The organism is Lysinibacillus mangiferihumi (genome assembly GCF_003049665.1).
Lineage (GTDB): Bacteria > Bacillota > Bacilli > Bacillales_A > Planococcaceae > Lysinibacillus > Lysinibacillus mangiferihumi.
In genome coordinates this window covers 57,672-115,342 of sequence record NZ_PYWM01000011.1, presented here as the reverse complement: position 1 = coordinate 115,342, position 57,671 = coordinate 57,672, and the positions used below count along the sequence as shown (strand labels likewise).

Annotated in this window: 48 protein-coding genes, 3 pseudogenes and 1 other annotated feature; of the genes and pseudogenes, 13 read left to right on the top strand and 38 right to left on the bottom strand. The window is 37.2% G+C overall.

Annotation, left to right across the window (positions count from 1 at the left end; translation table 11 throughout):
- The first annotated feature begins 161 nt into the window (after nt 1–161).
- Together C9J37_RS12345 and C9J37_RS12340 are read left to right on the top strand one after the other, a co-directional pair.
- Entirely contained in the window at nt 162–569 is a 408-nt protein-coding gene (locus C9J37_RS12345) for a globin domain-containing protein (RefSeq protein ID WP_024362532.1), read from the top strand.
- Complete coding sequence (locus C9J37_RS12340) at nt 562–1,371, top strand: DsbA family protein (protein WP_107895588.1); 810 nt, start codon at nt 562–564, stop codon at nt 1,369–1,371. The genes C9J37_RS12345 and C9J37_RS12340 overlap by 8 nt, the downstream gene beginning before the upstream one ends.
- 614 nt (nt 1,372–1,985) lie before the next feature.
- Here the strand turns inward: C9J37_RS12340 and pepF are convergent.
- The 4 genes from pepF to spxA all read right to left on the bottom strand — a co-directional run bounded on the left by pepF (nt 1,986) and on the right by spxA (nt 6,751).
- Nucleotides 1,986–3,803: an oligoendopeptidase F gene (gene pepF, locus C9J37_RS12335; protein WP_107895587.1), complete on the bottom strand. Its 1,818-nt coding sequence runs from the start codon at nt 3,801–3,803 to the stop codon at nt 1,986–1,988.
- A gap of 144 nt (nt 3,804–3,947) precedes the next feature.
- The gene (locus C9J37_RS12330; protein ID WP_107895586.1) at nt 3,948–5,066 is read right to left on the bottom strand and encodes a competence protein CoiA; all 1,119 of its coding nucleotides are present in this window, start codon (nt 5,064–5,066) and stop codon (nt 3,948–3,950) included.
- Nucleotides 5,067–5,254: 188 nt separating this feature from the next.
- The gene (gene mecA, locus C9J37_RS12325) at nt 5,255–5,923 is read right to left on the bottom strand and encodes an adaptor protein MecA (protein ID WP_024362528.1); all 669 of its coding nucleotides are present in this window, start codon (nt 5,921–5,923) and stop codon (nt 5,255–5,257) included.
- A 432-nt stretch (nt 5,924–6,355) separates the two neighbouring features.
- Entirely contained in the window at nt 6,356–6,751 is a 396-nt protein-coding gene (gene spxA / locus C9J37_RS12320; protein WP_024362527.1) for a transcriptional regulator SpxA, read from the bottom strand.
- 550 nt (nt 6,752–7,301) lie between these two features.
- Nucleotides 7,302–7,533 (top strand) — a binding site (T-box leader).
- Nucleotides 7,534–7,597: 64 nt separating this feature from the next.
- Here spxA and trpS point away from each other — a divergent pair.
- Both trpS and C9J37_RS12310 read left to right on the top strand, forming a co-directional pair.
- Complete coding sequence (trpS, locus tag C9J37_RS12315) at nt 7,598–8,587, top strand: tryptophan--tRNA ligase (protein WP_107895585.1); 990 nt, start codon at nt 7,598–7,600, stop codon at nt 8,585–8,587.
- A 15-nt stretch (nt 8,588–8,602) separates the two neighbouring features.
- Nucleotides 8,603–8,911 (top strand): immunity protein CdiI family protein, encoded by a 309-nt coding sequence (locus tag C9J37_RS12310; protein WP_107895584.1) that lies wholly within the window; start codon nt 8,603–8,605, stop codon nt 8,909–8,911.
- On the opposite strand, the gene C9J37_RS12305 is transcribed toward C9J37_RS12310, so the two are convergent.
- The 4 genes from C9J37_RS12305 to C9J37_RS12290 all read right to left on the bottom strand — a co-directional run bounded on the left by C9J37_RS12305 (nt 8,895) and on the right by C9J37_RS12290 (nt 11,721).
- Entirely contained in the window at nt 8,895–9,125 is a 231-nt protein-coding gene (locus C9J37_RS12305; RefSeq protein WP_107895583.1) for a YuzI family membrane protein, read from the bottom strand. The genes C9J37_RS12310 and C9J37_RS12305 overlap by 17 nt on opposite strands.
- Before the next feature lie 97 nt (nt 9,126–9,222).
- The gene (gene fabF / locus C9J37_RS12300) at nt 9,223–10,464 is read right to left on the bottom strand and encodes a beta-ketoacyl-ACP synthase II (protein ID WP_107895582.1); all 1,242 of its coding nucleotides are present in this window, start codon (nt 10,462–10,464) and stop codon (nt 9,223–9,225) included.
- Between the two features lie 30 nt (nt 10,465–10,494).
- The gene (locus tag C9J37_RS12295; RefSeq protein ID WP_107895581.1) at nt 10,495–11,433 is read right to left on the bottom strand and encodes a beta-ketoacyl-ACP synthase III; all 939 of its coding nucleotides are present in this window, start codon (nt 11,431–11,433) and stop codon (nt 10,495–10,497) included.
- Nucleotides 11,434–11,496: 63 nt separating this feature from the next.
- Complete coding sequence (locus C9J37_RS12290; RefSeq protein WP_107895580.1) at nt 11,497–11,721, bottom strand: hypothetical protein; 225 nt, start codon at nt 11,719–11,721, stop codon at nt 11,497–11,499.
- 110 nt (nt 11,722–11,831) lie between these two features.
- On the opposite strand from C9J37_RS12290, the gene C9J37_RS12285 reads away from it, so the two are divergent.
- Nucleotides 11,832–12,026: a YjzD family protein gene (locus tag C9J37_RS12285; protein WP_107895579.1), complete on the top strand. Its 195-nt coding sequence runs from the start codon at nt 11,832–11,834 to the stop codon at nt 12,024–12,026.
- A gap of 54 nt (nt 12,027–12,080) precedes the next feature.
- On the opposite strand, the gene C9J37_RS12280 is transcribed toward C9J37_RS12285, so the two are convergent.
- Nucleotides 12,081–14,207, bottom strand: coding sequence for an ATP-dependent Clp protease ATP-binding subunit (locus C9J37_RS12280; protein WP_107895578.1), 2,127 nt, complete (start codon nt 14,205–14,207; stop codon nt 12,081–12,083).
- A 256-nt stretch (nt 14,208–14,463) separates the two neighbouring features.
- On the opposite strand from C9J37_RS12280, the gene C9J37_RS12275 reads away from it, so the two are divergent.
- The gene (locus C9J37_RS12275) at nt 14,464–15,159 is read left to right on the top strand and encodes a Crp/Fnr family transcriptional regulator (RefSeq protein ID WP_107895577.1); all 696 of its coding nucleotides are present in this window, start codon (nt 14,464–14,466) and stop codon (nt 15,157–15,159) included.
- A gap of 175 nt (nt 15,160–15,334) precedes the next feature.
- Here C9J37_RS12275 and C9J37_RS12270 read toward each other — a convergent pair whose 3' ends face one another.
- Together C9J37_RS12270 and C9J37_RS12265 are read right to left on the bottom strand one after the other, a co-directional pair.
- Nucleotides 15,335–15,643 carry a metal-sulfur cluster assembly factor gene (locus C9J37_RS12270; RefSeq protein ID WP_107895576.1) on the bottom strand — a complete coding sequence of 103 codons (309 nt, stop codon included), beginning with the start codon at nt 15,641–15,643 and terminating at the stop codon, nt 15,335–15,337.
- Between the two features lie 53 nt (nt 15,644–15,696).
- Nucleotides 15,697–16,461, bottom strand: a complete 765-nt coding sequence (locus tag C9J37_RS12265) for a serine aminopeptidase domain-containing protein (protein ID WP_107895575.1) — start codon at nt 16,459–16,461, stop codon at nt 15,697–15,699.
- A 123-nt stretch (nt 16,462–16,584) separates the two neighbouring features.
- Here C9J37_RS12265 and C9J37_RS12260 point away from each other — a divergent pair, with 123 nt between their 5' ends.
- The gene (locus tag C9J37_RS12260) at nt 16,585–17,394 is read left to right on the top strand and encodes a Cof-type HAD-IIB family hydrolase (protein WP_107895574.1); all 810 of its coding nucleotides are present in this window, start codon (nt 16,585–16,587) and stop codon (nt 17,392–17,394) included.
- 237 nt (nt 17,395–17,631) lie between these two features.
- Nucleotides 17,632–18,489: a fatty acid kinase binding subunit FakB gene (locus C9J37_RS12255; RefSeq protein WP_107895573.1), complete on the top strand. Its 858-nt coding sequence runs from the start codon at nt 17,632–17,634 to the stop codon at nt 18,487–18,489.
- Between the two features lie 161 nt (nt 18,490–18,650).
- On the opposite strand, the gene C9J37_RS12250 is transcribed toward C9J37_RS12255, so the two are convergent.
- The 9 genes and pseudogenes from C9J37_RS12250 to C9J37_RS12210 all read right to left on the bottom strand — a co-directional run bounded on the left by C9J37_RS12250 (nt 18,651) and on the right by C9J37_RS12210 (nt 33,014).
- Nucleotides 18,651–20,126 carry an alpha-amylase family glycosyl hydrolase gene (locus tag C9J37_RS12250; RefSeq protein ID WP_107895572.1) on the bottom strand — a complete coding sequence of 492 codons (1,476 nt, stop codon included), beginning with the start codon at nt 20,124–20,126 and terminating at the stop codon, nt 18,651–18,653.
- Between the two features lie 222 nt (nt 20,127–20,348).
- Nucleotides 20,349–20,720 (bottom strand): YisL family protein, encoded by a 372-nt coding sequence (locus tag C9J37_RS12245; RefSeq protein WP_107895571.1) that lies wholly within the window; start codon nt 20,718–20,720, stop codon nt 20,349–20,351.
- A 289-nt stretch (nt 20,721–21,009) separates the two neighbouring features.
- Nucleotides 21,010–21,912 (bottom strand): fumarylacetoacetate hydrolase family protein, encoded by a 903-nt coding sequence (locus C9J37_RS12240; RefSeq protein ID WP_107895570.1) that lies wholly within the window; start codon nt 21,910–21,912, stop codon nt 21,010–21,012.
- Between the two features lie 123 nt (nt 21,913–22,035).
- The gene (locus tag C9J37_RS12235; RefSeq protein ID WP_107895569.1) at nt 22,036–23,202 is read right to left on the bottom strand and encodes a DUF418 domain-containing protein; all 1,167 of its coding nucleotides are present in this window, start codon (nt 23,200–23,202) and stop codon (nt 22,036–22,038) included.
- A gap of 160 nt (nt 23,203–23,362) precedes the next feature.
- A pseudogene (addA, locus tag C9J37_RS12230) lies at nt 23,363–25,816 on the bottom strand (helicase-exonuclease AddAB subunit AddA); the annotation flags it as partial.
- A 1,068-nt stretch (nt 25,817–26,884) separates the two neighbouring features.
- Nucleotides 26,885–28,147: pseudogene (locus C9J37_RS12225) on the bottom strand (UvrD-helicase domain-containing protein); the annotation flags it as partial.
- A gap of 1 nt (nt 28,148) precedes the next feature.
- Nucleotides 28,149–31,658, bottom strand: a complete 3,510-nt coding sequence (gene addB / locus C9J37_RS12220; protein WP_107895568.1) for a helicase-exonuclease AddAB subunit AddB — start codon at nt 31,656–31,658, stop codon at nt 28,149–28,151.
- Nucleotides 31,659–31,827: 169 nt separating this feature from the next.
- Complete coding sequence (locus C9J37_RS12215; protein ID WP_107895567.1) at nt 31,828–32,451, bottom strand: TVP38/TMEM64 family protein; 624 nt, start codon at nt 32,449–32,451, stop codon at nt 31,828–31,830.
- 11 nt (nt 32,452–32,462) lie between these two features.
- Nucleotides 32,463–33,014 (bottom strand): type II toxin-antitoxin system RelB family anti-toxin, encoded by a 552-nt coding sequence (locus C9J37_RS12210; protein ID WP_024362509.1) that lies wholly within the window; start codon nt 33,012–33,014, stop codon nt 32,463–32,465.
- 125 nt (nt 33,015–33,139) lie between these two features.
- Between C9J37_RS12210 and C9J37_RS12205 the strand changes: the two genes are divergently transcribed.
- Entirely contained in the window at nt 33,140–33,871 is a 732-nt protein-coding gene (locus C9J37_RS12205; RefSeq protein WP_107895566.1) for an AzlC family ABC transporter permease, read from the top strand.
- Entirely contained in the window at nt 33,868–34,194 is a 327-nt protein-coding gene (locus tag C9J37_RS12200) for a branched-chain amino acid transport AzlD family protein (protein ID WP_024362507.1), read from the top strand. The genes C9J37_RS12205 and C9J37_RS12200 overlap by 4 nt, the downstream gene beginning before the upstream one ends.
- A 155-nt stretch (nt 34,195–34,349) precedes the next feature.
- Here the strand turns inward: C9J37_RS12200 and C9J37_RS12195 are convergent, their stop codons facing one another.
- The 13 genes from C9J37_RS12195 to C9J37_RS12130 all read right to left on the bottom strand — a co-directional run bounded on the left by C9J37_RS12195 (nt 34,350) and on the right by C9J37_RS12130 (nt 50,461).
- Complete coding sequence (locus C9J37_RS12195) at nt 34,350–34,574, bottom strand: DUF2198 family protein (protein WP_024362506.1); 225 nt, start codon at nt 34,572–34,574, stop codon at nt 34,350–34,352.
- Nucleotides 34,574–35,755 carry a PDZ domain-containing protein gene (locus tag C9J37_RS12190; RefSeq protein WP_107895616.1) on the bottom strand — a complete coding sequence of 394 codons (1,182 nt, stop codon included), beginning with the start codon at nt 35,753–35,755 and terminating at the stop codon, nt 34,574–34,576. Before C9J37_RS12190 ends, C9J37_RS12195 begins: the two co-directional genes overlap by 1 nt.
- 124 nt (nt 35,756–35,879) lie before the next feature.
- A complete protein-coding gene (locus C9J37_RS12185) occupies nt 35,880–37,328 on the bottom strand; it encodes a S41 family peptidase (protein ID WP_107895565.1) in 1,449 nt (482 codons plus the stop codon).
- A gap of 228 nt (nt 37,329–37,556) precedes the next feature.
- A complete protein-coding gene (locus C9J37_RS12180) occupies nt 37,557–38,144 on the bottom strand; it encodes a peroxiredoxin family protein (protein ID WP_107895564.1) in 588 nt (195 codons plus the stop codon).
- A complete protein-coding gene (locus C9J37_RS12175; RefSeq protein ID WP_107895563.1) occupies nt 38,141–38,761 on the bottom strand; it encodes a hypothetical protein in 621 nt (206 codons plus the stop codon). The genes C9J37_RS12180 and C9J37_RS12175 overlap by 4 nt, the downstream gene beginning before the upstream one ends.
- Before the next feature lie 257 nt (nt 38,762–39,018).
- Nucleotides 39,019–40,320 carry a murein hydrolase activator EnvC family protein gene (locus C9J37_RS12170; RefSeq protein ID WP_107895562.1) on the bottom strand — a complete coding sequence of 434 codons (1,302 nt, stop codon included), beginning with the start codon at nt 40,318–40,320 and terminating at the stop codon, nt 39,019–39,021.
- A 186-nt stretch (nt 40,321–40,506) separates the two neighbouring features.
- Nucleotides 40,507–41,391: a permease-like cell division protein FtsX gene (gene ftsX / locus C9J37_RS12165; RefSeq protein WP_025218659.1), complete on the bottom strand. Its 885-nt coding sequence runs from the start codon at nt 41,389–41,391 to the stop codon at nt 40,507–40,509.
- Nucleotides 41,381–42,067: a cell division ATP-binding protein FtsE gene (ftsE, locus tag C9J37_RS12160; RefSeq protein ID WP_069510615.1), complete on the bottom strand. Its 687-nt coding sequence runs from the start codon at nt 42,065–42,067 to the stop codon at nt 41,381–41,383. The genes ftsX and ftsE overlap by 11 nt, the downstream gene beginning before the upstream one ends.
- A 280-nt stretch (nt 42,068–42,347) precedes the next feature.
- Nucleotides 42,348–43,526, bottom strand: coding sequence for a DUF4097 family beta strand repeat-containing protein (locus C9J37_RS12155; protein WP_024362498.1), 1,179 nt, complete (start codon nt 43,524–43,526; stop codon nt 42,348–42,350).
- A 288-nt stretch (nt 43,527–43,814) separates the two neighbouring features.
- Nucleotides 43,815–46,679 (bottom strand): excinuclease ABC subunit UvrA, encoded by a 2,865-nt coding sequence (gene uvrA, locus C9J37_RS12150; protein ID WP_024362497.1) that lies wholly within the window; start codon nt 46,677–46,679, stop codon nt 43,815–43,817.
- Between the two features lie 7 nt (nt 46,680–46,686).
- On the bottom strand, nt 46,687–48,666 hold the full coding sequence (gene uvrB / locus C9J37_RS12145) for an excinuclease ABC subunit UvrB (RefSeq protein ID WP_107895561.1): 1,980 nt from the start codon (nt 48,664–48,666) through the stop codon (nt 46,687–46,689).
- A 288-nt stretch (nt 48,667–48,954) separates the two neighbouring features.
- Nucleotides 48,955–49,164 (bottom strand): transposase, encoded by a 210-nt coding sequence (locus tag C9J37_RS29670; RefSeq protein WP_167397305.1) that lies wholly within the window; start codon nt 49,162–49,164, stop codon nt 48,955–48,957.
- Nucleotides 49,165–49,804: 640 nt separating this feature from the next.
- Entirely contained in the window at nt 49,805–50,461 is a 657-nt protein-coding gene (locus C9J37_RS12130; protein ID WP_107895558.1) for a hypothetical protein, read from the bottom strand.
- Nucleotides 50,462–50,586: 125 nt separating this feature from the next.
- Between C9J37_RS12130 and C9J37_RS12125 the strand changes: the two genes are divergently transcribed.
- Complete coding sequence (locus tag C9J37_RS12125; RefSeq protein ID WP_107895557.1) at nt 50,587–50,916, top strand: hypothetical protein; 330 nt, start codon at nt 50,587–50,589, stop codon at nt 50,914–50,916.
- A 1,103-nt stretch (nt 50,917–52,019) separates the two neighbouring features.
- Here C9J37_RS12125 and C9J37_RS12115 read toward each other — a convergent pair.
- The 5 genes from C9J37_RS12115 to C9J37_RS12095 are packed head-to-tail and all read right to left on the bottom strand — an operon-like array spanning nt 52,020 to nt 55,701.
- Nucleotides 52,020–52,901, bottom strand: coding sequence for an ABC transporter ATP-binding protein (locus tag C9J37_RS12115; protein ID WP_107895555.1), 882 nt, complete (start codon nt 52,899–52,901; stop codon nt 52,020–52,022).
- Nucleotides 52,898–53,620, bottom strand: a complete 723-nt coding sequence (locus tag C9J37_RS12110; RefSeq protein WP_107895554.1) for a hypothetical protein — start codon at nt 53,618–53,620, stop codon at nt 52,898–52,900. The genes C9J37_RS12115 and C9J37_RS12110 overlap by 4 nt, the downstream gene beginning before the upstream one ends.
- Nucleotides 53,613–54,425: a hypothetical protein gene (locus C9J37_RS12105; protein WP_107895553.1), complete on the bottom strand. Its 813-nt coding sequence runs from the start codon at nt 54,423–54,425 to the stop codon at nt 53,613–53,615. The genes C9J37_RS12110 and C9J37_RS12105 overlap by 8 nt, the downstream gene beginning before the upstream one ends.
- Nucleotides 54,418–55,176 (bottom strand): hypothetical protein, encoded by a 759-nt coding sequence (locus tag C9J37_RS12100; protein ID WP_107895552.1) that lies wholly within the window; start codon nt 55,174–55,176, stop codon nt 54,418–54,420. The genes C9J37_RS12105 and C9J37_RS12100 overlap by 8 nt, the downstream gene beginning before the upstream one ends.
- 3 nt (nt 55,177–55,179) lie before the next feature.
- The gene (locus tag C9J37_RS12095; protein WP_107895551.1) at nt 55,180–55,701 is read right to left on the bottom strand and encodes an RNA polymerase sigma factor; all 522 of its coding nucleotides are present in this window, start codon (nt 55,699–55,701) and stop codon (nt 55,180–55,182) included.
- 233 nt (nt 55,702–55,934) lie between these two features.
- Here C9J37_RS12095 and C9J37_RS12090 point away from each other — a divergent pair.
- Nucleotides 55,935–56,492, top strand: a pseudogene (locus C9J37_RS12090) (recombinase family protein); the annotation flags it as partial.
- Nucleotides 56,493–56,820: 328 nt separating this feature from the next.
- Nucleotides 56,821–57,228, top strand: coding sequence for a hypothetical protein (locus C9J37_RS12085; protein WP_107895549.1), 408 nt, complete (start codon nt 56,821–56,823; stop codon nt 57,226–57,228).
- Nucleotides 57,229–57,671: the final 443 nt, after the last annotated feature.

Sequence of the window (57,671 nt, the reverse complement as noted above, 5' to 3'; positions counted from 1 at the left end):
GCTCTTTGTTTGTGTAAACGAATGGACGTTGATAGAATGAAGGTAGTCACAAGATATTCACATTTTTCAATTCAACAAAGTATTAGATAAAATGGTACATGAACATATTGATTTGTACTTTACGATATACTTCTTATAAAGAATAAAAGGAGCATTTACTTATGAGTCGAAAATACACTGTTCCTTATGAGGAGCTTGGAGCTGAAAAACTTTCTGAACTCATACATGCGTTCTATAAAAGAGTTGCACAGCATCCTGATCTTATGCCAATCTTCCCTAAAGATTTGACAGAGACAGCCCGCAAGCAAATTCAATTTCAAACACAATATTTAGGGGGTCCAAATCTTTTTACAGAAGAGCATGGACATCCAATGATGCGTGCGCGTCATATGAATTTTCCAATCACACCTGATCGTGCCCAGGCTTGGCTAGAGTGTATGGCTGAAGCGATGGATGAGGTTGGTTTGGAAGGGAAGTTCCGTGAAACCTACTACCAACGTTTAGTTTTAACAGCTCATCACATGATTAATACACCTAATGACGATGAGGGGGAATTATTACGTGAATAATATTCAAATGTTGCAAGAACCAACACCGACGATTTCTACTGCCAATAAGCCAATTGAATTGTATATTTTCGTAGATCCACTTTGTCCTGAAGCTTTTAGTATGCAATCCATCATTCGTAAACTACAACTAGAGTATAATCATTATTTTTCATGGCGCTTTGTGTTAAGCACAGAGCTCTCTTCACTTAATTGTTTGAGTAAGCGCATGAAGGGCTGCGAATCAGGTATTGAACTGGATATTAATCACCCTGTGTTACCCTCTATTGCCATAAAGGCGGCAGAATTACAGGGTAAACGTTCAGGCGCTCGTTATTTGTCGAAATTACAAGAATATGTTTTACTGAATTATCAAGATGTTAATTCCTATGCAACGCTGTTAAAAATTGCAGAGGAAGTACAGTTAGATATGAATGAATTCACGGTCGATTTCGGTTCAAAAGAAGCCGCACGTGCATTCCAATGCGATCTTTATATAAAAAGAGAAATGGAAGTTGATGAAGTACCTAGTATTGTATTTTTCAATGAGTGCATTGAGGATGAAGGGCTAAAAGTGAGCGGTAGCTATGACTATGAAGTTTATGAACATATTTTACAAGAAATGATGAATGAACAGTTAATTCGCCAACCGTTACCCACTATTGAAGAATTATTTTCAAAGTACCATACACTTTCTACAAATGACATAGCATTTATTTATTCCTTAACAGAACAAGCAGCAGAACGTGAATTAAAAAAACGTATGCTACAACAAAAGATTGAACGTATTCAAACAGATCACGCTACACTGTGGCGTATTAAATAATGCAATTATACTTTTATGCCAAAAGGATAGGAACTCAACCATTTTATAACTGAGTCCTATTCTTTTTTTTATTTCATAACGTCATAATCTTTCATTATAGGAAGTGCCTATTGTAGGTCAAAGACAGTGATACTAAAACCTTATATGAAGGCAACAAGATTACATCTTTCGTCTTATCATTAAGTGAATATCAATCTATCCACCTTAGTTAAAAAAGACGCTAAGAAAAAAACTACAAAAGACTTGGAATATATAGAATTAGCAGGAAAGAACTATAATAAAAGAGGCGCCACTATCCTCGACAGATAGAGACGCCTCTTTTTCACAAAGGGGATGGGAGAAATGTTCACGTTCAAACAAAGGGGTGTATGTTTGTTTTGTGATTTATTTCACAAGATTCACTTTATCATGGAATAATAAATTTAGCAATGAATCCTGCTTTAGATTCACAAATTTGTCATATAGAAAGCGATTACAGTACAGTATTTTTTCAAGATGGAAACTTTTAATCATTTGTAAATCAAAGAAAAACATTATTATTTACTTTTTTCTTAAAAGCTAATTTCTACATAAAATAGAAAATGGCTGTAGTAATGTTACTACAGCCATACCTATTAATTATTCAACAATAATTTTTCCAATTCATTTAAGCGTTGTTCAAACACTTTACAAGCATCATCAATTGGTTTTGCTACATTCATATCAACACCTGCAGCTTTAAGCACTTCAATCGGGAAATCAGAGCATCCAGCTTTCAAGAAGTTATTAATATAACGTTCTACAGCAGGAGCACCCTCCTCTAATATTTGCTTACTTAATGCCGTAGCTGCGGATTTACCAGTAGCGTATTGATAGACGTAGTAATTGTAATAGAAATGTGGAATGCGAGCCCATTCCAGACCAATTTCCTCATCAACTACCATATCCTCACCGAAATATTGCTTATTCAAGTTATAATACACTTCCGTTAAACGTTCCGCTGTTAACGATTCTCCGTTTTTATCCATCTGATGAATTAAATGTTCAAATTCTGCAAACATTGTTTGACGGAATACTGTGCTACGGAAACCGTCTAGCCAATGGTTTAATAAATATATTTTTTGCTGCGGATCTTCTATTGTTTTCAACAGATAATCATTCAATAGTTCCTCATTGCATGTAGACGCCACTTCGGCCACGAAAATGGAATAATCTCCATAAACAAAAGGCTGATTATTACGAGTATAATAACTATGGACACTATGTCCAAACTCATGCGCCAATGTAAATAAGTTATCTACATTGTCCTGCCAGTTCATGAGAATGTATGGATTTGTTCCGTATGCTCCTGATGAATACGCGCCACTACGTTTACCTTTATTTTCCTTAACATCAACCCAACGATTATCGAAACCACTTTGGACAATGTCTTGATATTCTTTTCCGAGGGGTGCTAACGCTTTCACTAAAATGTCTTTAGCTTCCTCATACGGAACTTTCATATCTACTTCTTGCACTAGTGGTGTAAATAAATCCCACATATGCAACTCATCTACACCTAATAACTTTTTACGTAATGCAATATAACGTTGCATAGTTGGTAGATGTTTGTGAATAGTCTCTACTAACTGATCGTAGACACTTTCTGGGATAAAGTTATTGGACAATGCCGCATGTCGCGCCGATTCATAATGACGCACTCGTGCACTCACATTATGTTTTTTTACATTACCTGTCAAAGTAGCAGCGAATGTGTTTTTAAAATGACCATACGTTTCATACATCGCTTTAAATGCTGCTTCACGTACAGATCGATTTTTACTTTCTAAAAACTTAATGTAATTACCATGTGTTAGTTGGACTTCTTCCCCATCCTCGTTTTTAACTGTAGGGAAAACTAAATCCGCATTATTTAACATACTAAATGTATTCGAAGCAGTGCCTGTCACCTCTGCCATTTGTGCAAGTAATGCTTCTTGTTCTGCTGGTAGAACATGTGGACGGGTCATTGAAATTTCTTTTAATGATTGCTTATATAATTGTAAATCCTGATTATCAGCTAAATAGGATTCAATTGTTTCTTCGCTTAGTGATAAAATTTCAGGTGTTAAAAATGAAAGTGCTGCTGAAATATTTGTCGCTAACGTTTGAATTCGACTATTCATATCTTGATAAAAGCTATTCGTTGTATCTTGATCATATCGCATATGCGCATACGTATAGAGTTTCATTGTACGTTGATAAATTTTATCGTAATAAGTTAGTACAGCTAATAAAGCTTCTGCACCATTTTTTAAAGTACCCGCATAGCTAGATGCTTCTTTCGAAAGTTCTGCGACTTTTTTAAATTCCTCTTCCCATAGTGTATCCGTTGCAAAAATATCTTCCAATCGCCAAGTTAATTCTACCGGTATTTCGTTTCTCATTAAAACTCGATTATTGTTACTAGCCATGAGCCAGCCCCCTTTATATATAACTTTCCTGTACTCTCATATTTTCTCAATATATTGCGACAATTGCAAATAATACCCTGTAGCTAAACTCATCAAAATCCTAGTTTGATTATCCACAGCGAAACATTAGCTCCATGAAGGGATTTAAACAAACGGTTGACTATACATATAGGTATATACTCGCTTCCATATCGCACTATCGCAATCCATTTGATAAAAACGATGGCCTAACAAGTTTCCATAGTTTTCAACAGCTTGCATGCCCAATTCTGTTGGCTCCACATTAAGAAGCTTTAGAAACAGTCGAATATCTTCTTTCTTTAACTCATACGGTAGCAACTGTAATTTCCTGCAATAATCTAATAAAATTACCTGCCATTCAATTGAGAACATCGGAATAGCCTGTGCATTTTTAACAGGTATACCAATGTAATGTGGCAGTGCATTCAGTGAAAAATTTTGGTCATAGCAACTCCGTAAAAAACGATCTTGAACTCCCTTTCGACTTCGCAATAATTTTTGCATTACATACTGTTGACACAATCTTATATATATCCCCTTGTATATAGTAAAAGATTCATGTGTAATCGGCTTTGGCTCATAGAATGGGAATTGCTGTTTGTTGAGTGGAATAGAGAGTACTTTCGCTATAAAAGTATGACCGTGAACATAAAGTAAATTCGTCCAATAATTAAATTTTGCTGCTCTCGCATCATATGTAACTAAATACGGCACATTGTTGGATGAATAAGCAATTGCATTTTGATGGATAGGGGAAATTCTAATTTTTTGAATAGCATTTGTAGTATATTTTTTCTGTGGTGTTTGAAAAAGCCATAATGCTTGAATGTTATGCTTTTCATATCCTGCTGTACGCCGTTGCCAGTTTTCTTTTGTTATTGTACTATATTGATATTCAATGGCAATGCGCTGATGTTCACCTTGTAGTAATAAATCTGGCCTTTGTGATAGCTTCCTTAAAAATGGCTCCAGCTCTACTGTATGCCCAAGTGACTGCAACCATTCAAATAATTGAATTTTCCCTTGCAAATGGAGCTTGGATTCCCCTTCCGCAAATTGATGATCACAATCATTCGTAATATGTGCAAAATGCGGAATATTCAGCTTACCAATTTTTAATTGTACGGGCTGTTGACACTGTGGACAAAAAAATTGTAATTGCTGGCGAAGTTGTCGTAAAGCTTGTCTTGAATGTTGATAGGAAATAAATAATTGCTGTTTGTCTGTGTAGGCAATAAGCATGTTATCCTTCTCCTTTTTGCCTCATTGTAGTAAAGGTTTTTCTATACGCCAACTAATGATGTGCTTTTCTTTGAAAATTGATTTTTCTTTCCCTCATTTATCTCAAAACGTAAAAAAAGACTGTAGTCTACTCAATTTTGAGTATATCTACAGTCTGAAAGCCCCTGAGAGTCAGAAGCATGAAGATGTTAACTAAAATATTTTCGTACAGTTTCAAAGCAATCGTATTCCATAATTTTTTCGCCATATTCTTCAAGGCGATGAATTGTGAAATTAGAAGGGCTTAAAAACTCTTTAATAATCGCGTTTTTATCATGACGATTTAAATCATCGTCTGCATTCGCAAAGTCTACTACAAGATAGTAACTACCTTCATATTTGAATAATGAGGAATCCACTAAGTCATCTGTCATCCGTTTTGCAACGGGGATTAACTCATCAATATCTTTAAATTTATAAACATAAATGTCTGTATCCATAAATAACTCTGATTCATCCATGTCACCAAATTGAGTTAATTGACTAAGAAGATCCTCTCCAACTTCGTCAAATGGGGCAAACATACTTTTTTGTTCATCAAAATGTGAATGACCATCTAATGTTTCACCGTCTTTTAAAATATGTGCACGTGTGACAATGATTTCTAAGCCTACTTCTGACGCATTGATATGAATCCAAATCGGGCCTTCTACATCAAAATAATCTTCAGTGTTCACTTCATCAATCATATCCCAAAAAAGTTGTTCACCCTTTGCTCGGTTGTACCAAATTTCTTCACGACTATAGCCGCGATCCTCTATATCATTGTACGTAATAAAGAGCTTGAGTGTATTTTCATTTACACGTTCGATGTCCACTAGACCTCATCTCCCTTCACTGTCATTTGTCGAAAAACAGTATTATTTCATTAGTATGCTTTGATTCATTGTTTTTAACCTTCATACTCCTTTGTTTTTCAACCTTTGACCACACTACAGAAAATCATCGAGCAACCGCAATCGTATTTTTTTGGTCACAGTTGTCTCTAATTCTATTGTATGCTGTTCTTTCATAAAATGAAAAGGATATACACCGTTTCAAAGAAGATATTTGAATAATTGAAATTGTAGTAAACTATTTGTATTAAATCAAGTTTAACATACTTTTACGGAAATATATGACTTTTACCTATTAAATATTAGTTTTGGAATGAAGGTTTTTACATAAGTAAAGCATAAAAAAATAGATGTCACAACATGCATTTGCATTTGTAACACCTACTACATCATTCTATGCAGTCTAAGTGGGTTTTAGTTCACCATACGCTGTGCTTCTTGTAATTGATAAGCTCTAACCTTACGCGGTAAAAATCGTCGAATTTCATCTTCGTTATAGCCTACTTGCAGTCTTTTCTCATCTAAAATTATTGGTCGGCGTAATAATCCAGGATATTCTTGAATTAATTCATATAAGCGTTGTAAAGGTAAGCTTTCAACGTCTACATTCAATTTTTGGAATATCTTAGAACGAGTAGAAATAATTTCGTCTGTTCCATCCTCCGTCATTCGTAAAATCTCTTTGATTTCACTAATGCTTAACGGTTCAGAAAAAATATTACGTTCTGTATAAGGAATTTCATGCTCCTCTAACCATGCTTTTGCTTTACGACAAGACGTACAACTTGGTGATGTAAATAAAGTAACTATCATACTGACACATCCTTTCTATTTGTATTCGTTATCTATAAACCAATTTCTTAAATTAGAATTAATGTAATGTAAATCTACAGTTCCATTATACAGCACTCTGCTGTATTTGAATATAGTTCCAAGGAAAAAAAGAATACAGGATATATGACTTTGTTACAAAATATTCTGTCTATTAATACTACCTTAATGTATTCAATAAAGTATTCACTTTCTTTTTATGTCCAATGAACTAATAATAATATTCCCAGTAACAAGTCATTTTAAACATGAATTTCTCGAAACTAGTTGTTCTCAATTAAAAAACACAAACGAGAATAATGTCATGTAGACGTGTACAATTAAGACGCACTTTAGATAATATTGGTTTCCTTTTTTTACAATACAAAAAAATTCAGTCATAAGACTGAATTTACAGGCTTGCATTTAACTAAGTCTTTATACTATAATTTTGTGCAACAAGAGAAGCGCATTTGCGCCAGTCTGGATGGTCAACAGTTTTTTGATTGTTGTTCTCGAAAAGACACTCTCTACACATTAAATAGTGTAGTTAAAAACGCTGACGAAGAGTAGTACATTTGCAATATACATGTATAGAGAGTCTGTGGTTGCTGGAAACAGACCATGTATGCATTTGGAATGGACTTCCGAGTTAGCTTTGTGAACGTTCAAGTCATCACTTGACCCCATTAGCAAAGCTCGTCCCTTCACGTTACGAAGCAAAGTGGCCTTTTAAGGCAAGCAGGGTGGTACCGCGGATTCGAACATCATTCGTCCCTTCATTAGTTTATTCTAATGAGGACGCATGATGTTTTTTATTTTTCGAACCCCGAGGAGGAACTAATTATGACAACTATTTTTTCAGGCGTACAGCCAACAGGTATTGTAACATTAGGCAATTATCTTGGTGCATTCAAGCAATTCCCAGCACTACAGCATGAAGGGAATGCTATCTACTGTATCGTTGACCAACATGCCATTACTGTTGCGCAAGATCCAAAAGAGTTACGTCAAAACATCCGTAATTTAGCTGCTACTTATATTGCGACTGGAATTGACCCTCAAAAGTCAACGTTATTCATTCAATCTGAAGTACCGGCTCATGCACAAGCGGGATGGATGCTACAATGTGTCGCTTCTATTGGTGAACTAGAGCGTATGACACAGTTTAAAGATAAATCACATGGTAAAGAGACTGTTTCAGCAGCTCTTTTAACCTATCCACCATTAATGGCGGCTGATATTTTATTATATAACACGAATATTGTTCCTGTAGGGGATGATCAAAAACAACATATTGAGCTAACACGTGACCTTGCAGAGCGCTTTAACAAACGTTATGGTGAAGTGTTAACGATTCCTGAAATCCAGTTACCAAAAGCTGGAGCTCGTATTAAATCATTACAAGAACCTACAAAGAAAATGAGCAAATCTGATCCAAATACAAAAGCAACGATTAAACTTTTAGATACAGCGAAAGATATCGAGAAAAAAATCAAATCTGCTGTCACTGACTCTGATGGTATTGTGGCATTTGATGTTGAAAATAAACCAGGTGTTTCAAACTTACTAACGATTGAATCCGCTATTTCAGGTGTAGCAATTGAAGATTTGGTGAAAAAGTATGAAGGCATCGGGTACGGTGGCTTCAAACAAGGTGTCGCTTCAGCAGTAATCGACCACCTAACACCAATTCAAGAAAGATTTTTTAACCTTGTAGAGTCATCTGAACTGGACATTATTTTGGATGAAGGTGCAGAAAAGGCAAATGCTATTGCAAGCGCAACTTTAAAGCGTATGGAACAAGCAATGGGCCTAGGCCGCACAAACCGCTAAGAAAGGAATTAACATATGCTCTGTGAACATTGTCATCAAACAATCAAAACCCTTCTATTAGAAGGTGACTTTGGTGCAGATCCATTATGGTGTGGCCATTGTCACGCCAATTTAGAATTAGAGCAACTTCCTTTAGACGAGTCCCTATTAACGGAGCTGACAACATGGATGTGTAACTTCGGCGAATGGATTGACCTTGAAACAGATTCATTTATTGATGGTATGGATACTTTAGCGAAAAGCCATGATGTACAAGGTGAAGACTTGGCCAAAAAAGTAGCAGAAGCATTCGCCATTCCTGTGATATTCAAGCCTTATCTTTAAGATTCGCTGTTTTATCGAAACCAAAGTCCAGCACAACACTACAAAGAACAATACAAGCTCCAATGGCCATATAAAATTCAGTTGTGTGCATGATGAATTTTAAGACTACTGACCAAGAATAACCAAGTGTCCGATAGTTCAAATATAAAATTAAATTGCCGATAGAAAGTATCATTAAGCCATAGCTCATTAAAAATATAAAAAGACGAAACAAATAAACGGCATCCTTTCTATTTCTTCTTACTTTCTTTTCTATTCGCTAACTTTAAAAAAAAGACGTCAGCCTTGTAAATTAGGCTGACGTTTTTTCATTATTCCTCTATTTTTTTGAATAATAGACTTGCGTTATGACCACCAAAACCAAGAGAATTACTCATTGCATATTCAATGTTCGCCTTACGCGCTTCATTTGGTACATAATCTAAATCGCAATCAGGGTCTGGCTCTGTTAGGTTAATTGTTGGAGGTAAAATGCCCTCTTTCAATGCTAGTGCTGTAAAAATAGCTTCAACACCACCAGCAGCACCTAATAAGTGACCTGTCATCGATTTAGTAGAACTCATTGCTAATTTATAAGCATGTTCACCAAATGCCGTTTTTACAGCTTGTGTTTCAAATAAATCGTTGTACGGTGTACTTGTTCCGTGTGCATTAATGTAGCCTACTTGTGAAGGGTCTACGCCACCATCTTGTAATGCTTGCGTCATGGCACGTGCAGCACCTTCACCTTCTGGGGCTGGTGCAGTAATATGATGCGCATCGCCAGTTGAACCGTAGCCAAGAACTTCAGCATAAATTTTTGCGCCACGCGCTTTTGCATGTTCATATTCTTCTAAAATAACAATTCCGGCACCTTCACCAATAATAAAGCCATCACGGTTTTTATCAAATGGTCGAGAAGCTGTTTGAGGATCCGTATTTAAAGATAACGCTGTATTTGCACAGAAGCCTGCAACTGCCATCGTCACGATTGGTGATTCGGCTCCACCAGAAATCATCACATCTGCATCTCCACGCTCAATTACTTTAAATGCATCACCGATTGAGTTCGTACCTGATGCACAAGCTGTTACTGAACAAGAGTTGATCCCTTTCGCACCAAAGTGAATAGACACTTGACCTGAAGCCATATCTGGAATCATCATTGGAATAAAGAATGGACTAACACGACGTGCGCCACGCTCTTGGAATGTTAAAAATTGCTGTTCATATGTTTCCATACCACCGATACCAGAGCCAATCCATACACCTGCACGTGGCGCTAACTCTTCATCGATTGTAAGCTGTGCATCTTCCATCGCCATAATTGACGCAGCTAGTGCATAGTGCGTGAAACGATCCATTTTACGAGCTTCTTTACGTTCAATGTACTTTTCAATATCAAAGTCTTTTACTTCAGCCGCAATTTTTGCAGCGAATAGATCTTTATTTAAGCGTGTTAATTCACCAACGCCTGATTTACCAGCTTTAATGTTTGCCCATGTTTCTTCGATGCTATTACCTAGTGGTGTTACTGCGCCAATTCCTGTAATTACTACTCGTCGTTTACTCATTGTCTTACTCCTCTCAAGCAATTATCGTGTTTATTTTCCCCATCTTAATGCAACGGCACCCCATGTTAAGCCACCGCCAAAACCGACAAGTACTAATAGATCATCATCTTTTATCTTACCTGCTTCAAGCTCTTCTACTAAAGAAATACCAATAGAAGCAGCCGATGTATTGCCATATTTGTGAATCGTTTTTGACATTTTTTCCGCTGGTAATGCTAAACGTTCACGTGCCGATTCCATAATTCGAATATTCGCTTGATGCGGAATTAAAAAATCAACTTCTTCTTTTGTTAAACCTGCTTTATCTAATACATTTACTGCTGATTCACCCATTTGGCGTACAGCAAACTTAAATACTTCGCGACCGTTCATCGCAAGTGTTTGTTGCTGTGTTAAATATAGATGTTTGCCGCCTGTGCCGTCTGCCCCAAGCTCAAATGATAATATCCCTCTACCTTCTGATACTGGGCCAACAATGGCAGCACTAGCACCATCGCCAAATAAAACTGCCGTATTACGATCTTCCCAATCAATGACTTTTGACAGCTTTTCAACACCTACTACTAAGACATATTTATAAGCATTTGATTCTACAAATTGTTTTGCTGTCACTAAGCTATATATAAATCCAGCACAAGCCGCTGCTTGGTCCATTGCTGCTGCATTTACCGCACCAATTTGCTCTTGAACCATACATGCTACACTAGGAAATGTTTGATCTTGCGTTACAGTTGCTACAAGTATTAATCCTATTTCTTCAGGCGTAATACCTGCTTTTGCAATAGCATCTTTCGCAGCAGCTACTGCTAAATCTGAAGTTTCTTGATTATCTGCAGCAAAATGACGTTCTTCAATTCCAGTACGAGTTCGAATCCATTCATCCGACGTATCCATAATTTTTTCTAAGTCAAAATTCGTCACGACCTTTTCAGGAACGTATCTGCCTAACCCTATAATACCTGCGTTCATATAGCAACCCCTCTGCTTTCTTACTATCAATTATTAGTAACTGGTCATAATTATAACTCATAATTAAGGAATGGTGCAAGATGATTTAAAATTAGTATAACAAATGACAGCAGGGACTTTGTGAATCGCTGGTAAAACTGTGTAAATCGCCACGAACACTTTGCGTTGCGCCACTAAAACTGTGTAAATCGCCACAAACACTTTGCGTTGCGCCACTAAAACTGTGTAAATCGCCACAAACACTTTGCGTTGCGCCAATCTACTACTTTGTTGTGACAAAATTGCCATAAATCACAAGACACGATACTTCACTTTTTGATAAAAGGTTCTTTTTTTTCGACTTATGTTATGATATGATAATGTATATGTACTAAAATAGTTCGGTTGAGGTGAAATTAATGCAATATATCGTAACGTTCATATGGTCATTCTTACTAGTTTCCATGTTAAACTACGTAGTAAGCGCTGTAATGGGAGTACCATTTGATTTCCAAACTGGTGCGATTCTTTCAGTTGTATTCTCTGTACTAATTTTTGTTATTGGCGCAATCATTCCAAACGAGCCAACTCCAGAAGCTGCAGACCATCATTAATCACATTTATAAAAAACCTGTCTCGCCTAGTGCAAGACAGGTTTTTTCTTTTTATTATTTTTCCACTACACACTGACCATCACGCATGTTAATATGCAAAGTTTCTCCTGGCAGTACTTCACCACGTAATAACTCCTTGGCAACCGCTGTTTCAATATAACGTTGCACAAATCGTTTTAACGGACGTGCCCCAAACTGTGGATCTGCACCTTGCTCGACAACCCAATCTATGACGTCTTGTGCGACATCTAACGTAATTTCCTGTTCAGCTACACGTTTTACAAGCTGCTCAACATATTTCCAAGCAATCGCTGTAAAATGTTCTTCCGATAACGCATGGAACAGAATAATATCATCCACTCGGTTTAATAACTCTGGTTTAAAGTGTTGACGTAATGCTGCCATCACTAAATCTTCTACTGCCGGATCATCTTTTTGTGCCTCCATTAAATAGCTAGAGCCAATATTAGATGTTAAAATAACAACGGTATTTGTAAAGTTAACCATTCGCCCTTGACTATCCGTAATGCGACCATCATCTAAAATTTGTAATAATATGTTCGCTACATCTGGATGAGCCTTTTCAATTTCATCTAGTAAAACGACAGAATATGGATTACGGCGAACAGCTTCTGTTAATTGACCACCTTCTTCATAGCCAATATAGCCTGGAGGTGCACCTACGAGACGTGATACACTATGTTTCTCCATATATTCACTCATATCAATACGAATAAAATGTTCCTCCGAATCAAATAGCTGTGCTGCAAGTGCCTTAGCAAGCTCTGTTTTACCAACACCAGTTGGCCCTAAGAACAAAAAGCTACCAATTGGGCGATGTGGATCTTTAATGCCTGCTCTCGCACGCCAAACCGCTTCTGTAACAAGCTGAACAGCATTATCTTGCCCCACCACTCGTTCATGTAACGTATCTTTTAAACGTAATAATTTCTCACGTTCCCCTTCAACTAGCTTTGTAACAGGGATACCTGTCCAACGAGATACAATAGAAGCAATCTCATCGGATGTTACTTCTTCACGTAAAATACGTGTCTCACTACCGTTTTCTAATTGCTTTTCCATCTCTTGAATTTCTTTTTCAAGTGCAGGGATTTTCCCATGTCGTAATTCAGCTGCTTTATTTAAATCATATTTACTTTCCGCTTCGTCTAAATCACGACGGTACTTATCTAGTGACTCACGTTTTTTCTGGATACCTTGCAGTGTTTCTTTCTCTGCTTCCCATTGTTGACGCATACCTTCTGATGAACTTTTAAGCTTCGTTAACTCTTCTTGTAATTGTTCAAGACGCTTTTTACTCGCTTCATCCTTTTCCTTACGCAATGCTTGTTCTTCAATTTCTAACTGCATAATACGACGAGTCACCGCATCTAGCTCTTGTGGCATTGAATCAATTTCTGTTCGAATCATCGCACATGCCTCATCGATTAAATCAATCGCTTTATCTGGTAAAAAACGCTCAGTAATATAGCGATTTGAAAGCTCAGCAGCTGCTACAATTGCTCGGTCATGAATGCGCACTGCATGATGTAGTTCAAAACGTTCTTTTAAACCACGTAAAATCGAAACGGTATCTTCAATAGATGGTTCACGTACAAGCACTTGTTGGAAGCGACGTTCTAAAGCAGGATCTTTTTCAATATACATACGATATTCGTCTAATGTAGTCGCTCCTATGCAATGAAGTTCACCACGTGCAAGCATAGGCTTTAACATATTTCCTGCATCCATCGCGCCATCAGTTTTACCCGCACCAACAATTGTATGAATTTCATCGATAAATAAAATAATGCGCCCTTCAGATTCTTTCACTTCTTTTAGCACACCTTTTAATCGTTCTTCAAATTGCCCACGATAACTTGCACCCGCTATTAATGCACTCATATCCAGCTCATAAAGCACGCACTCTTTTAAGCCTTCTGGCACATCTCCTTTAACAATACGTTGTGCCAAGCCTTCTACGATGGCTGTTTTACCAACCCCAGGTTCACCAATTAACACAGGGTTATTTTTTGTTTTACGTGTTAAAATTCGAATAACATTACGAATTTCTTCATCACGGCCAATGACGGGATCCATTTTGCCGTTTTTTACTTCTTCGACTAAGTTACGACCAAATTGCTCTAATGGTTTTTTATCATCTGTTTGTTGAAATTGCATAATAGCACTCCTCTTCCCTTTTCATATTTTTACCCTAATTTTGTTTTATGAAAGTTTGACCTTTTTTGACTAACTTTATTTTACAACAATCGACAAAGCCAAGCAAAAAAAAAGCTCAAAAATTTTACACTAGCCAATGGGAAATTACGCTATAATAGTGGTATGTTTCGTTGTTTTAGTATATCGAAATGATTACCATCATCCTTTTGTAATACAGGTAATTTTTATTACGAAAAGAAAGAGATGTGTTTGATATATGGTACTAAAGGATAGTACACAAGAGAAAATAAAGGCGATTTTTCAAAATAATGGCGTTTTCATCAAAGTGAATAAGGATAGTAAAATTTTCTTAGAAGGAGAACGTGCCAAAGAAATATATTATATTAAAACAGGCGCTATTTCGATTAGTCAAGAAACCGAGAGCGGCAAAGAATTAACCGTTCGAATTTGCGGTCCTGATAGTATAATTGGCGAGGGTTCATTATTTTGTAACCTCACGTATTTTTCGATGACGGCAAAAGTTTTAGAATCTTCCACGTTATATGTTTTAAGTCGTAAATCATTAGAGCACCTATTAGTCGAGCAACCGCAATTAATGTTAGAGTATATGAAGTGGTTGCAAACAGAAAATTTAAAATACCAAAGTCGTCTACGCGATTTAGTGTTAAACGGTAAAAAAGGTGCTTTATTTTCAACGCTTATTCGCCTTTCGAATACGTACGGTAAGCCATTAGAAGATGGGTCAATTTTTATTGATTTTCCATTAACAAACTCTGAGATTGCGAATTTGTGTGCAACAAGTAGAGAAATGATTAACCGTATGTTGAACGATTTAAAAAAGCATCATATTCTATCCTTCGAAAAAGGCTATATTACGATTATAGATTTGCAATATTTAAAAGATGAAATTGCTTGTGAAAATTGTCCATTGCAAATTTGCCGTATTGATTGATTTATCAATTAGCCTTGTAAATGCAACTAATTCATACGCGTTTTTAATCTCCTCTGAATGCCCGTGTATATCCTTCATTTCACTCGTTAACAGAAATGAAGGAAGCTAAATAAAAAATCCCGCTTACAGTTATGTGCAAGCAGGGATTTTTTATTCACTAGAAGAAGCTAATTTCCTAACGAACGCCTAACGCCATTTTCGCATAGCGAGACATCTTATCTTTTGACCAAGGTGGATTCCATACAATATTGACATTTGTACTTTTCACCTCAGGTAGTTCACTCATAGCTGTATTCACTTGATCAACAATCACTGGTCCCATTGGGCATCCCATTGAAGTCAGTGTCATTGTAACGGTCGCTAAACCTTCGTCATCTAATTCTACATCATATACTAAACCTAAGTTGACGATATCAATACCAAGCTCAGGGTCAATTACATTTTCTAATGCACTTAGCATGCTGTCTTTCATATCTTGATCCATCTGTATTTCTCCTTTCGTCACAGTGTTAACTTAATCATAGCAGATGCTTCTTATTATGCCAAATGCTGTGCAAGCCATTCCGTTGCCGCTAGCATACCTTCACGTGTCACCGCATGACCAGCATGTTTATCTGCAATAAATTTTAAATTGCTCGGATTTTCTTCATAGTATGCACGTAATGTACAATAAAAATCATAGGTATCCTGAAATGGTACGGTTTTATCTTGCTCACCATGCCAAAAGAACACAGGTCGTACAGCGAACTGTTCCGGCGTTAAACTAATATCATACGTTGCGAGAAGTGCGTTTGTTTTTTGGGCTTCTTGTTCTGACATCGGCCACTTTACACCGCTTTTAGCCAATTGCTGTAATTGATAGGCTCCTAATTTGATAAAAGCTGGACCACCCATACATATTGCCGCAGTTTGTATCCAATCATAAAGCTTTAAACAGCCAGATGTAACGATGGCTCCCATTGAAGTACCGGCTACACCAATTTTATCGCTAGCTACTAGTTGCTTATTCTTTAATTCTTTATATAATTGTTTTACTTCATGAATAGAATTTAAGACAATGTCCCAAAAATGTAAATTCATTTGAGTCTCTGTTAATCCTTCACTACGCGCACCATGGAATTTTGCATCTGGTAATAGGACACGCACCCCTTTATTTACCAACTGGTAAGCATAATGTAAGTTATGTTCTTTTGCACTCATAAAGCCATGTAAAAAAATTACTACTGGGGTTTTTTCATTCATATTGTCTGTGTATATATGTAACAAAGGAATCTGTCCCCACATTTCATTCTTTACAAACATTCTTGTCACTCCCAACTTTTATCTACCTTTTTATGTTAGCAAACTTTTTACAATGTGACAAAATTTTGACGAACGGATAACAAAGCGATACTATTCAAACATATAGGAAAGGGGCAACAAGCTATGAAACAGCATTTAATCGTTTTAGATTTAGACGGTACGTTATTAACAGACCAACAACAAATTTCTTCAAAAACTAAAAAAACATTATTGCAGGCTAAGGAACAAGGACATCAAGTTATGATTGCCACAGGTCGTCCTTATCGTGCAAGTGATATCTACTATCATGAGCTTGGTTTAACAACACCGATTGTTAATTTTAATGGAGCCTATGTCCACCACCCTAAAAATGCTGCTTGGCAAACAATGCATACACCGATTGATTTAAGCGTTGTAAAAGAAGTGGTTGATTCGGTCAATCACTATGAATATGAAAATATTATTGCTGAAGTGAAGGACGACATCTATGTGCACACGGAGGATGATCGGATTTTAAATATTTTTAACATGGGCAATCCTAAAATTACATTGGGTGATATTTCGACAAATCTATTAGTCAATCCAACGAGTCTACTAATTCAAGCAAACGAAGTAAATTCTATGATTATTCGCGACCATTTACAAGCTGTCCATGCAGAAGTGATTGAACATCGTCGTTGGGGTGCTCCACTTCACATTATTGAAATTGTTCGCCGCGGCTTAAATAAAGCGGTGGGTATTTCACATGTAGCGAAAGATTTAGGTATTCCACGTGAACGTATTATCGCTTTTGGCGATGAGGACAATGATTTAGAAATGATTGAGTATGCCGGTATAGGGGTCGCTATGGGTAACGGAATTTCTAGCCTAAAAAACATAGCCAACGAAATTACAACAACAAATAATGAAGATGGCATTGCTAAAATACTTATTGAACGCTTAAAATTATCATAGTTAAAGCACCATTTTCATTTATTAAAACTTTATTCTGTAGAAGCTTTTCATCTCTAATGCTTGTAAAATTTGATTTTTATTTGTACACTTGAATGCTTATACGTCTAGTGGATAAAGTTATAGCTTTTGGCAAGCTTCTAGATTTAGAAAAGCGAATCTAATGCTATTATTGTAAATCAGGACGAAATAGATAATACCAGCATGTCTAGTAAATACAGTTTTTAGGAGGTCAAGATGATGAAAATTTTTACTGATAGTGGCTGTGATTTACCAAAGTCATACTACGAAGAGAATGATGTCATTCTACTTCCGCTACGTGTACAAGTAAATAACAATGAATATGATGATGTCTTGTCGATTGATTCGAAGGAAGTTTATGATGCTATTCGCCAAGGGGCTCATCCAAAAACATCGCAAGTTTCACCAGAGCTCTTTCTGCAACAGTTCGAAAGCTTAGCAAAAAGCGGAGAGCAAGGCATCTATATCGCCTTTTCATCTGAATTATCAGGTACGTATAGTACAGCTTTAATGATTCGCAACCAAGTACTTGAACAATATCCAACATTAAAGCTAGCAATAGTCGATTCGAAATGTGCTTCATTAGGCTATGGCTTAGTCGTTGAAGAGGCCGTGCAACTTCGAAAAGCAGGTACTTCGCTTGATGAAATCGAAACAAAAATACAATTACTCGCTTCACAGATGGAGCATCTGTTTACAGTGGAAGATTTAGATTACCTTGCAAAAGGAGGTCGTGTTTCGAAAGCGAGTGCCTTTCTTGGTGGACTACTTAGCATAAAGCCTATTTTGAATGTAGAGGACGGTAAACTCGTACCGATTGAAAAATCACGTGGTCGTAAAAAAGCCATTGCGCGTATGTTGGATTTAATGCAAGAGCGTGGTGGCAATTTTGCTGATAAAATTGTCGGAATTAGCCATAGTGATGACTCGGCCTTTGCTAACGAAGTAAAAGCATCCATACAAGAAAGATTTGCACCAAAAGCAGTCCAAATGACAATGATTGGTTCTGTTATCGGCTCCCATGTTGGGCCTGGTACAATTGCAATTTTCTTTACGAATAAAAGTTATCAAGCGTAGTGTGAAGCTGGTAGAAGTCTAGGAAATACCAGGAAACCTAGACAAATCGCCACTAAAAGTCTTCGAATCGCCAGGAAACCTAGACAAATCGCTATCATAAGCAACTACGTTCACAGCAAAAAAGTGTTAGATTGATTGTAGTCAATCTAACACTTTTTCAATTAGCTATTTTTACTTGCAGCGTCTTGTTGTTGACGACGTTTTTTTCCGCGTTTAATAATAACTATAACGAAGCCAATAAATACAACATAGACCAATCCAAGCGCAACCATGTAAGGAACATTTAGTCCCTCATCGTCCTTCACTTGATAAATTTCTACGATTTCACGGTCCAGTATTACTGGATAAACATTTTTTTCATTAATTCGCACCTTTTCTTCTTGTAAAATACCGTTTAGCATTTTACCCTCACCAATTTGATCTGGTGTTAAATCGACACGTTGTGTTTTTCCTGTATTGTTCACCATAATAATCCATTGCTCTTCATCGGATTTTCTCGTAAACACAAGTAAACCATTGTCATTTGTAATAACTTCGAAATCACCTTTTCGTAATGTCGCTGATTGGTTACGTAATGACTGTACGTTTTTAATATAGTCAATTAACTCTTCATCTGTTTTGAAATTGTATAATTGATGCGTGTCAGGTTTGTCTTCCCCATTCATGGCAATTTCGGTACCATACTGAACAACCGGAATACCAGGCAGCATAAATAACGCACCCATCGCCATTTTCAATCGTGTTGGTGGGAACATATTTTCAGAAGCAGAATCAAATGTAAAGCGATATGTTTGTAATGAATCAATCATAATTTGCGTTGGCTTTTCACCAGCAAAAGGCTCCATTAGCTTTGAAGAGTCCTGATCTACATTTTTGAAAATATTACGGTAAATCTCTGCTGTAGCTGGTGAGAAGGATGCATCAAAATTCGCATCACTTTCTTCATTCGAAATCACATATAACGATTTGTTGGTACTTTTTAACGCCTTAATCATGTCATTAATAAATGCTGTGTCAGCACCCGCAATATTCGTTAAACGTAAACCACCCACATCATATGTAGAAACAAATTCTGTTGCTGATTCGATTAAAGCAGCTTGAACATCTTTATTCGTTAAATCCCATTGAATGTGCCCATTATTTGTTGAGGCAATCCAGTTTTGCTTTGCTGCATCTTTTGCCCACTCATGATTAGGACTTACATTATTTAAAGGAAAGTCCACCATCATTGACATATTTTTTTCTTTATAGGCCTTCACCACACTTTGGAATTCTTCTGCTGTTCCAAAATGCTCTTCGATTGTACTATAGCTCGTTGGCATAGAACCATCGTATACTTCTGTGTCAAAAATTGTCCCAATGGATACGATTGTATAGCCCATTTCGCCAATAAATTTTAGTTTATCTAGTAGACCGGTGAAGTCGCCACCTGCAAATTTCGTTGGGTCTTGCGTATTTGTATCATAATCGTTAGTGCCTGAGCCATTAAAGAAACGGTCAACGAGTAAATCAAAAATGCTTTCTTCAGCAATCGTTCTTGTTTGTACTTCATCCGCGTGTGCCGGTGTTGCACCTATTAATGAAGTTGCCAGTAAAAGCGATGCAGCTGTCGCGCTTATCCACTTCTTAAATTTCACTTTTATTCCCTCTCTTTCAAACCAATCCAACGTCATTTTACCAAATAAAACAGTAACGTTGCTATCATTTCAAAATATTTTACCGAAATGCAAAATGAATTACGACAAAAAGGTGTCAAATTAAGTTAACCCGAAAATACAGAAATTTCAGAATTGTTCTGGTGTCTGGCACTTCAAGAAAATAAAAGAGCCGTGAAGCAACTTCACGGCTTTTATTAAACATTATGCAAAGAAATTCATTGGTCCCATTGGTAGCTTGAATCCTAAGAACATTGTAATCAGTAAAAATACTGCAAATAAAATCCAGAACATTGTTGTTGGCTTGTTTTTCTTTTGACGTACTAATACCATTTCCATCATGCCAATAACGAAAATACCGCCTAAAAATTTAAAGCCATAAAGCATACCTTGACCGTAATCCATGCCTTTAATAAATAATGCCCCGCCAGTAATAATAATTAAAATGTAGAATAATCGTAATAACATATGTAAGCCTTTGGACTGCTTACCACTAAGTGCTGCAATTAAAAAGATTACGATGCCAACTACCCAAGTTGTAATGTGCAAATGTGTTTGGTTAGTTAAAAAATCCATTTTTGTCCCACCTCATTTTTTTTCTATCAAACTCTATCCTATCACGCAGTGGTAATGGTTTCAAATATTACAAGTTGTGTTCACAAAATTGAATGAATTTACGTCTAAACGTCATGGATTCCAGACTTTCGAACTTGCTTAATAAAAAAATCTATGACAGCTACCAGTGCTTGATTTAAGGGAGCTTTCTGTTAGTTATTTGCTATTCCGTCCACCTTAGAAAAGTGATGAGCTCCGCTGAGTCAAATTAAAAAATCCGCGGAGCTTACACTCACGCGGACTAGCTATATTATTCAAAATGATTAACTAACGTACCGATACCTTGAATGGATACTTTCACGGTATCACCCGCTTTTAAATATTGCGGTGGGTTCATGCCTTTACCAACGCCTGCTGGTGTACCCGTTAAAATCACATCACCTGGCTCTAGCGTTACATGTTGCGATAAAATCGATACGAGAGATTCGACAGTAAACATCATATCTTTCGTTGTACCATTTTGACGTACTTCATCATTTACTTTTGTAACAACTGTTAACTCTTGTGGATTTGGAATTTCATCTTTTGTTACAAGGTATGGTCCTAATGGGCATGTGCCTTCTAGGCTTTTACCTAAGAAAAATTGTTTATGTTTATCTTGAAGGTCACGTGCTGTAATATCATTCGCAATTGTGTAGCCAAATACATAGTCAAAGGCTAAGTTTTTCGGAATGTTTTTCCCACGTTTACCAATGACTACTGCAAGTTCCCCTTCATAATCCATTTTTGAAGAAAGATCTGCATGGATTGATAGTGTTTGACCATCAGCCGCAATAGCAGTTGGCGATTTTGTAAATACCATTAAATCGATTGGTGCTGCTTCTGCACCCATTTCTTTTGCATGCTCATCATAGTTTTTGCCAATACACATAATATTTTTTGGTGTGCGCGGAATTGGAGATAACCATTCAATCACTGTAAATTCACGCTTGAAGCTATTCGCACGATCTGATTTTTCCGCTGCTTCTACTAATTTACGAATTTGTTCAACAAAATCGAAGCCTAATGCAATGCCCTCAACAATTGAACTTGAAAAAGAAGGGAGAACTTGTAATTCGTTTTGAATAGCGAGTACATCCCATACCGCTTCTTCTTTTTTTACTTTTGGTCCAAAACTTACATGTCCACCTAATTTAAATGATAAAATTTTCATGATTTTAAGAGCTCCTTCTTTTTTCTACATGATACAACAATATGATATAAATTACCTTACTTTTACGATAACAATTTTTAATGTTGCTAATTCTCTATTAATTAAGCATGTTACGCACAAAATTCAGCTTGATTCGGTTTTCGTCTTATATGTTAACTTACGCCAAATTGCTTCTAATGGGCCTTGCTTCCATTTTGTAAGCCAAATTTCTGCTAAAATCATTTGCACGACAATAATACCGATAGCAATTAACACACCTGTAGCAACACTTACTTTCCCATACCAACCTAATCCAAATTGATAAAATATAAATGTGCCAATAATGGATTGCAATATGTACATCGTTAACGACATGCGACCAATTTTTGCAAAAGGACTAAGTATTTTTGGTATTACTGGAATCAGACAAAGTAAAACAACAAGGCCAGTATAGCCAACTGATAAAATCGGCCCACCGATATAGACCTTTATATAATCAAGTAAATACGTACGTGTAAATAGGATAGGTACACTTTTCAAGAATATACCAAGTGCCAACCCAGCTATCGTAAGTGCTAGCCACAGCCATTTCAGCTCTTTTGCACGTTCTACTAAATGCCATTTGGAGGCAGCTGCACCTATTAGCATATACGGTAATATCGTAAATAATGACGCAATCCACATCCCGATTCCCGCTTGAATAGATAAGTCAGATAAGCGCTGTAAAAAGGCATCCATCCAACTACCTGTGCCGTAGGCTGTGATTGCCTTTTCCACCCCAGTAATATCTAAGTACGTTTCAATCTCCGTATTAAAGCTAATATAACCTACTACAAGCAACATAAAAACATGCATAAATCCATTGATAACAATACCAGTTACTAATAGCCATATTGGATGTAAACGCAAAAGCAACAGCAGAAAAACGCCGCAGAAGGCATACATCATTAAAATATCTCCCCACCAAATAAGGAGCGCATGTAGCAAACCGAACATAAATAAAACAGTTAACCTTCGGAGTCCTGTTCCATAAAAGTTTTGTTCACGACTTTGGGCTTTTTGCCATTGTAACGCTAATCCATAACCAAATAATAAGGAAAATAAAGGGTAAAAACTGCTTTGCACATAAATATCTAAATTTTGCTGCCAAACAATATCTGACGGTGTCGTAAACCATGACGCTAAATCAATGTGTGGCATCGGCAAATAAAAGGCATACATATTAACGACTAGTATACCTAGCAAGCTAATTCCACGTAAAATATCTAATGTTGCGATTCGTTCCTGCAACATCGTCGGTTTCAAATTCACACAATAGCCTCCTCTTCTTTCTAAGTCGTTAAACTACAATGCGCACCCTTCTGCGCTTCCAGTAAACTTCGATAAAGCTTACTTTCCACGCAGAAGTTTGCCTATTGTTTTTAACGTTGCTGAAAGGAATACTTCATTTTACAGGCAAAGGATAGTGACCCTAAGCATAAATGGCCTGCTCAATATCAAATAAATACAACACTTTCTCATACACTTGTATGTGTAAAATAGACTCAAGTGCCTCGCTATAAACACGTAGTTGCACCCCATAGCGACCTAAAAGTTCCTTCGATAACGCCGGCTCCTCTGCAAATTGCCGCCCAATGCGGTCGGTTTTATAATCAAGTAATATCCAGTTACCGTAGACATCCTCAAACAAGCAATCGACAATCCCTTGCACAATTTGAGCGTCGCCATCCTCATCCACGCGGCTTATCGTAAATGGCATTTCTCTTCGAATTTGCTTGGCATTTTTAAAACGTTGTCCAATATCGGTTGTAAAGAAACGGTAAATTTTCTCACACGGAACAATCTTGCTCTCTGCCTCGGTTAGCAGTTGTTTTACCACTAACTCAGTGACAAATTGCTCCACTTCTTGTACTGTGCTAAAGCCACATTGTGGTACATGTTGCATGACCGTATGAATGGCTGTCCCCATTTCCGCACCTGTAAGCTGCTTATCCTGTAAAAAGGTTGGTCGTGGGGCAATCGTAGCCTTGTTCTTTTTAGGAGCGGTAAAATAGTATTCTGGCTCCTCTAGACGTTGTAAGCTTTCTAGACGTTTAATTTCACTAACAGATGTTTTCGAACGCTTCTGTGTCGATTTTTGGTATGCATATTGGGCTTGGAAGCGAGCTGTAATTTCTGCAAGTAGAGCTGTGTCCTCTGGCGTTGTGAACATCTGTTGCACGTCTTCATCTAACGCTTGCGTTTCATACATAAAATGATGTGTTGAAATGGCTCTTACCCACCAATGCGAGAGATCTTGTCTTGCTTTATACGAAGAATTTGTAATAGCTGCAAAATCAGCATGTCTCGCAACAGCTGGCCCAACCCAGTCAAAATAACTATTTGCACGCGCGCGTAAATAATCTTGCAAAGGAGCATCCACAGGCAAGTTTTGCGCGTCCTGCCAGGAATCAAGTGTTTTATCCCAATTTTTTACGGAGCCAATTAAAATAAGTCGTTCCTTTGCACGCGTCATTGCTACGTACAACACCCGCATTTCTTCGGCTCTCATCTCAAGCTCCTTTTTCTCCTTCATCGCTAGAAATGGCAAAGAAGTATAGGTAATCCGATTTTCAGGGTCAATTGCTTTAACTGCAAGCCCATAATCTTGGTCAAATAAATACGGATTGTGGAAGTCCATTTTGTTAAAAGGTCGTCCCATTCCTGCAACAAAAACAACTGGGTACTCTAAACCTTTGGATGAGTGAATTGTTACCAGTCTCACTACATCGTCTTTTTCACCAATCGACTTTGCTGTTCCTAAATCATCGCCACGCGTGCGCATTCTATCGATAAAGCGTAAAAAGCGGAACAGCCCTCGAAACGCCGTCTTTTCATACATTAATGCTCGATCATGTAAAATGCGTAAATTTGCCTGTCGTTGTTTACCATTCGGCATGGCACCAACCATTTCATAATAATGTGTATCCAAGTAAATTTTCCAAATTAAATCCGACAAAGAGCCACGACGTGCTAAATCTCGCCAGTTTTCAAATGCCAACATAAAACGTTGAAGCTTCTCAAATGTTTCGGATTGCACACCATGTCCTTCACTGCGTATAAATTGCCTTAATGCATCATAAAACGGTGTTTTAGTATCTGCTAAACGAATTTTTGCGAGCTCGTTTTCTGTTAAGCCAACAAACGGTGCACGTAATACAGAAGCTAATGGTATATCTTGATATGGATTATCGACAACTTTTAGTGTGTTCAGCATAATCATCACTTCTAAGGCATCGAAATAACCTTTAGATGACTCTGCATAAAGAGGAATGCCTGCCAACTTAAATTCCTCTACCAAATCTGTAGACCACGTCATAGAGCGCATTAAAATGACAATATCACTGTATTTTAAAGGACGTTCTGTTGCCGTTTTCGTATCGTATACCGTTGTTCCCTCTTCCATCAATTGTCGAATGCGATCAATTATAAAACGTGCCTCATATTGTGATTTCTTCAGTTCCTCAAGCTCCGATGCTTCACTTACACTTTCTTCTATTTCTTCATCCGCTGCCTGTTCCTCTGGCGGATGTAAAATCACGAGCTCAACAGGTACCTCTTTAGCATCATACGGCGCTGCTGGCTTCAATGAAGCATTGTCATCATAGTGTATTTCACCGACACGTTCATCCATAATTTGTGCAAACACAAAGTTGGTTGCGTTTAAAACTTCACTACGACTACGGAAATTGGCATTCAAATCGATGCGCATCCCCGTCGTATCAGGATTTTCTACAAACTCCCCATACTTTCGCATAAAAAGTTTGGGTTCCGCTAAACGGAAGCGATAGATACTTTGTTTTACGTCACCAACCATAAAAAGGTTGCCATCGTGCTCATCGCCTAGCTTGACCAATTGTAAAATGGTTTCTTGTAGCATATTCGATATGGATAGGTAAGCCTTTGAAATCATCTCCAGCTTTTCCCCCCATTCACACCGTACGTGAGGGTTTCCCCTCATACGGCGTTCCATCAATTATGAATCTTTAAACTAATACTTTATTTCCAGCTTTAACACGAAGTTTATTTACTTTGTCCAAACTTTGTTTTGTTAACTCTAACATTTGAAGGTATAATATTTTCTCTACGAATAATCAATTCATACAGATTTTTAAAGCGTTTGTTCATTTGACTTGCTTTGTAAAGGTCATCTAAGGTTAGTTTCATGTCGTAATTCATTGTTTCGTAAGGACTGTCGTTTTAAAACTTTCTTGTTTGCTGTTTCAGTCAATACTCTCACCACTTTAGTACTTCTTTTGGCGATTGCATTTCTTTTAGTCATACGAGAACCTGATAGTATAAAGTAATGTTTTAGTTATTCATAAATTGACTAATGGCTATCCCTCAACCGCTTATTATCACGGCTTCACTGGTACTGTGCCATCACTTTCACTGTGCTTAAAATGAGGTTATACTATAGACGCTTTCCCTCATACCGCTTCAACGAGTGCAATCTCTCCACGTAGCCAGCTTACCACGTTCCAAGAAATCATATCTGTACATATAATACTTTTAGGTCATTCCTCTAACCCTGTTAGCTGGATAGTGCCTGTAACACTATAAGGTGTTTCATAAAGACAAATTTTACTCCACCTCACTAACCCAACAATAAGTTGGTGTACCCTTTCGAATACCTATACCTCTAGAGCCGTACATTCGGAATTTCGTCAGTAGGAAGTTTTGTTCCCTACATTCTAACCATGAGTATTTTTATAGAACCCCAGTCTATCCATCCCACAGAGTACCTCTATCCCGCTTTCCTTCTTTCGATTAGGAGGATGTTCAACTGACTTCACCGAGCTTATAACATCATCACGATTGCACGCGACAATGCTATTCGGAGGATTAGGTCGAGCCTTTCAGAGCGTTACCTCATCATTAGACTCATCTGATTTCTTAGTTCTCCTAGCGAAATGATGCTAGTGGCTAATCTTTTCAATTAGCAACGTGTCGCACTATCTTGGTATTCATCCACCAGCACTTCTTTAAAACGTCTTTGTAAATCGAACGCAACAGGCGATGGTTGTAATTCTCCCTCTACCTCTTCCGTTAAGATTTGCAGGGCATAATGCTCTAAGTCGGAGAAATCGATAATACCTCGCTCTAATTTGGCAAGACGGAATTGCTGGCTAAAAATAGACGTCAAGTCAACTAATGTTGCAATCGTTGGCGCCATCAATCTAATTTCTTCCAGCAAACGTGCAGGTGTACGAACAAAATAAGTATCTTTCAACTTATTCATTATTTTTTTAGCAGCCTCACGCTTTTTCTTCGCTAGCTCTTGAAGCTCCACATCGACTAAAGCATCCTTGGATACCCGTTTTAATGTCGACCACTTGACTGTTGAAAAATAATCAAATAGCTGTTGCCATGTGCCCTCTTGACTGATACGAATCCCTTCCTGAATCATTGCAAAATCAATTTCAGCGGTTTCAGCATATGGAGCCGGTCCATCTGGCTGAAGCGTTATCGCACGCATTTCAGAAATAAGAACGAATGCTTCTTCAAGGCTATGTTTTACAGTTAACTTCACATATTTAGATAAATCTAAATCGTCTATTGTCACATCGTCCGCTAGCTGATAGGTTTCTGGTAAGCTCGTTAACCATTTTTGTGGTTCAGCATGGACACGCGACGTATCATAAAGCTTACTTATTAATGTTTCAATCGCTTGATCATCACGATCTGATGTAAAACTATCGACAAGTTGATAGATTGCATGAATTCGCGCTTCGTCATCTGTATCATAGGCAGATTCTAGCACGTCAGCTAATATATCATCTCGGAGCAAGGCGATTTCTGCCTCATTAGCAATTCGGAAACCTGGGTCTATATCGAGCAAATAAGCATACTGCTTAACAATCGCTAAACAAAAGGAATGCAATGTCGAAATTTGCGCTTTATTGACTAGGCTTAACTGACGTCGCAAATGGCTCGACGTCGGATTTGCTGCAATTGCTTTTTCAAGCGCCTCTGCCATACGATGACGCATTTCAGCTGCGGAAGCATTCGTAAACGTTACGACAAGAAGTTCATCCACATTCATTGGATTTTCTGTTGCCACAACCTTTTCAATCATGCGATTAATCAGGACCGCCGTTTTACCAGAGCCTGCAGCTGCTGAAACAAGCGTATCTTGCCCACTTGCATAAATCGCTTTCCACTGATCATCAGTCCAAGTGACATTCGCTGGCTTGACAGGTATTTGCTGCATCATGTTAGTTCATCTCCTTGCGAATTTTTTCGACAACTTCTACTGGCTTTACTTGCTGTAGCTGACGATAACTTTGTTTGCCATCAGATGGGTCAAATTGGCATACTGCTGCAAATTGACAGTAATCACACGCTGTTTTTGCTTTTAGCTTATAAGGGCTTATAGCCGTATCCCCTGCTAAAATGCCGTTGCCAGCCTCTTGATGCTTACGGCGGACAAAATGCTGGAGATTTTTCATATCATTAACGGGCACGATGCGTGATTGTGATTCAGAAGGGGTACCATCCTTTTTCATATAAACTGGAATAATTTGCGAATGCCCGCTCGCTTCCTCTAGCTGCTCATCCATCGAGTAAATAGCCTCAGGATTTTCAGTTAAAAGTCCCTTCATTTTGTATTGCTTTAAGCGATCTTCTTCAATCTCACTGTCACTCAAGTCCTTATCCAGTTTTAACATCGGATTATGGACATGGACATAAAGCACACCAGCAGGCTCTGCATCGCCAGATAACCAATAGGATGCATTCTCCATCGCTACATCTAAATATGTTAGCACCTGCAATGATAGGCCATGATACACTTCATTTAAATCTAAGTCACGAGCAGACGATTTATAATCGACTATTCGTAAATACGAGCGATCATCAATCGATGCACTATCCACACGGTCAATACGACCGCGCATGTACATTTTTTTGCCACCTTGCAAATCAATTTCCAATGGCGGTAGCTGTTCATGCTGCCCTGGTCCGAATGATGCTTCAATAGCAATTGGTTTAAAGTGTGACACATTGGCATGCTGTGTCAGTGCCATCATCGTGCGCTCTACAATGCGAATCAGCTTACGTTGAATATAACGATAACGTGCACTAGATAATAAAATTTGGTGAGAGAAAACGGGCACAATTTGCTCTACTGCCTGTCGTGCAAGTTGTTGAATTTGCTGTTTTGATAAACGAATCCACGACAGTTGTAAACGGTGCGTCTCTTCGGTAATCCATTTCAATGCTTCATGGAACAAATCACCCATTGCAAATGTCTCTAAACGATATTCTGCTCGTTCCTCTAAACGAAGCCCATACGTCGTGAAGTGAGAAAACGGACAACGGAAGTATTTTTCTATACGTGACACACTTGAAGTGAGCTTGCGACCATATAATTCTTGTGTAATATAACCTTCTAGCGGTTCTGCCTCATTTTTATGTGTCATTGGATGCATCAGGCGACGTAAAATTAATGCCCAGTATGGATCTTGTTCATAATATTTTTGTAAAGCAACCCATTCTGGTGCAAGTTCACGACTATGCTCCGCTTGCCTTAATTGCAGCATTAAATGAGCTAACGCTGTACGAGGATGGCGAATATAAGGCAATACATTATCATCAAGTAATTCTATCGGATCAATGACAACACGCTCGACGTTTACCCCACTTAAAAGACCTGCCGTTTTTTCATTTCCTATAATTTTCTTTATATATAACGAGGATATTAAAGCTTTCCCCTCTTCATCTGCCGTCGGATAAGTCAAATAGAGCTTGTCAGATGGTGTAGTTATGGCACGATACAATAAATAGTTTTCCTGTAATAGCCGATTTTTAGATGTCGGTGCTAATTCATAGCCAATATGCGTAAACCATTCACGTTCTACATCAGACAAAAGACCTTCATAATCCAGACGTGTAGGATAGACGCCATCGTTCATTCCTAGAACAAAGGCAACTTTTATGTGCGATAGGCGCGCTAAATCGACCGTTGCCACCATCACTTCATCTAAAGTTGGAGGAATACGAGCGAATTCTAATGTATCAAAACCTTCATCTAAAATCTTTGCCGCTTCCTGTACCGACATTTCTTGCTCACCAAACATGTAAACAAACTGATCGAGTACGGCGATCCATTCTTTCCACGCTTGATCATGCTCACTTGCGGCTAACGCCTCTCCTCTATCCAATTCACGATCTTTCATGATTTGAAGCTTGTCATATACTTGCACTTCTTCTACTAGCTCAAATAACGCTGTTGCCACATCTCTACCCGTTTTGGCCAGTATAAGCTTGTCCTGTAACGCTTTTAATGGTGTGCGAATTTCGTCGCGAATGGCCTCAATTTCTGTCTGCATCGCACGTTCTTCGTCTGTTTGCACACGAGAATGGAATTCAAGCCCCCGATATTTCTTATAAAACCAACGAGCTTCGTCAAACCAACGCTCTCCGTAAATTCCTTGCGCTAAACAGTAATTTTCTAGACGGTCGGCCCGTTCACGCCAAACACTGTTTTCAGCATGTAACGGGAAAAATAAATCAGTTTTCACACTTCTGAAAAGCGGTTCATATTTCCAATTTGAAATAACAACTTCCAATGCAGATCGACTAAATTCAATTAACGGGTGGTGAAGCATCGTTTTTTTTGTATTCACAAAAATAGGAATGTCGTATTGCTGGAAAATTGTTGAAATTAGTGGATCGTATACATCTGCTTGTCTATACAGCAACACTATATCTTGGTAACGATAGCCCTCCTGCCTAGTCAGCTTCGTTATTTCCCGGGCAATGGCATGGATTTCAGCCCGACGATTTGAGGCTTCAAAAACTTTCACATCACCTGTGGATTTTTCTGTTTGGGGCACTATATCCGCAAATGTTGCTTCTACATGCTGTAAGTCTTTTGACTGAAATCGATGGGTTTTGATAAAATGCAACGGTGCTTCGACTTCAATGCCATTGTCATATGCTATATCATGCAAGCGTTGACTTGTAGTGGCCGCTTCATTGAATAATGCCTGCTCATCCTTGGCTTCTTCCATATGATCATACGGTAGTACAACCGTTACTTGCTTCGTCACCTTTAGTAATTCTTTTACAAGCTCTAGCTCTCTTACAGTAAAGGCAGTAAAGCCATCTATATAAATTGTTGCCTGTTTCATCGTCTCAGAAAATTTTAAGTGCTCGGTTAAAATCGGGTAATAGCCTTCACTATCGACATAAGTTGTACCGAGCCGAGCTTCTAATGCTTGTAAAACAATGTATAAATCATTGATTTTCGCCTGTAGTGTATGAGGTGCATCAATCGCCTTTAAAGAAGCAGTTACATCACCTAAAACCGAACTGTTCACGCTATAACGGCTAAATTCGCGTAACAACGTTTCAATTTCCTCTGTAAAGCCACGCTTACCAGCTGCTTGTCGAAATAACGAAAAATCACTCTTCTGCTCTTCTAGCAATTTTCGAATAAGCATTCGATAACCATAGCCATTTACTTCTTGGCGAGCAATACCCCCTGTTTCTTGAAGTACAAGCCAAGCTAAGCGTTTAAACGTCATCACTTGTGCACGTATGAGCCCGTGCAAGCCATGTCTATTTGTCAGTTCATATTCAGTTGAATAAGACATTTGGTCAGGGACAATGATAAAAATAGGGTGACCTAATGGATCGGTATTTAATTGTTCGACTATTTCTCTATGAATATAAGCCGATTTTCCGGTACCTGCACGTCCTGATACAATTCGTAATGTCATTCACGCTTCCCCCTTTTCATTAAAAAATTAAATTCTAGCTTCAGAAACTTGCAGTGAGCGTTTCCCCTAGTAATCGCCAATATAAAACGACTAAAGAAATGAAATAAAAAGACCCTCCTACCATTTTACATGATACAAGGGACCGCATGTGCAGATTCAGCCTAGAAGATTATTCATTTTTCGTCATTTTTCGCACACGTTTCAAATCTCTTTCTACACGAGCATTCAATCGCTTCTCCATTAGCTTGCCAATCCACCATAGTAAGACGATAGCTACTCCCGCACTAATTAGTCTTACCGGACTCGTGATAAGCGATTTTAAATCATAGCCCAATACACTCATACCAAAAATCATGACGAATTTTCCGGCTAATAAAACAATTAGATAGTATTTTTTATGAATATGTGATAAGCCCGCTACTATATTCACGATTACAGAAGGCGTAAACGGAAAGCATAGTAAGACAAACAATGGGCTAATACCATTCATATCCACCCATTTAATAAACTTTTGTACCTTTTTACTACCTGTTACAAAACGGAGCTTCGGATGCTTTCCAAAGTGACGGACAAGCAAAAAAACAGCATATGAACCAGCTACTGAACCTAACCACGATAACAAAAACCCTATCCATAACCCAAATGCACTCGCATTCGCCACGACGAACACAACCAATGGTAAAAAAGGTAAAAACGCTTCTAAAAAGGGTAGTAATATCCCCATTATTGGTCCAAGTGTTCGATATTGTGCCGCAATATGTTCCATATTTTCTACAGTAAACCATTCATTCACTAGTGCCACCTCTATTTATATTGCAAGATTACATGTAAAACCGTAAGTTCTTCTGATATATTTTGATATTCATGTGCTTGATGTCCCGAAAATACCAATGTTTCCCCTTCGGTTATCGTTTCATGCATAACCCCAGCCGAAATAACAGCTTGTCCATGAATCACTGTTACCGTTTCTTCTACCCCTTCTGTATGGGCTTCACTCCTACTCCTTGCACCAGGCTCCATTTCCACTTTATAAAATTCCCAACCTCGTTCAGGATCATAAGGAATAATGGAATAGACCCGATAACGCCCTTCGTCTTCATCGACATGTGGTGCATTTTTACTGCTAAATTTCATAAAATGGGCAATCGGCGGCTGTAAAAGTGATGAAAAAGAGATGCGTAAACCTGCGGCTATTTTCCAAATCGTTGAAACAGTAGGATTTGCTTCACCTTTTTCAATTTGGGCAAGCTGTGCCTTACTAACCCCCGTTGCTTTCGCTACATCATCTAAACTTACACTGCGTTGTTGCCGTATTTTCTTTAATTGGAAAGCTAAATTTCGACTCATTTGTTCCATTACGACTCACCATTTCCTGTTGTTTATTTTATCAGACATATGTATACTTTAATAAACATGTGTGAATGTTCTAACTATTCTATTTTAAGTATACATGGAAACTTTTTTGAAAGGATGACCTTTTTATGACAAGCACAACAGATCTTCATAATGAACCAACAACTGCTTCCGAAGATAGCTTTATACAAGGAGTTAAAGATTGTGTACCTACTTTACTCGGTTATATTAGTATAGGACTGGCATTCGGGGTTGTAGGTTCCGCTTCTGGCCTATCTTTAGTAGAAATTGCATTACTAACAATACTCGTTTATGCAGGCTCTGCACAATTTATTTTTTGTGCACTCTTGTTAACAAGCAGTCCTACCTCTGCTATCATTGTAACCATTTTTGTCGTAAATCTACGTCACTTATTAATGAGTTTAACATTAGCTCCACATTTTACGCGCTATTCGATGCTTCGGAATGTTGGATTCGGTACATTATTAACAGACGAAACGTTTGGTGTGGCCGTAACCAAACAAATGCAAAACGGTAAATTATATGGTCGTTGGATGGATGGTCTAAATATAACAGCGTATGCATTTTGGATTTTATCTTGTATTGCAGGTGCCTTTCTAGGACAATGGGTGGCTAATCCTGAAAAGTGGGGCTTAGACTTTGCACTAATTGCCATGTTTATTGCTCTACTTGTGCTACAACTTGGTAGCGTGGGCAAACATAAAATTATGCATTACCTGATGTTAATTGGCTATATGGTTGTCATGATGTATGGCTTATCATACGTCGTTCCTTCGCATCTAGCAGTGCTTCTTGCCACTGTTATCGTCGCAACGATTGGGGTGGTGACAGACAAATGACGACAACAGCTTCGATGGTGTGGCTAATCATTGGTTGTGCACTAGTGACTTGGTTACCACGCATTATTCCATTTATGTTCGTACGTAGTGTGAAACTACCAGATGTTGTTTTAAAATGGCTAAGCTTCATTCCTGTTTGTATTCTCAGTGCGCTTGTTATTGAAAATTTATTGGATACTGAAAGTAAAAATTTCGTTACATTGGATTGGCCTGTCTTTATTACATTTGTGCCTACCCTTATCATTGCACTTGTCACAAAAAGCTTATCGATTACAGTTGTAGCAGGTGTTATTATCATGGCCTCCGTCAGATTCTTCATGTAAAATGTTTGCCTTTTCACTATAAAAACCCGCTTAGACGCTTGCGAAAATAGCACAAGATGTAAGACGAAACCACCCTCTTTAGGAAAGTTACGTCTTACACAGTGCCCGCAAAATCGGAGCGGATTTTAATAGTGAAGGCAGCAACACATCCCTCCTTATTTTTTGTGCATTTTGCTCGCTAGCCAAAAGCCAAGCGTTAACGAAAAAGCATCAACAACAAAAATAATAGGCGGGGAAGTATAACCTGCATATACTGAAGCGGCAATAAGTGCAATAGCCAAACTTAACGCTACATAGCGGTTATACGTAATACGAGTAAACAATAACACGAGTAATGCTGGTAAAAATAATGCTAGCATCATTTTCCCATATAAATCGATCATAGTTCTTTCGGCTCCGCCAACAATAAACCAATTCGATAATGGTCATTGCTGTAAATAACATGCTGCGTTAGGCGAATTTCATTATTACGATCTAACACCTCTAAACGGCAATGTGCAGCATTTAATTGTAAAGCTTCATATAACTCAACTTCTGTCGTAATCGTGCGTCCGTTTACTTTACGAATACATTCCCCTGCAAGTAAGCCCATTTTTTCTGCTGGTGAATCAGGCAGCACAGCAGCGATTACCGCACCCTTAGTGCTTGGTGCAACCGCATATGACTCTGTTTTATCTTGCCAAGCATAATAAACTGCAATAATAATCCGAATCAATACTCCTAACGCTAACGTTATTAAACCAATTAACGGTTCAAAATATGATGCAAGTCCACCTATTACAATCAGCTGTCCTAACAATAAGACAGAGCGCCCTATTTTCGGCAACTGAACAACAGGCAATTCTTTCCTTAACAATTTTGAAAATCCAATAACGACTGGGAATAATACGAGTGCAAAGTGACTATCGCCCAATGTAAATTGCGGCCAATAAGGCAATGCTGATGGAATACTATTACCTGGTATGATAAAAAATATAGGTAACACCCAAACATTCCTTGTGCGATATACGATAGCTTGCATTCCGCGCTTCGTATTTTCGATTCTAGGCGTTATCACTTGTTTAGCAGTACGACGAATTAACATCCCTTCCACTATTACACTTAGACCTGTTAAAATCGTAATTGTCACAATAGCCCCTTCTAATAAATCAATGCCTTCCAACGAGATCTTCCACCAGGAGAACGACCAGTTGTACTGGTACATTGCCCATAATGCTAACGTTGCCATTGCCATTGTGTAAATGGGTGACAATACATTGATGAAAAATAACAAGAGACCAAGGAAAGTTATAGCGGTTAAAATCAATAAGTATGCTTTGGGTACTGTCAGCCCGACACCAAGACTTATAAGTGAAATGACTAAGGTGTAAGGCCATCCTCGTTTCCATTGCCCTATCAGCTCGGTCCAACCCCAAATAATACGTCTGTTAAAAAATTTACGCTCTTGCTTTACACGTCTATACCCTAAAAAGATAGCAACTACTATTGCAATATAAACTACTGGGTTCAGTAAAAAGCGGCCAATCGCTGTTACAATTTCTATTAATATATTACTAACCATACGAACACCCGCCGTTTCTATCATGAATACTATGCATTCATTGTATCAAACGACTACTGTCTTGCGTAGTAGTAACTGGTCGAAAGCTTGGTATTTCCCATCATTTTTATTAGTTTGAGTATTTCTATTGTTCGATATTGTGCAGCAGGAAGCTCGTCGCCATTTGGAATTGTAAGTCATTTTGGCGATCTTCTTTATAAGCCTTTAACGTGCCATTTAAACTATTGAAAAAGGTAGAATCGACATACATATCATTATCAGGCTGCGCTAATTTTTGTTGCTCGCGATAGAGTTTTACTGCCTCTTGTGTAGTCTCATCTAAGTAACCATCTAATCGGTCAATCTGATAACCTAGCTTTTGCAAGGCTTTTTGCGTATAAGCAATTTCTTCGCTCATATCGCCTACTTTGAATTGTCCTGTTAACGGATGCAATTGGAATGCAAATAATTCATTTTGTTCAATCACTAATCCAGCTTCAATTCCTTTCCCATGGATCCATTCACGTTTTGGCGTCAGCCATTTATTTGTTGATAGTTTCAGTTCTCCCCCATTGGCTAGAGACCAAGATTCCTGTACTGTGCCCTTACCAAAGCTTTTAACGCCGACAATGGAAGCACGATTCCAGCCCTTTAACGCACCACTAAGCACTTCACTGGCAGATGCACTTCCGCCATTTTGAATAATGACAATCGGAATTTTATTCATCGTACTTAAATATTTTTCATCAAAGCTTTTCGATTCAGTTTTTAATGGTTCCATGGCACCCTCTGCATTTTGCATATAAGCAAATACTTTGCCATTTTCCAATAGTGTACTTAGTAGCGCTGCGACGCTATGTAAATAGCCTCCAGGATTATCACGAACATCAACAACAAGCCCTTCTATATCTTTGCGTAGTAATTTACTCGTTTCTGTCACCCATTCATTTGCTGTCTTCTCTCCAAATAACGAGATTTGAATATAGCCGATTGGCGTATCCTCAATCTTGACTACCTCACTCGTTACTGTTTTATTGGAAATCGCAGCCCGTTCCATCGTCATTTTAATATGTTTATCCTCGCTAGGACGATAGACAACAATTGTAATCTTTGTTCCTTTTTCTCCTTGAATCAAATGCATTAATTCACTCATTGTTTTGCCATCTACTTTTACCCCATCAACTTGTACAATTTCATCAAGAGAGCGCATCCCAGCCTTTTCTGCTGGCGACGAACGAACAGGTGATACGACAATGAACTTTCCTTTGTTTTCTGTCAATTCAATACCAATACCAACACGTTCTTCTGCTAGCATTTGTCGATGTTGCTCGGCTTCTTCCTTCGTGTAATAAGTACTATACGGGTCCTTAATAGCATCAGCCATACCGCGCAGAGCCCCTTCTACTAATTCTTCTTTTTTAGTACTATACACAGATTTTTTTTCGATTAATTGTAATGCTTCATTAATCGAATCAACCTCAGTCACTTGCACTTTTTTCTCTGCTCCATCTCCATCAAACCAGTCAAAATAAAATCCACTACCTATCAATAAACTGCTGACAAGTACGCCGACTCCTGCCGTAATTTTGCGCAAACCTTCCCTCCTCTGTCTCTTTACTGTATGAATTATATTTTTCAAACATACAAAATAATGTTTTGGTTTTCAGAATTGTTTAGGTGTCTGGCACCCAAACAATTAGAAAACACGAAGATTTCTACGGTCACAACGTAAGCCGCAGAAGTCTTCGTGTATTTTACTTAGCTATTTTGAATAATCTTCTGACAAAATTCAGAATTGTTTGGGTGTCTGGCACGCACATACTTAATCTAATGCATTTACAGTGTTTTTTAACATTTCTAAATTCATCGGCCCCTCTATCGCTTGCTGAATGGTGCCCGTTGAATCAATAAAATACGTTGTAGGAATCGTAATGACTTGATATTCTGAACCAGCTGCATTTTCTGGGTCCAGTAAAATAGGAAATGTCAGTTCAAAGCCATCTCTAAACGTCATGACTGTATCAATTTTAGCATCGGCTGTGACATCTCGTTCAGCAGATGTTAAGTTGACAGCTAGTATTTCAACATTATCTTCCTTGGCATATTGGTCGTAATAATTTTGCATATGCGGCATTTCAGCTTTACAAGGTGGACACCATGTTGCCCAAAAATTGAGTACAACTTTTTTTCCACGTAATTCACTTAACGTCACTTCTTCACCATCTAAGTTTGTTAATGTGAAATCTGGCGGTATATCACCTTTATTTAATCCAACTGTCCGTTCTTCTACTTCTTTACCGAGGGATGCAGATTCAATTTCACGCTCTTTATCAATTTGCTGTTTAACATATGTACCAATCATCGCAGCTATTAACAACACGACCATAAGTAACCCAATATTTTTTTTCATTCTTTTCCTCCCATTCGTTGAATTCCTATACCTAATAGAAGTAGTAGGAAGCTTACCCCAACAGCCGGTTGCCAAAAGCCAAGTGGCTGTAATGCAGCTACGATACCATAGCCAACTGTAAACAGGAATAACGCTGTCTTAGTTGTTGGTACTTTCCATAATATGAAAATCGTTAGCACGCTTAGCACTACTAAAGTGATGAGTTCGCTTTGAAGTGGATTGTCATTCAATAATACCACGAACCATTGATAAATGGATTGCGTTAACATAATTGCCCAACCACACGCCATTATACCCTCATTATCAAATTGTAGCTGTTGACGCTTCCGCCAAAATTGTAACAGTATAGCAGCTACCCCTAATAGCACACCAACTGTTCCGCCATTAAAGTAAAGAAGTGCTAGCGGTTGATTAACGACAGATTGAAAGTCCGTAATAATAAGACTAAATTTCCAAACGAGTATAAAAGTAAAGATGGCATCCCCATATACCCCTGACCATATTTTCGGGAATTGTATTCGCAAAATAAGCCATACGATGAAAAACGCTAGTAATAAAGCGACAGCTGTTGCTGGTAATGTTAATGCACGAATTGAAAACCACTCAGTATTGATCACCTAAACAAATCCTCCATCAATATAGATTCTTTTAGAATAGCATAGATGCTTTTACGAAAACTGTTATTTCACACTGTGTTCAAAAAACTACTTATGGATAGATAGAATGCTAATTTTATTAGTACTTTATTTTAAAATACCCCATATCGTATTTTATTGCAATTAACAGATAAATTTCCGTCCACTTTTTTCGGACAAAGTTGACGCAAATAAAAAAGAGAGCCGCCTTAACATAAGACGACTCTGTTAATTCATTATTATAATGGAATATATTTTAGTGGATTCACACTACCAACTGCTTGTCCTTGCCAAGAGCCGATATGAATTTCAAAATGCAAGTGCGGGCCAGTAGAACGACCTGTACTACCCATTGCTGCAATTTGCTGTCCTTGGTTCACTACGTCCCCTACACTAACGTTAAAGGCACTTAGATGTGCATAAACCGTTGTATAAATTTGTCCATCAATAGAGTGCGTTAAAATAACAACATTTCCGTAAGAGCTAAGTGGTGCTGCATAGGATACAACTCCGTCAGCAGCTGCCCAAATCGGTGTACCTGTTTTGTTGGCAAGGTCAACGCCATAATGGAATTCTGGACCGGCTCCAAGGTTACGCCAGCCATACGGTGATGTTAAACGACCATTTGTCGGCTTAATCCAAGTACCTTCTGATGCTGGTGCATTCACCGTAGAACCAGAGCTTGAACCCGAGTTCCCCGCAGCAGCAGCTGCTGCTGCTGCAGCTTTGCGTTTTGCCTCTTGTTGACGAGCAATTTCCGCTAAACGGTTTTGCTCGGAAATGATTTTTTGCTGTAATTCTGCACTAATTTCCAGTGCCTCTGAATACTCTTTCTCAAGTAATACTTTTTCAGACTTTAGTTTCTCTTGTTCTTTTTCTAGCTGATCAACTAATGTGTTTTTCTCTTTTTTCTGTCCATCTAATGATGCTTTTAAACCTTCTAGCTTCGCTTTCTGTTCTTCAAGCTTTTGGCGTTTGCCCTCTAAAACTTGTTTTTGCTCTTCTAAAGTTTGCTTATCTTGTTTTTGATCGCGAATAATTTGACGATCTGCCTCAAGTAATGAATTGACAGCAGAGAAGCGATCGATAAAGTCTACGAAACTATTTGAACCGAGTAGTACATCTAAGTAGCTAACTGAGCCCCCAGCTTGAATTGCCCGTGCACGATCTTGTAACAATAAATCACGCTCTTCAATTTTGCGAAGAAGTTCTTCGATAGTTCCTTCCAATGCTTTTATCTCATCATTGGTAGCATTTATTTCAGCCAATATATTTTTAATATCACTATTTGTTTTGTCGATTTCAGCGTTTAACGCTTGAATTTGATCTAATAGTTTTTGTTGCTTTTCTTTATTTGCATTAATGGCGTTTTCTTTACCACTAATAGAAGAATTCAATTGATTTTTCTTTGTTTCTACTTGATTTTTCTCTTCTTTTAAATCCGATAAACTATTTGCATACGCTGATGGAGTTTGGATAAAAAGAAGTAGTGCAGTTGTTGCCGCAAATGCTTTTATAGAGTTTTTCGCTATACTTTTCATCTAATGGACTCCCCTTCGATATTTAATTCCCATAAACTTTGCCGTTTTAAAAGCCTTTAAATTGTGGTGCAAATTTAGCTAAGTTTACGCGTCGGCAGAATCTGCTTTTGAAATCCGTGACATCTTTTTGCACCGTTTATATCCGATTTGACCCGACAAAACTAATGACTATTGCCACAAAGCAAGTTAAATTTTTAAAAACTTACGTACAGACATGAAACTTCCCCATATACCAATTAACACACCAATAAGAAGTATCAGAGCACTTACTTGGTAAACAAGTGGTGAGAAATCTAACAGTTGCACAAGCTCACCTTGTAAACGAGGTGCAATAATTTTATAAACATTGTGGTAAAGTGTTGCGACAACCGCAATCGGAATAATAGAGCCTAAAATTCCAAGCCACATACCTTCTAAAAGGAAAGGAATACGCACGAATGAATTTGTTGCCCCTACTAATTTCATAATTTCTATTTCATCACGACGAGCGATAATCGTAATACGAATCGTATTAGAGATTAAGAAAATCGCAGTGAACAATAACCCTAAAATCAGCACAAGACCCACATTACGACTAATATTTAGGAAGTTGAAAAGTTTTTCTACTTTACCTTCGCCGTACTTAACATCGTATGTATATTCATACTTATTAATTGTCTTTGCAACTTTTGCTGTTTGTTGTGGATCTGCCGCCTTTACATAAATGACATTTCGTAACGGGTTACTTTGCTCAAAAAGCTTAAAGTCATCCCCAAAATCTTTTACTAACTTTGTCAATTCATCCTCTTTTGTGGAATATGTCATTTCCGCAACATCTGGCAATTTTTTAATCTTTGCTAGTAACGCTTTTTCAGCAGCTTCATCTGCCGTTTCGTCGATTAACACTTTTATTTCTACGTCGTTCTCTAAATCAGATGCAACTTTGTTTAAGTTCATCATAATTAGTGAGAATACACCTACTAATATTAAAGTCACCGTAACTGCGCTGACAGAAGCAATTGTCATCCAGCTATTACGTCCAAGTGATTTAACGCTTTCTCGAAAATGGCGTTTTACCGTATTAAATTTCATAGCCGTAGTCACCTCCGTGCTCATCACGGACAATCATACCGCCTTCAATCGCTATAACCCGTCGTCGAATAGTGTTCACTATTTCACGGTTATGGGTTGCCATTACGATTGTTGTACCCCGTGCATTAATCTCTTCAAATAAATTCATAATCTCCCAAGATGTCTCAGGATCTAGATTTCCTGTTGGTTCATCTGCAATCACAACTTTCGGTACATTGACAATGGAACGTGCAATGGAGACACGTTGCTGCTCACCACCAGAAAGTTCATTTGGGAACATTCTTGCCTTATGTTTTAAGCCGACAAGATCTAACACTTCCATAACCCGTCGACGAATTTCTACGGGCTCCTCTTCAATTACCTCTAGAGCAAATGCTACGTTCTCATAGACGTTTAATCTTGGCAATAATTTAAAATCTTGAAAAACCACACCAAGTTGACGACGCAAAAAAGGTACCTTTTTATTTTTTAAACTGCCCAAATCAATACCATTAACAGTAATTTCACCTGAAGTTGCTTTTTCCTCGCGGTACATTAACTTGATAAATGTCGATTTACCTGCACCACTTGGACCAACAACATAGACAAACTCACCTTGCTTTATATTAACCGAAATGCCATTTGTCGCAACTACACCATTCGGGTACTTCTTTGTCACATTTTTCATTTCTATCATAATTTTTTAAACCACCTAAACCTCTTATATATGTAAGATGTATTCTTTTTTCTATTATAGCACTCAATCTAGGATTTTTTATTACAGTTTTATTTCATTCGTTGGAATATTCTCCTAGTTTATTAATATTTTTTGGAATATTTTATATAAATCTATCAAACACCAACAAAATAAAACAGGAATCGATGGAAAGTTCTAGTCGATTCCTGTTTATTGCTTCATTTGAATATACAAAAGAGCATTCAAGCTGTTTCATCTCCTTGCTTGAATGCTCCTTATTTTACATTTCTTGCTCGTCAGTCGTTGTATAACGTACTAAAACTGCTCCTGTTTTCGACTCGCCTTCAATAAATAGACGGTTGGCATCTTCCACTTCTTTATCAAAACGGACTACTTTAGATAAAAATTGATCTTGTGTCTCAATTTTCGACGCATCTTGAATACCGACATCTACTTTACCAAAATTCGTTACAATTTTACCGCTTAACGACATTGTACGTGGTACATATATTTCTACAGCACCTGCAACTGTATGTGCTTTAATTTTTGAAGATTTACTAGAGCACGTTGTCACTACAACATGTCCATTTATAGATTTTGCTTCTACTTCATCTAATGCACCATCTAAATATACGCGCCCATTCAAAGTTTCAGCTTCTAAATCTTTACCACGAACATCCGTTAGTTCGATGGAGCCATTCGATGAATCCACTTCCGCCTTCGTAAATACTAGCTTCGAGCCCTTAATTGCACCATTCAATGTTTTCAGCTTTAATTGCTCCAGCTCGATATTTTGTAAAGTTACGCCACCATTCATTAAACGGACAGATAATTTATCTAATTTTTCCTTTGGTGCAAGTACTTGTACATTTACTTGTACTAGCTTTAATTGACTTAAAATTCGTAGTGAGTCTTCTTCACTTTTCACAACAAATTGCTCCAAGAAATGATTACGTGTTTCTTCCTCACTATCATTCACTAGAGGTGCTTTGACCTTACAGATAATTTGGAAAGTATCACCTTCACACGGTTCTAATGAAAAATTACCATTCGGTAGCTCAACCATAATATTTTCTATATGCGCTGCTGCAAGTTCTTCGGTATGAGTAAATTCAAACTTATCTCCAAATGGTGAAGAGACATCGAATTCTTTTACTTTTTTTACTGCCGTATTCATCATATCCATAAAGAGTGAGCCAATTTGTGTTAAATCCTTACGAAAATCATGGATTTCATCTTGGAAATGCTTTGTGAAATCTGCCTCTTTCTTTTTTTGTTCTTCTTTAAAGATTGGTTCTTTTTCTGCTGAGGATTGCTGATCCGTATTCGACGTATCGTTCATACTGCTATCAGTGGACTTGCTAGGTTGCTCTAATGCTTCTAATAATGTAATCGCCTCTTGCGCTGAAATAGTTCCTTTTTCCACAAGTTCTAAAATTCGTTGACGTTCATTTTGCATAATGGTATAGCCTCCCACAGATTGTTATATTTATTTATACGTCTCCATATGTGAAAAGTTTCACTGAAAAAAGAAAAAGCATGCACTGTCATACAGTAAAAAAGTTTTCATGCCTGCTATCTAGATGTTTTTTTGATACTGAAATTTAAAAAATCTGCTACATTTCCAGAGTGAAAATAAGACTTATGCTAGATGTGCCAAATGCTTTAGCGTGCGAGGTCTTAAATCTCACCCTCGGAAACAGAGCAGATTTTTATAATTTTTTTCTTTTTGCTGTTTGTAAAAAATTTATTTTGTTGCTTCTGTTAAAGCCGTTTCCATACGTTGTCGATCACGTATTAAAATCGGTTTTAAATATTTACCCGTATAAGAGCCAGCCACTTCCATTACTTCTTCTGGTGTACCAGTTGCAACAATGGTACCTCCTTTGTCGCCACCTTCTGGTCCTAGGTCAATAATGTAATCCGCTGTTTTAATAACATCTAAATTATGCTCAATAACAAGCACCGAATCCCCATTTTCTACAAGTCGTTGTAAAACAATTAGTAAACGCGCAATATCATCTGCATGTAAGCCCGTCGTTGGCTCATCTAAAATATAAAATGACTTACCTGTTGAGCGACGATGTAATTCAGATGCCAATTTGACACGTTGCGCCTCACCACCCGACAGTGTTGTGGCAGGTTGACCTAATTTCATATACCCTAAGCCAACATCAACTATTGTTTGTAATTTACGTTGGATTTTAGGAATATTTTCGAAAAACACGACTGCATTTTCAATTGTCATATCTAAAATATCGGCAATACTTTTATCTTTATATTTTACTTCAAGTGTTTCACGGTTGTAACGTTTGCCATGGCAAACCTCACATGGCACATAGACATCTGGTAGGAAATGCATTTCAATTTTAATAATCCCGTCACCCCGACATGCTTCACAACGGCCACCTTTAACGTTAAAGCTAAAACGTCCTTTTTTATAACCACGTACTTTCGCTTCATTTGTTGTGGCAAACACATCGCGAATATCGTCAAAGACACCCGTATACGTTGCAGGATTGGAGCGAGGGGTTCTTCCTATTGGCGATTGGTCAATATCGATAACCTTTTCCAATTCATCGATTCCTGATACTTCTTTATGTGCGCCTGGCTTTACCTTTGAACGATTGAGTTTTTGGGCTAATGATTTATATAAAATTTCATTAATTAGTGTTGATTTACCTGATCCAGATACACCTGTTACTGCTACAAATAAACCTAATGGCACATCTACTTTGACGTTCTGCAGATTGTTTTCCTTTGCCCCCACTATAGATAATTTACGCCCATTTGGTTTACGACGCTCTACTGGTAGTGGTATGAACTTCTTGCCACTTAAATATTGGCCTGTTAACGACTGTGGATTATCCATGACTTCCTGTGGCGTACCTGCTGCTACAATTTGACCACCATGTACACCGGCGCCCGGTCCAACATCAATCAGATAATCTGCCGCTAGCATTGTGTCTTCATCATGCTCGACAACAATCAGTGTATTGCCGATATCTCGCATATTTTGTAGCGTACTAATAAGACGGTCATTGTCTCGCTGATGTAGTCCAATGGATGGTTCATCTAAAATATAGAGTACACCTGTTAAGCGAGAGCCAATTTGTGTTGCCAAACGAATTCGCTGTGCTTCTCCACCTGAAAGTGTTCCAGCTGCACGATTTAATGTTAAATAATCTAACCCTACATTCACTAGGAAGCCAAGTCGTTCCTCGATTTCACGCAATACGAGTCTCGCAATTTGCATATCCTTTTCAGATAAATCGAGCTCTTTGAAAAACGTATCTGCCTCCTGAATCGAATACTCTGTTACTTGTCCAATATGTTGATCGCCAATTTTCACAGCTAATGTTTCGGGCTTTAATCGGTAACCTTTACAAGATGGACAAGCTTGCTGTGCCATATATTTCTCCATTTGCTCTCGTACATAATCAGAAGTTGTTTCTTTAAAACGGCGCTCTACATTACGCACGACACCTTCGAATTCAATCATCTGATCTCGTACATTGCCAAATTCATTTTCATAATAGAAGCGAATTTTATCTTTACCAGAACCATATAAAATCTTATCCATCTTTTCTTTAGGTAAATCTTTGACAGGTACGTCCATCGGAATCGCGTAATGGTCACATACTGCCTTTAATAGTTGTGGATAATATTGTGAGCTGGTAGGCTCCCATGGTGCAATGGCGTGCTCTAATAATGACCGTTCCCAATCTGGCACGATTAGTTCTAAATCAACCTCCTGCGTTGTTCCTAACCCATCACAGCTTGTACATGCTCCAAACGGACTGTTAAATGAAAACATACGAGGCTCTAACTCCCCTATTGAAAAACCACATAATGGGCAGGCATGATGTTCACTAAATAATAATTCTTCATGTTCCATGACATCAACAAGAACGCGTCCTTCAGCTAAACGAAGGGCTGTTTCTAACGAATCACTAAGACGAGCTGCAATGCCCTCTTTAACAACAACACGATCGACTACAACTTCTATCGAATGCTTTTTATTTTTATCAAGATCAATCGCATCATCTAAATCGCGTAATTCACCATCAATCCGTACGCGTACAAAGCCTTGCTTTTTCAAGTCTTCTAGTAACTTGACATGCGTCCCTTTACGACCTGAAATCATCGGTGCCAGTAATTGCATTTTCGTACGTTCTGGATAAACTAATAAACGATCCACCATTTGCTCAATCGTTTGCGATGTAATTTCTATACCATGATTTGGACATATTGGCTTCCCAATACGAGCGAATAGCAAACGTAAATAATCATAGATTTCCGTAACGGTTCCAACTGTTGAGCGTGGATTACGGCTTGTCGTTTTCTGATCGATTGAAATGGCAGGCGATAGCCCCTCAATTGCATCTACATCTGGTTTATCCATTTGGCCGAGAAATTGGCGCGCATAGGCAGATAGCGATTCTACATAACGACGCTGCCCCTCGGCATAAATCGTATCAAACGCTAAGGAAGACTTCCCAGAACCCGATAAACCTGTTAACACGACTAATTGATCACGTGGAATTGTGACATTTATATTTTTTAAATTATGTGCTCGTGCGCCTTGCACGACGATTTCTGTATTTTTCACAAGCCAATCACCCTTCTGCTTTCAATTCAAATATTGTATCTCGTAGTTCAGCTGCTCGTTCGAAATCAAGCGCTTTAGCCGCTTCCTTCATCTCTACTTCAAGAGATGCCAACAATTTCTCTTTTTCTGCCTTCGTCAACTTCTTGCCTTTCGTTGCCTTTGTTACATAAGATTCCTCTTCCTCTGCCACTTGTGTCGCACGAATAACATCCGGAATCTTTTTGACAATTGTTTTCGGTGTAATGCCATGTTCCTCATTGTAGGCCATTTGAATTGAACGACGACGTTTCGTTTCCTCAATTGCTTTGCTCATTGAATCTGTCATGTTATCTGCGTACATGATAACATGTCCATTTGCATTACGTGCCGCACGACCAATTGTTTGAATAAGCGAACGTTCCGAACGTAAAAAGCCTTCCTTATCCGCATCTAAAATCGCCACGAGCGATACTTCTGGAATATCTAAACCTTCACGCAATAAATTAATGCCGATGAGTACATCATATGTACCTTTACGAAGCTCACGAATAATTTCAATCCGCTCTAATGTCTTAATCTCTGAATGTAAGTATTCCACTTTTAAGCCCATTTCCTTCAAATAAGCAGATAAATCTTCCGACATTTTTTTCGTCAATGTTGTAACGAGCACACGTTCATTGCGCGCAATACGGTCATGAATTTCGTCAATGAGATTATCGATTTGCCCTTCAATCGGACGCACGTCAATTAATGGATCAAGTAACCCGGTCGGACGAATAATTTGTTGCACCATTTCCGGCGTATGTTCAAGTTCATATGGGCCAGGCGTTGCTGATACATAAATGGCTTGATGAATGTGTCGTTCAAACTCCTCGAAACGCAAAGGACGATTGTCTAGTGCAGATGGCAAACGGAATCCATGCTCCACTAGTACCCCTTTTCGTGCTTGGTCCCCGTTATACATCCCCCGTACCTGCGGTAATGTCACGTGACTCTCATCGACAATAAGCAAAAAGTCTTCCGGGAAGTAGTCGAGTAATGTATATGGTGTTGCACCAGCTTCACGCAATGTTAAATGGCGTGAGTAGTTTTCAATACCTGAACAAAAGCCCATTTCACGCATCATTTCTAAATCATAGCGCGTGCGCTGCTCTAAACGCTGTGCTTCCAATAGCTTATCTTCTGCTCGCAATAACGCAAGACGTTGTTCTAATTCTTGTTCAATATTGTCAATCGCTTTCAGCATTTTTTCTTCGCGTGTAACGAAGTGGGAGGCTGGGAAAATTGCTACATGGTCACGATCCGCCAATATTTCTCCTGTTAACGCATCGACTTCTCGAATGCGATCAATCTCATCTCCGAAAAATTCCACACGAACGCAATGTTCATCACGAGAGGCTGGGAAAATTTCGACAACGTCACCTCGCACACGGAACGTTCCGCGTGTAAAACTAATATCATTACGTTCATATTGCACATCTACTAGTTTTCGAAGCAACTGATTGCGTTCAATCTCCATACCTGTTCGAATCGATACAACCAATTCGCGATATTCTTCAGGAGAACCTAAACCATATATACAAGACACTGAAGCAATAATGATGACATCATCACGTTCGAAAAGAGCCGATGTCGCTGAGTGACGCAGCTTGTCGATCTCATCATTAATGCTTGAATCTTTTTCGATATACGTATCTGTTTGTGGAACATACGCTTCAGGCTGAAAGTAATCATAATAACTCACAAAGTATTCAACCGCATTATTTGGGAAGAACTCTTTGAACTCACTATATAATTGACCCGCTAGTGTTTTATTGTGGGCCATAATCAGCGTTGGTTTTTTTACTTGCTGAATAACATTAGAAATCGTAAATGTTTTGCCCGTTCCTGTTGCACCAAGCAAAGTTTGATGTCGTTTCCCTTCACGTACACCCTCCACTAATTCCGCTATCGCCTGTGGCTGATCCCCGTTAGGCTGATATGGCGCCTGTAAATCAAATGTTTGCACGCATGTTCCCGTCCTTTCCTTCCAATTTGTACATTTATTTTAGCATAGCAGTACTAAAATATCGAACATTTAACGAACGAATGTTTGTTATTTTTCTCAATTTTGAACTTCTCACTTTATTACAACTCATTTATTATTTGTCGTTACTCGTCACTCATACTAACGCTATCATTCATTTCTCTAGAAGCTAAACACTTTAGCTCCTTGTATCCATGATTAGGTAGGATTTATCCTATTCGAAAACATACGGATAGATAAATCTTCACTGATGAATTTATTGCATGTTTTCTAAACAATTTTTCGAAGATAACCTGTGGTCATCATACTTAGTAACATAACGATACATTGGCTATAGATATGGCATAACCAACGTTCCACTTTCATGTCTTTTATTTGATGAAGTTTTAAATGGGACTTCCATGTTTTGAAACGAAGTTCAATCTGCCAGCGAATACGGTATAACTGCGTTATTTTTTCGGCAGAAATTGTCCGCGGCAAATTCGTTAAGTAAATCGTTAATCCCGAAAGCGAAGCAACATGTTCCTTTGGAATAGAGCGAGATTTTTTGATAACTTCTCAATCTCTTTTTAAAATTTTTTTCTTCTTGTTTTCAAATACAAATTGTGTTAATTGTACATAAAAACCTCCTCTAAGTTTTCGTTTTTATACTAACTTAGAAGAGGTATTTATTGAAAATAATTTAATTTAGCTTAAGTACACGGCTATGAGGCGGTTACTCCTGCGGGAACGCACACACCGTAAGACGCTGGCATTCCGCGCTTAGCGAGGGTTGCGGCTTACGGTGCTGAGCGGAAAGCACCGCTGTAGCGGACAACAACGGCATAGCAAAAAAGTGTTAGGTTGATTGGGTTCAATCTAACAGTTTTTCTCTTTTGTCCCAGCTTCCTCTGCATCTAATACCTATAGAGTTTAATAAAAACTAATTAGACTAATAGTGACTTTGTGGAAACTAACTTTTTAAAGTCTACACCATCAATTTTGTTAATATTAACCAATAGCTCTGAATAATTATTATAAGTCTCACGTTTAACTAATACTAAGTCATGTACAGAATTATTTGGTTGGGAAGTAATCGTAAAGAGCAAATCATCAATAATAAGTTTTAGATAAAAGGCTATCACATCATAAATCTCATCCAAAAATCTTCATCCATACTTGCTTGGTGGGCTAATATATTTCTTAATCTGTAGGCCCTAAGAAAATCGCTATGTACTTGTTTCTTTAATTTATCTAAGTATTTCTCAAACCATAGTTTTGTCCCTCTTAAAGTTAAATATTTGTTAATAAGACCTATATAGCGTTGTTCAAAAGTTTTATCCTTATAAATTTCATCGGCTTGTGCTTTATTTGTAGCCATAAACTTTATAAAATAATGTAATTTCACCTCGTCTTTAGAAGCATCCACCGATTCTTCACCAAATACTTTTATTACTTCTTTTATCAAAAGCATATTTTGTTCACTGCTCTGTTTAAGAATTTCTCTTGTTCGCCATGCTAAACTCTTTAAATAAAAATGATAAATGTATGGAGTAGCATGTTCTAAAATATTTTGTCTTTTATTAAAAGACTCTGTTACAAATAAAAACTCTAAAAGACTCCACATAGCAACTAGCACTGTTTCTTTAGGAGAATCTTGAATTACTCGACACCACTGTAATAATTGATTTAAACCTTGATATCTATTATTCATTTTCGAACTTAAATTAATTTTAATATATCTCTCATTGTTGGAAATTTGTAAGCCATGATTATGACTCTCAATATGTGGCTTCATATTGATATGATTTCCATGAACCAAACTTTCTTAAAAGAGTAGAAAGAATAAAAGAATTAGGGAAGAAAAATAAAAGGGAATTCGATTGTTTTTTGCCTCTTAAACTCCCAGAAGGATACGATTCTTTGTTTACTCATAAAGGCGGTAAAATCACGTTTCATAAGAATCCAGAAGTTTTAGGTACAAATTTTATAGAAGAGAATACTATTGACGAGCGACATCATCAAGGATTATGTGAATTTTTTAAAACAGATAAACATATAGCAAAAATAAGGCTTGAATCTACTGATGAAGTTGCTGCAATAAACTTAGCAAGAGAAGAACTTATATCTACTACAAAACTCTTTACTTTAGAGAATAAGCATAAGCAATATTATCCAGGAAATTTATCAAATGCAATAGTATATGATTTTAGTAGAATCTGTAATAAAGACTCCCTTACCCCAGTTAAATAAATATTGTTTATTGTGTCCCTCATAAATTAATTCACTTATTAATAGTTCCGTTAAATCATCTACTATTTCAAACGAAAGACTAGACTTACCTAATTCATCTTTAAGATAATTAGAATAGATCTTTGGAATGTCAACATTCTCCAATTTGTTATATAGAGTAGTTATGATAGTATAGGGTAAATTTAGTTGTTTATGTTTATCTGATCCGCTTTTTAATTCCTTGAAAGTTTGCTTATTTGATAAAAACCTTTCTAGTCTTGACTTTACTAAATTAAAATCTTCCAAATAAGTTCTCTTTAATACGATATTATTATTCAAGGCTTCAATTACTTCTTCTAATATTTCAAAAACATTGTGTTCATATAACGTTTGGTCTTTAAAATAATTTATAACTCTTAAAGATTCCTTTAATACAGAACGAATTGATGGTTTTAACAATTTCCTATAGTGTAAATGCGTATTCTCTAATAATTCCCCCAACGATGGATAAAATAAATCTGATGGTTAGAAAGTACTGGATCATAGCCCTCATTTTTGAAATACTTATACATTTAATTTCCCCTTTCTAAATTTTAAAGTTGCAATTTAAACTTGAATTGCATATAATTTAGATATATTAATTACACTAGATACGGGGTTGGAGATACTTTGCGATTTTATCCTAGAAATGCAAAGTGGATCTGACCCTTTAATTTATTTTATCATACATTCAGAAAACCAAACTTCCTATCGAGTAAAATATATCCATGATTAAAGGCACATTAATTCATCTTAATGTGCCTATATAATATCGAATTTATTTAAGTAGGTTATCTAATATTTTCCCAGTAAGAATGAATTCTTTTCTTTGCTTTACCATCATTTATGATACGGTTCAGCGTATCATAAGTGAGGTTTCCTTATATTCATTTATTAGTTAAACTGGAAGTTATCAATTACTTTGCTGGTTTGAATTTGTTAAGAAATTCTTGTGTATGATCAGCCACAATTCCATATGGATTATCCAATTGAAATAACTATGTTGACACTCTCGTAGATTTACTTATTTAAATACGATAAGTTCCTAGGAGTATGGGATAATATTTAACTGAATGTTTTCAAAATTAATTACTAATCGCTTGGTGAGGATTCCCAAAATGATATACATAAATATCTTCTAATTTTGGAGGTACATTTATTGCGTCTAGGTGAGGTTTTTGTGTTGCGACTATTCGTAATTCAATAGATGTTCCTTGTTGATGTACATTACTAATAATAAATGTATCCATTAGTGACAATGCTTTTTGTTCTTGTAATGTTACGGTCCAAACTTGACCTTCCATCTTATCTAGAAAGTGAGCAGGCGTAGCGTGTTCAATTAACTCTCCTTTTCGTAGTAAAAGTACTTGATCAGCCACAGATTCTATATCTGAAACAATATGTGTAGATAATATAATGATTTTATTTTTAGCCATTTTAGACAAAATTCCTCTTAAACGTATGCGCTCACTTGGATCTAAGCCTGCTGTCGGCTCATCTAATATTAAAATATGTGGATCATTTAGTAATGCCTGTGCAATGCCTATTCTACGTTTCATACCACCTGAAAAGCCCTTTAGCTTTTTATCTTTTGACTCGATAAGACCTACTAATTGTAATAATTCATCGACACGTTGTTTAGCTAAGCTTTTAGAAAGCCCTTTTAGGTTAGCTACATATAATAAAAATTGATACGCTGTAAAATGAGGATAACCATTAAAATCTTGCGGTAAATAGCCTAGTATATCTCGATATTGACTCTTTAATATAGAAATATTGCGTCCCTCATAATTTATCATGCCTGAAGTTGGCGCAAGAACATCTACTAAAATACGCATAAATGTAGACTTACCAGCTCCATTTGGTCCAAGTAAGCCATAAATACCTGGTGTGAATTCAAAATTGATATTTTTAAGAGCAAGGAAATTTTTATACTGATGTGTAACTTGTTCGACTGTTAGTTTCATAATTCATTTCTCCTTGATTGAAAAGTAAGCGTTAGGATAATTGTGATCATCATAAGGAAGCCATACCAGGCTATAAAAGCTTGAACCTCGCTGTTTAATAGCGTTTCTCCCCGCACTAAATAGGAAAAGAATCCTTTATCAAATAATCCATTTAATGAAAATATGGATGTCTCAAAGTTTGTTCTAAAAATATAGGTACAGCCAAAAAGAAAAGCGCAAAGTGTAACAGTTGCTGCATGTGAAGATAACAGAATACACAAACAGGCTGCAAATATCGCAAATAATTCACTACCGATAAAGACGGTGACAATCTGCATCATGTATGTTGCATTAAGCATTCCATACTCAGGCTCTACAAATAATAGTAATCCAGCTAGTTGTAAAGCCATTAGTAGGCTCACTATTATTGCTGTAAACATCATCGTTACAAAAAAACGAGTCGCTAACAATCGACGCTTCCCATGCTTTGTTGTCAATACAACCTCTTTTATATGCTGCTCGCTATCTAAGCTAAATAACTTAGTATTAACAAATAAAATAATCATTCCTAACGATAATGAGCCTAATACAGACCAATAAGAAAAAAAACGCTCTACTATGCGTTGCTCTCCTGAAGTACTTACAAAGTACATCAACAAAATCCATATAGACGCAATTAGACTAAAAACTACACTCATCCAAACTGGATTTAGTAATTTTTTTAACTCCCACCTAATCATTAATGAATGACTCCTTTACAAGAATATTCGCGAGAATTAACAGTATCGTAACAACCATTAAGCCTACCAATAACTGTGAAAAACTAAATAATCGTAAGGCTTCGAAATTTAACAGGCTATTTATGCTAAAATCAACGACAATGTTAACATATTCACTTATTTTCATTTGCCCAATGAAACTCATAACATATTTATCCAATAATTCAACGAGTAAAAAAGCCCCTCCACCAATGAGCATTATAAAAACACTTCTGTGTACAAACCGGGCTACTAAAAAAAGACAGGCTGCAAAAGTAAATATGCTAAATAATAAAACTAGATATTCCATCAGTAATACTTGCCAAACTACCCATTGCCCATCAAGGTAAATATATGTCGAATTCACAGCGACAAAATCTAAGTCCAAATAATCGAAACCATAGTTAAGATAACTCAATATGCCAATAAGTAAGAAAAAAAAACTAATGACTACTACACAACAACTAAATAAGGCAAGAAGTTTGACGGAAATTAATATCTTCCTCCCGTACTTATAAGTAGCCGTCAATTCTAACATTTTTAATTCATATTCGACTGATAATATTCGTGCGACCATCACAATAATCGGAAATAGTATGAAAAGGTACCCTACATTAGGTATAAAGTCGATCATTGTTTTTGAAAATCGATAAGGTGCTTCATCCTCCGATAAATAGAAAGCTTTTTGAGCTATAATAAGCATGAATGTACATATAGCTAAAACAATATAAATTTCTTTTTGTACAATTAATTTTTTCCATTCTAATAAAACTAATCGGCTAATCATATACAATTCGCTCCAATCGCCAGGTTCTTACAAGTAGATTCCATAAGAGAATTAATAATATGCAATTGAATAACACATAAAAACTAATGTGAATACCTAGTAACCATTCGCCTACAGGGGTATACATAACTAACAGAGCAAAAAACACCCAAGCAAGCACAAGTACCCCCCAAATAGACTGCTTTCGGTAATAGATTTGAAAAATTAGTAATATTAGTCCCCAAGTTAAAATAGGTGTTATACCTGTTATAAGCAATCGAAAAATTGACTGTAGTAAGTCCTCTTGAAGTGAAAATATCAAATAAATAGCTAAAAACGTATAATTAATAAACGCTATACTGCAAACAGCTACTATTTTGGCGCATAGCAATTGCTGAAATGTAAATTTATAAGTTAATAACAGTTCTACCATTTCTTCATCATAATCCTCTAACATTCGCCACCCCATAAGCACCAAAGGTAATGGCGTTGTTACTAAAAATAAAAGCTTGTTATCTAAAGAATCAGGTATAATAAAGTACAGTCCAAATAAGAATAAAATTAATATACATAGTATCGCTTTTTGATATTGCCAAATTTCCATCATGGCCTGCTTAAATAACTGTTTAAAAATCGTTTTTGGATTTTGTTCAGAAACCGGTACAAAGGCTCTTATTGTTGCAGCAACACTTTCCTTATGCTGCTGATTTATTGGAATGTGAGCATATTGTTCTAAAACATGTAACAATCTTTCGTCTTCTTTTTTCCCCAATTACTATTCCTCCCCAATGTATTTTCTTAGCTTTTGTAATGCTTGAAATAACCTCGATTTGACGCCTGGTAATGTACTTCCTGTAATTTTTGCGATTTCTTTTGATTTAAAGCCGTGATAATATTTCAAAATCACCACATCACGCTGTTTAACTGGCAGTTGATTTAATAGTTCCTCTATAAATGCCTGATCTACCACCTTATTACTAAAATCTGTCATCACAACATTTTCTTCTTTAGTTTTAAAGTAATTAGATTCATGCTTATTCTTTTTAAACACATTCATTGTTTGATTGTGCGCAATCTTATATAACCAGGCTCTAAAATGTCCTTGTTCTTTATATGTATGGATTGATTTCATTACGGTAATAAAAACCTCTTGCGTTAAATCCATCGAATCCTCTGTTGAACAGCCCATTCGTACAATATAACGAAATATTTCATCATAGTATAGGTGAACTAATTCATCGATAGCTACCTGATTGCCTTGTAAAATTTGCTGAATTATTTGTGCATCTTCTTGCATGAGTAACCTCCAATATCTATATAACAATCAAAATGACAAAAAGGATTTAAAAAATTAGAAATTTATAGACACTCTACATAGTAGCTCAAAAACGATTGTTTTTGAGACATTTTCATTAGGCGACTTTTTTCACTTTATTTAGTCTAAATGATGTTTCACAACTTTGCTCAAAATCTATGTTTCATAAAGCTCCCTTTGTGATATATATTTGTAATATCGAAAGGGTGAAAATTGTGACTTCCTATATTTATGGGTACGCTCGAGTGAGTACGCGACAGCAAGAATTGAATCGACAGCTAGACTTATTAAAACAATACAATTGTCACGAGATTTTAACAGAAAAAATATCTGGAACGAAAGCAGATCGTCCGGAGTTGAATCGGCTGAAGGATAAATTGCGACCAGGAGATATGGTGGTGGTAGAAAGCTTCTCCCGATTAGGTAGAAGTACGAAGGATTTAATTGAATTAGTTGCTTATTTTGAAGAAAGGGAAATCAAGCTACTTAGCATTAAAGAAAACTTTGATACCTCCACACCACAAGGGAAATTAATGATGACTGTATTTCAAGCATTCAGTCAATTTGAACGTGATTTAATTGTCCAGCGAACGAAGGAAGGTTTAATTAGTGCTAGAGCAAGAGGCCGTCAAGGTGGTCGTCCGAAAGTAAATGAAAGAGGGCTGAAAAAGGCACTTAACTTGTATAAATCTGAACAATATAGCGTCAATGAAATTGTTGAAATGACTGGAATAAGTCGCGCTACCATTTATCGCTATTTAAAACAAAAGCAGCCCGACATTTAAAGTTGGGCATGCTCCTGTTTTGTTTCCATTTTTCCTTAACGTTGTAAATCCGCATTTTTCTGACGGGACCCCATATATGAATAAAAAGCTGTATAAACAATATTCAAAGGAAAATCCAAGAAATGTCGGATTAACAGCATTTCTTGGATTTCGGTCTCTCCAAACTTTCATTTGGGAACGTTATTAGATTTAGTTATATATACGTTATAAATCCTTATTGCACTAGAGTACTTCGTCGAAGATTACCATACGTCCCATTGATCATTTTCCTTATTATTACATTATATGTTATAATCCACTAAATGGAGGGGTATTTTTGACAAAGTTAATTGGATTAAGTTCTATTCTATTTTCAGGTATCATATTATCCGGATGTTCAGATATAATAGAAAATCCCGATATTGAAATTGCTCTTAAACGAGAAACTGGAAACGGAAGTATTGAATTATTAAAACCAACCATTACAACAAAAGAAAATCAATTAGAATTTATGACTGAGGGAATTGATGAAAATAAAGTGACCTTTATTTACGTTGCAAATAAAAAAGTATTTGAACAAAAAATAAAAAATGGTGAATCCTACAAACTTAACATTATGGATATCGAAGATGCTCATAGGACGGACTACAAGCCAAAAGTTCAACTTCTTCAAACTCTAGATGATACTGAAGATGGAGATATAGCTACCTTCAAACAAGTTAGATATAAAGTTGAAAAAGATTAATTTTACTTATTGAACTAACCTGCTTACGTTCGTATTATAAGGTCAGCCAGAGAAATCTGGTTGACTATTTTTTATTCAATTTATAGATTGATAGTAGCCAGGGTAGAAAGGGTAGAAAGGACCTGCTCGTGGGACTAGATTCCGACAACTAACATGTTCACCCTCTACTTGTTAACACATACTTAGGCTGGTTAGTTGAATAAAAAAAGCTCCCAAAGCGTCGTTTGGTTATAGTTCATAACAGTTTGTAATTCAAAAAGCTGGTACTATTGCTTAAAAAGCACAATTTATCTTTAAGAATTGCGCCCGATTGTTGAGAATCATTTTTTACTGATGCCCTGGTAGCTATAGTTATAAATCATTGCAAATAATGTATTAATAATAAAAATACCAGTACTAGCTAATTATTTTCACACCTTTTATATTTACAATTATTGTATAAT

What these genes read in the sequence shown, in the direction of transcription:
- C9J37_RS12210 (WP_024362509.1), bottom strand. Translation starts at nt 33,014, where the DNA reads ATGGAACAAATGAGTCGAAATTTAGCTTTCCAATTAAAGAAAATACGG.
- C9J37_RS12255 (WP_107895573.1), top strand. Translation starts at nt 17,632, where the DNA reads ATGAAAATTTTTACTGATAGTGGCTGTGATTTACCAAAGTCATACTAC.
- C9J37_RS12155 (WP_024362498.1), bottom strand. Translation starts at nt 43,526, where the DNA reads ATGCAAAATGAACGTCAACGAATTTTAGAACTTGTGGAAAAAGGAACT.
- addB (WP_107895568.1), bottom strand. Translation starts at nt 31,658, where the DNA reads ATGACATTACGAATTGTATCAGGACGTGCAGGTACCGGAAAATCGGCT.
- ftsE (WP_069510615.1), bottom strand. Translation starts at nt 42,067, where the DNA reads ATGATAGAAATGAAAAATGTGACAAAGAAGTACCCGAATGGTGTAGTT.
- C9J37_RS12260 (WP_107895574.1), top strand. Translation starts at nt 16,585, where the DNA reads ATGAAACAGCATTTAATCGTTTTAGATTTAGACGGTACGTTATTAACA.
- C9J37_RS12240 (WP_107895570.1), bottom strand. Translation starts at nt 21,912, where the DNA reads ATGAAAATTTTATCATTTAAATTAGGTGGACATGTAAGTTTTGGACCA.
- C9J37_RS12110 (WP_107895554.1), bottom strand. Translation starts at nt 53,620, where the DNA reads ATGATTAGGTGGGAGTTAAAAAAATTACTAAATCCAGTTTGGATGAGT.
- C9J37_RS12280 (WP_107895578.1), bottom strand. Translation starts at nt 14,207, where the DNA reads ATGCAATTTCAACAAACAGATGATAAAAAACCATTAGAGCAATTTGGT.
- fabF (WP_107895582.1), bottom strand. Translation starts at nt 10,464, where the DNA reads ATGAGTAAACGACGAGTAGTAATTACAGGAATTGGCGCAGTAACACCA.
- C9J37_RS12130 (WP_107895558.1), bottom strand. Translation starts at nt 50,461, where the DNA reads ATGAAGCCACATATTGAGAGTCATAATCATGGCTTACAAATTTCCAAC.
- C9J37_RS12105 (WP_107895553.1), bottom strand. Translation starts at nt 54,425, where the DNA reads ATGATTAGCCGATTAGTTTTATTAGAATGGAAAAAATTAATTGTACAA.
- C9J37_RS12275 (WP_107895577.1), top strand. Translation starts at nt 14,464, where the DNA reads ATGGTACTAAAGGATAGTACACAAGAGAAAATAAAGGCGATTTTTCAA.
- C9J37_RS12270 (WP_107895576.1), bottom strand. Translation starts at nt 15,643, where the DNA reads ATGGATCAAGATATGAAAGACAGCATGCTAAGTGCATTAGAAAATGTA.
- C9J37_RS12290 (WP_107895580.1), bottom strand. Translation starts at nt 11,721, where the DNA reads ATGGCAATTTTGTCACAACAAAGTAGTAGATTGGCGCAACGCAAAGTG.
- C9J37_RS12285 (WP_107895579.1), top strand. Translation starts at nt 11,832, where the DNA reads ATGCAATATATCGTAACGTTCATATGGTCATTCTTACTAGTTTCCATG.
- C9J37_RS12265 (WP_107895575.1), bottom strand. Translation starts at nt 16,461, where the DNA reads ATGTTTGTAAAGAATGAAATGTGGGGACAGATTCCTTTGTTACATATA.
- C9J37_RS12115 (WP_107895555.1), bottom strand. Translation starts at nt 52,901, where the DNA reads ATGAAACTAACAGTCGAACAAGTTACACATCAGTATAAAAATTTCCTT.
- C9J37_RS12190 (WP_107895616.1), bottom strand. Translation starts at nt 35,755, where the DNA reads ATGGTTAGTAATATATTAATAGAAATTGTAACAGCGATTGGCCGCTTT.
- C9J37_RS12095 (WP_107895551.1), bottom strand. Translation starts at nt 55,701, where the DNA reads ATGCAAGAAGATGCACAAATAATTCAGCAAATTTTACAAGGCAATCAG.
- C9J37_RS12200 (WP_024362507.1), top strand. Translation starts at nt 33,868, where the DNA reads ATGACGACAACAGCTTCGATGGTGTGGCTAATCATTGGTTGTGCACTA.
- trpS (WP_107895585.1), top strand. Translation starts at nt 7,598, where the DNA reads ATGACAACTATTTTTTCAGGCGTACAGCCAACAGGTATTGTAACATTA.
- C9J37_RS12245 (WP_107895571.1), bottom strand. Translation starts at nt 20,720, where the DNA reads ATGGATTTTTTAACTAACCAAACACATTTGCACATTACAACTTGGGTA.
- C9J37_RS12205 (WP_107895566.1), top strand. Translation starts at nt 33,140, where the DNA reads ATGACAAGCACAACAGATCTTCATAATGAACCAACAACTGCTTCCGAA.
- pepF (WP_107895587.1), bottom strand. Translation starts at nt 3,803, where the DNA reads ATGGCTAGTAACAATAATCGAGTTTTAATGAGAAACGAAATACCGGTA.
- C9J37_RS12310 (WP_107895584.1), top strand. Translation starts at nt 8,603, where the DNA reads ATGCTCTGTGAACATTGTCATCAAACAATCAAAACCCTTCTATTAGAA.
- C9J37_RS12180 (WP_107895564.1), bottom strand. Translation starts at nt 38,144, where the DNA reads ATGAAAAAAAATATTGGGTTACTTATGGTCGTGTTGTTAATAGCTGCG.
- C9J37_RS12170 (WP_107895562.1), bottom strand. Translation starts at nt 40,320, where the DNA reads ATGAAAAGTATAGCGAAAAACTCTATAAAAGCATTTGCGGCAACAACT.
- C9J37_RS12330 (WP_107895586.1), bottom strand. Translation starts at nt 5,066, where the DNA reads ATGCTTATTGCCTACACAGACAAACAGCAATTATTTATTTCCTATCAA.
- C9J37_RS12345 (WP_024362532.1), top strand. Translation starts at nt 162, where the DNA reads ATGAGTCGAAAATACACTGTTCCTTATGAGGAGCTTGGAGCTGAAAAA.
- C9J37_RS12295 (WP_107895581.1), bottom strand. Translation starts at nt 11,433, where the DNA reads ATGAACGCAGGTATTATAGGGTTAGGCAGATACGTTCCTGAAAAGGTC.
- ftsX (WP_025218659.1), bottom strand. Translation starts at nt 41,391, where the DNA reads ATGAAATTTAATACGGTAAAACGCCATTTTCGAGAAAGCGTTAAATCA.